This window comes from Limosilactobacillus vaginalis DSM 5837 = ATCC 49540, from assembly GCF_000159435.1.
GTDB classification, from domain to species: Bacteria; Bacillota; Bacilli; order Lactobacillales; family Lactobacillaceae; genus Limosilactobacillus; species Limosilactobacillus vaginalis.
The window spans coordinates 212,867-260,907 of the sequence record NZ_GG693412.1; the positions used below are offsets into that span (position 1 = coordinate 212,867).

Sequence of the window (48,041 nt, forward strand, 5' to 3'; positions counted from 1 at the left end):
GGAATTCACCATCTGTAACAGCATTTAAACCGGCTGCTTCTTCCTTATTAACTAATTCGGTAATACATTGGTTTTCAACTTCTGTGAGTTGTTCTTGGTTAATCTTTCCTTGGGCAAAATCATTACGAGCTTCCTTTAGCTTTTGCGGACGAAGGAAACTACCAACAATATCATAACGGAATGGTGAAGTAGTGCGAGTTGTAAATTGAGTCATATTGAATACATCCTTTCTTTTTCAGATAAGTTCAGGAAATAAGAGTAAATAAAAAGTCCCTAGGAAAAGCAATTTAACTCTTCCTAGGGACGTCAATTTCAATCATTCAGAAATAACGTGTTACCACCCTATTTTGATCAGGCCTCACAACCTAATCCTCAGTAGGTACACCCGAAGGTAAACCTAGACGTTTTATCGGTCGTCAATCGTGAACAACTAACTAAATAATAGCTCATCGTTCGTAAGTGCTCCAAGACCATCTTCGTCAAAGTTCTCCAGATTGCTTCTCATCTAACGCAACTCTCTGTGCTGAATTTCTAAGACTACTCATCTTTTCAATGCAATTTGTAAATTCGATTGTCATTATATTAAAATATTCTCATTTTAATGTCAACGATTAATTTTCATTATTTTAAAAATTAAGTTCAATTGGTTCGTTAACTGGGTGGCTACAGCGACTGAATGTATTAAATTAGGGATTTAAAAAAGATATTGACAATTAATAATTAGCGAGTTAAATTAAAACACAATTAAATTATAATTATAAAACACATTGACAAGAAGAGTAGTTAGGATCATGTTTACAGAGAGTCCTTGGTTGATGAAAAAGGATAACCTGATGTTAATGAAAATCACTTTGAGTGCCAGGATGAAGTTAGTAATCTGCGGTGGGAGTAGCCCATTATCGCTACCGTGTTTAGTTTATGATGACTGAACATTTGAGGTTAATGGTGTGAGCTATTAACGAATAAAAGGTGGTAACACGCAGGAGCGTCCTTGAGGTTGATTAATCAATCTTAAGGCGCTTTTTTTGTTTATGGGTTACCGCTCGGCAAGAAAACTTTATTACTGAGACTTACTTGTGAGCTAAAGAAAGGGAGTTAGATATTATGAAGTTTACAGTAGTTGGTGCTGGAGCAATGGGTCTCCGCTTTGGTGTATTGTTACAAGAAGCAGGAAATGAAGTTGATTTTGTTGAAGGTTGGCAGCCACACTATGAACAAATGAAAAAACAAGGCGGGGTTTATGTCACTCGGGAACGACAAAATAAGCACCTTGTTCCCGTTAATGTGTATACACCAGAAGAATACACGGCAACCGATGCGGACTTTGTGTTCTTTGAACTGAAGCAGATGCAATTGGATGAAATGCTGGAACGGTGTAAGCATTTCTTCAAAGATCAGTATTGTTTAACCGCGATGAACGGGATGGGGCACGTTGAGAAATTGCTTAAATACTTCCCCAAAGAAAAGCTAACTGCTGGAACTGCACTTGTGGCAACCATCTTGACTGGCCCAGGTGAAGTAGAATTTGTTGGTAAGCCAGGGATGGGAACTACCAATTGGGCAAACTATACTGAGAAGCCGAATGCTAAAACAGATGAGTTAATGGCAGAATTAGAAAAAGCAAACTTCAACCCGTCATTGAAGGATAATTTCATGGGAACTTTAATGGCTAAGGTAGTCTTTAACTCAGTAGTTAATACTTTATGTACAATGTTTGAAATCACAATGGGTGAATATGCTTCCTTTGAGAAGGCAGATGAATTGTCCCGGCAATTAATTGATGAAGCCTATGATGTTTGCGAACGGGCAGGGGTTCAACTAGTTAATACTCGGGAGGAAGAGTTAGAGAGCGTTAACTATGTTTCTAAAGTTGGGAACCCGCACCACTATCCATCAATGTATCAGGATATGAGCCATAACCGTCCAGTAGAGGTTGATTACATCAACGGTTACTTTGTGAAGCTTGGGCGAAAATACCATTATGAAGCAAAGACGCATAACTTTGTGACTAACCTAGTTCACCTTGCAGAAGCTACGCGGGAACATCGGAAATAAAATAAAGAAGCTGAAAATTACTGGTAATAGTAAGAGCCTTGGAAAAATTATTTTCCAAGGCTCTTCATTTTTTGTACTTGCCGATCCTACAAGTTTGGATCCATCTTAAAGGTTAAATTAGAAAGCTCGGTTCCTTGAGTCATTAAATCAAACAACAATTCCTTTGCCTTAGCGTTGCAGTGACTCGCAATTTCATGATTTTGACCAGTAAGGTAAGTTGTGAGTTGCTTACATTCAAGTTTCTTAGCGTGTTCATCAACCTCGTGAATCTTTCGTCGGCACCATTCACCAAGTCCTTTTTGGAAGTCGAGATCAGCCTGATTAAATTCGCTGTAATGGGATTCAACGACCATTGCAAGGGCTTCATTAAGCCAAAAAGCACTCTTCAAATCCATCTTTTTTGGCAACTCACGGTATGAAACATCGGTATCATCCGCGTTAGCAAAGAATGGAACATAGGCATTGAAGCTTGGAACTCCCATTTCGATCCATTGGACAGCGGCATGCTTTGAATCAACGCTATTTCTCATTTGAAGAATATGTGATTGAGCAGTCCGGGAAAGGGAAATTGCCCGGTAGACTTTTCGATCGTGCTCATTACCGTCACCGAGTGGATCGTACTTTGTTTCATTGTAGTGGGACTTCAAAATATATTGGATATCTTCAACCGCAATTTTTCGTTCTGGCTTCCGGATAAAAGGCATCTCTGAAGATTCAGGTGTTTGGTTAGCAGCAGCAACAGGATTGAAGTAGCGTTGGACAAACCAAACTCGGGGAGTATTGTAATGATGATCGAATTGGGTATTTGTCCCAAAAATATGACGGAAATTCCATTGATCATTGTCCGGATTTAAACCATGAAGATTAACAAACTCTTCAATTCCATCGGACCACATGTAGTTATCTGAATCTTCAAAGTTAATTTTTTCAATGACAATTTGGTTAGCAGCGACAGCATAGCAATCATCAGGAATCCGAACTGCTACCCAGTGGTGTCCAGTAGCAATTTCCATGTACCAGACCTCGTTTTGGTCGTTAAATTGGACGCCGTTACCTTCAGCAGACCCATACTTTGACACTAACTTGCCCAGATATTCTACGCCTTAACGGGCACTATGGATGTATGGCAGGACAAGGTTAGTCATTGAGTCTTCAGCTAGACCATTCTTAATGTATGGATCGTAGGCGAGAACACGATCGTTAGCGTAAACACTTTCGGTGGCACTTTCACCAACATTTGCTTCGTTAAACCCATCTTCTTCATTTGGCCCCATGCTTTGGTCACCACTTGGTGTTGCAGTGTAGCGCATTCCGGTTGCTGGTAATTTGACGGTTAGTTTATTGTATGGTGAAACATATGTCTCGTCTCGGCCAGAAACTGCTGGTTGAACGATAAACCGTTTTGGTTCGATTGCAACTACCCGGTCTTCATTTCGGGCAATAAAAGTTGAACCATCCATTGAAGCTTTCTTGCCAACCATAATGGACGTACATGCAGAATTTTTAAAACGAGTCATTAAATCAGATCCCCTTTGTGTAATAATCCAAAAGTTCTATCTTCTTTTATTTTACACTTTCGAGGCTGGGATCTAAAAAATGTTATTTTACTAGCTTATAACCAAAGCCACGAACCGTTAATAGGTGATCTGGTTTATGTGGATCATCCTCAAGTTTATCCCGGAGATGACTGATATGGATATCGACAATTCGGGAAGTATCAAGAATATCGTATCCCCACACACCATTTACGAGTTGTTCCCGACTGAGTACCTGATCGTGATGTTCAATTAAGTAAGCGAGCAGTTGAAACTCTTTAGGAGTAAGCTCAACTGGCAAATCGTTCTTAGTGACAGTGTAATTTCCCTGATCGATTTGCCATGAACCGATTGAAGCTATTTGTGGTGAACTTCTTTTTTTAACAGGCGCAGACTCCTTTAGCTTTAACTGCTGATAAAGCCACAGCCGTTGTTCGATTAATGGTTGGATGATGCGTTCATTAAACGGAAACAAAATCAGATCATCCACTCGTGCTTTATAAAGCTTTCGCTGAATTCGTTCTGTTAGTTTGGTCGCAAAAGCAATGATTGGACCATGAACCTGCTCGCGGATCAAGGTCATTGTCGCGATTGTGGTATCTAGGGTTGTGTCAGTAAGATCCCAGAAGATCCCCGTAATTGGCTGCTTTTCAAGTTCAACCACTAATCCGGTTGGTGTTGTAATTTGGCTAAGAGTCCACCGTGCTTTTTTACAGAGGGTGGTTAGTTGCTGAGTTAATTCAGTGTTCTGACTCATTAGTAAAAATTTGTTAGTCATATTCTTCTCCAAAATTTACACAACTTTTACAATGCGAAGATTAAATATTTACATCGACTTGATATTCTCTATTTGTATCATATGAAGTTGACGAAAACAACTAGGGAGATAAGATGAAAAGAATAATCACGGGGATTATCGGTGCAGCAATAATTATCGGATTAGGAGCCGGTTGGGTTGCAGCGAAAAAACAACCGCCTCAAGAAAAAATCACAATTGTTGGTTCTACTGCCCTTCAGCCACTAACTGAAGCAGTTGTTGAAAACTATCGAAAGGTAAAGTCACGGACGAGTATTACTGTCCAAGGTGGCGGATCTGGGACCGGATTGAGTCAGGTTCAAGCTGGAGCAGTTAATGTTGGTTCATCAGACATCTTTGCGGATCAGCAGGATGGGATTAATGAAAAGAAGCTCATGGATCATATCGTTGCAGTTTCTGGAATTGTTCCAATTGTAAACCAGAAACTGGGAATTAATAATCTATCGCTTAAACAATTGCGACAAATTTATACGGGAAAGATCACGAACTGGCAACAAGTCGGTGGACCTAATTTACCAATCACGGTGATTAATCGGGCTGCTGGAAGCGGTACTCGGGTAGCATTTGAACAGGTAGTCCTCAAGAATGGTGAGCGGTCAGTCAATGCTCAAGAACAAGATTCGAACGGGACTGTAAAAGAAATTGTCAAGAATACTCCGGGATCAATTAGTTACATTTCCTTTGCTTACCTTAACGGCCAAGTTCAGCCAGTAAAAATTAATGGAGTTGCGCCAACGGCAAAGAATGTTACGACAAATAAGTGGCCATTATGGTCATATGAGCACATGTATACTCAGAAAAAGCCAACTAAGGCAACTAAAGAGTTTATTAATTACATGCAAACGAAGAAGGTTCAACAATCATTAGTCGAGGATGCAAACTACATTAATATTCATGATATGAAAGTCCAACGAACAGCGGACGGGAAGACAAGGATAAAGGAGTAAACGATGGATGATTTAAAAAAACAGTTAAGTCAGCCTTCAATTGAAAGCAAGCAGGAGTGGGTCGGTAAATTGATCAGCTACCTGGCAATTATTTTGATTGGTGGATTGGTAGGAACGATCTTAATTTTTCTTACCCTTAAAGGAATCGCGCTCTTTAAGGATAATGGGGTGTCAATCTGGCATTTTTTAACAAGTACTGACTGGCAACCGAGTCACCATCACTATGGCGCATTGCCGATGATCATTACTTCATTTAGTGTGACAGTCTTTTCGGGAATTATAGCCTTACCACTAGCATTGGTGGTTGCAATTGCGATTACAGAAATGCTCCCGAAAAAGACTTATCAGTATCTTCAGCCATTAATTGAATTACTTGTGGGGATCCCTTCTGTAGTATATGGATACCTTGGCTTGACCGTAATTGTTCCTAATCTTCGGCAAGTGTTTGGGGGAACGGGGTTTGGAATTCTGGCAGCAACGAGTGTTCTTTTCCTAATGATTCTCCCAACAATGACGTCAATGATCATTGATAGTTTACAAGCTGTCCCGCAAAAGTATCGGCAAGCATCGGCCGGGTTAGGGGCAACACGGTGGCAGACTATTTCCCGGGTAATAATTCCGAGTGCGAAGAGCGGGATTTTAACGGCAATGGTATTTGGAATGGCACGGACGTTTGGTGAGGCATTAGCGGTCCAAATGGTAATTGGAAATACAACCATTGTGCCAAAGAGCTTGATGGAATCCTCAGCCACGCTCACGAGTGTTTTAACAACGGGAATCGGAAATACAGTGATGGGAACAGCATCGAATAATGCATTATGGTCGCTGGCATTAATCCTTCTTGTGATGTCCTTGACATTTAACTTATTAATGCGGTTGGTAAGTAAGAAAGGAGCAAGATAATGAGTCCAGAGCGAGTTGACAGAATAGCAACTGGGGTAATACTGGGGCTAGCAGGATTGGTCGGGTTGGTAATCCTCAGTTTGTTAATTTACATTTTGGCAATGGGACTTCCCAATATTTCTTGGCACTTCTTAACGGCTAATGCTGAATCATTTGCTGCAGGTGGCGGAATTCGTGATCAGCTTTTTAACTCCCTTTATTTAGTTGTTTTGACCCTAATCGTTTCAGTTCCGTTAGCGCTTTGTGCGGCAATTTATTTGAGTGAATATGCTCCAGAAAATCGGTGGACACAAATGCTTCGGCTGGCAATTGAGGTTTTAAGTTCTTTACCTTCCGTAGTAGTTGGCCTGTTTGGCTACTTAGTTTTTGTCCTGCAGTTTGGTTTTGACTTTTCGTTGTTAGCAGGGGCATTAGCGTTAACGATCTTAAACTTGCCAATCTTGACCCGTAGTTGTGAGGATGCTCTTCAACAAGTCCCGTATTTACAACGGCAAGCGGGACTAGGGTTAGGAATGTCAAAATGGCGCGTCACGACTAAGATTGTTCTTCCTGCAGCACTGCCAGGGATCATTACTGGCGCAATACTAAGTGCTGGACGGATCTTCGGTGAAGCGGCCGCATTAATATATACTGCGGGGCAAAGTTCTCCAGCAATTAACTATGCTGACTGGAATCCTTTTAAGCCAACAAGTTTCCTGAACCCAATGCGACCAGCAGAAACATTGGCGGTTCATATCTGGAAAGTGAATAGTGAGGGGCTAGTTCTTGATGCTCGAGCAGTTTCCAATGGATCGGCTGCGGTATTAATTATTACGATTCTGTTGTTTAATCTTGTTGCCCGCTATGTTGGCCACCGAATTAAGCAACGTTTAGCTAAGTAAGGAGAAACAAATGCAAACAAGTACAGCTTTAGAAACTAAAAACCTTCAAGTCCTTTATGGTGAGAAGCATGTTGCTCACGATATTAACCTAAAGTTCCCCCAAAATAAAATTACAGCATTAATTGGCGCCTCTGGTTCGGGTAAATCGACAGTATTGCGGAGTTTGAATAGGATGAACGATGATTTTGCAACGGTAAAGGGAGAAATTAATTTCCACGGGGTAAATATCAACCAACCGAGAGTTAATGTTTACCGGGTTCGCCAGCGGATCGGAATGGTTTTCCAGCAGCCAACACCATTTCCGATGTCAATTTATGAAAACGTGATCTATGGCCTTAGGTTAGCAGGCGAAAAGGATCGACGGGTACTTGACCAGCGAGTTGAAGAAAGCCTTCGTCAGGCAGCGTTGTGGGATGAAGTAAAGGATCAATTAAAATCTAGTGCGCTTGCGCTTTCGGGAGGACAACAACAGCGACTTTGCATTGCCCGGACATTAGCAGTTCGACCAGAAATTATTCTAATGGATGAACCGACCAGTGCCCTTGATCCAGTTTCAACTTCGCAAATTGAGGATACTTTAGTACAATTGAAAGAGCAATTAACGATTATTATGGTAACCCACAACATGCAGCAGGCATCGCGCTCAGCAGACTGGACTGCATTTATGCATCAGGGACACCTTATTGAGTTTGATAAGACGGCAAATATTTTTATGAATCCACGAGAACAAAAAACTGCTGATTATTTAAGCGGTAAATTTGGTTAGGAGGATGTAGGATGGGTGCAATTTTTAACGATGAATTAAAGCGACTCCGTGGCCACTTTATGGAGATGGGGATCGATGCTAGTGAACAGATTTATCAAGCAACGAAGGCGTTTACAGAGAGCGATACAGTATTGGCAGAGCAAGTCCTAAAAACTGATCCTAAGATTAATGATGAGGAAATTAATCTTGAAAAAGAAGCGCTTAAGTTAATGGCGTTACAACAACCTGTAGCAAGCGATTTTCGAAAAATTATTAGTATTTTGAAGGCAAGTAGCGACATTGAACGGTTAGGCGATTATGCATCCCACATTGCTCGGGCAGCCATTCATTTAAGCGATCGGGAGCATAATGAAGAAATTGAAGAACAGATTGAAAAGATGATGATGATTGTTCGGGAGATGTTAGAACGGGTTCTGGATGCATATGTTTATACTGATGAACAAAAAGCCTATGAGGTTGCTAATGAAGATTTAAAAGTTGACTTAATCTATGTTCAACAGCAACGGGCAATTATGAATGCATTGGTAAAAGCAGGGCAGAACGTTAAAACGTATGGTGATTACCTTTCTGTAATTCGTTACCTTGAGCGTGCCGGCGATCATATTGTGAACCTTGCAGAATGGATTATTTATAGTGGTTCAGGGAAGCTGGTAGAGTTGAACCCTGGAAAGGCTGATCCAACGATGGTTAAACGGAAACTACAAAAATAATCATAGTCCGAATAAAAAAAGGCTGTGACATAAGCTCTATTACTTAGATAAAACACGAACAACGCAGTACACAAATGAGCTCCAGTGCTCGGTAAGATCCGAACTCTGGAGCTCTATTTGTGCTTGCGGGGGCGTGAAAACGAAGTCATAAATGACTTCTGTCACGCTCCCTTTTCGAATGTATTAAAGACGGACCTTATTCCTTCGTAAAATTGAATTCGTCCGCATGACGGAGCGAGTAGCAGAAGTAAATAATTAAGCCAAGAGCGATCCAAGCAAGATATGTTAACCAGGCAGTTAACGAGATGCTAACAAGAAGAACGATACAAATAATAATTGAAAGTACCGGAATTGTTTTACCAAATGGCACCTTGAATGGTCGCTTAAGTTCTGGGTAACGGAGACGCAGGATAATAACAATAAGTGAAATTAACGCGAAAACCATTAGAGAACCGATGTTAGCAATTAATGCCAGGTAGTGAAGGTCAAATTCACCAGCTAAAACCGCTGAAAAGATCCCCACTAACCAGATTGCTCGATTAGGACTTTGAGTTTTAGCATTTACTTTAGCAAGGCCTTGAGGAAGAAAGGCACTTCGACTCATTGACTTAAGAATGTTAGAGCCAGCATAGATAAAGGCAAACACAACTGCCATGATTCCTAAAACAGCCCCCAGGGAGACAATCTCCGCAACGAAACTATGCCCCTTAACAATCAGAACATAGGACATGGCTTCAGAGACATTTAACTTGGTATAGGAAACAACCCCTGTCATAACAAGACTTACTAATACATAAAGGGTGGTAGAGATAATCAGACATAAAATTATTGCCCGGGGAATATTTTTATCAACATCCTTCGCGTCTTCTGCAGAAGTTGCCAGGGCGTCAAAGCCAAGGAACGAGAAGAAAACAGCAGAAGCACCAGTGAAGATTCCCTTATAACCATACGGGAGGAAAGGGTGCCAATTGCTTGGGTTAACGTGCTGAACGCTAACGATAATAAATAAAAGGATGATAAAAATTTTTACCCCAACAAGGAAGTTATTAATTAACTTACTCTCGCTTGTTCCTCGAGTTAGGATAATTGTCATTAAAAAGATCATCAGGACAGCTGGAAGGTTAACATACCCCCCAGCAGCTGGAGTAACTAAGAAACGATGAGGAAGGTTAACACCGAGAACCTCTAAAAATGATTGAACATAACCGGTCCAGCCATTCGCCACCGTTGCTGTGGTAGTAACGTAGACCCCAATTAGTGTCCAGCCGGCCAAAAATGCGACGAACTTACCAATAGATACCCAAGCATAGAAGAAGGCACTCCCAGAATTAGGTAAACTAGTAGTTAGTTCAGAATAACAGAGGCCAATTAATCCACTAGCTAACGCGGCAATTAGGAAAGAAAAGACGATCGCTGGGCCTGAATCTTCCGCGGCGACAATTCCAGTTAATACTAGAATTCCCGTACCAATAATTGCGCCGATACCTAAAATGGAAAGGTCAAAGAGACCGAGAGTTTTCTCGTGCTCTTTACCCTTTGGTAACTGATTTTGCATAATGATGATTCCTTTCAAAAAAATACAGAAAACTGAACCTTAATTTTACATTAAAAATCGCTGTGAATCAAATTGCCGATCCTGTAACCGCTTGCTTTAGCTCTTCTTTCAACGAACTTACTTTTATCATTTTATCTTTGGGGTTACGAATCTGCTAAGTTTTATTTTAAAATGGAAATAAAACTTAAAAGGAAGCAGATGGGATAATGGCATTACATAAATTGGTAGTAATCTCTCTTGATTCGATGGGCTTTCGCGATCTCGATGAATTTCGCGAATTCATTCCCCATCTTGATCAATTAATTAAACGGGGAACGTGGGTTAAACGGGTTAGAGGAATCTTTCCGACCTTAACTTACCCATCACATACTTCAATCATTACTGGCCAATATCCAGCAATTCACGGCATTGTAAACAACACAAAAATTCAACCACAACGCGAATCGCCTGATTGGTACTGGTACCGTAAAGATGTTAAGGCAATGCCGCTTTATGATGTTGCACGTGAAGCCGGCTTAACAACGGCAGCATTTTTGTGGCCGGTTACTGCAGGAAGTAAAATAAATTATAATTTAGCAGAGATTTTTCCTAATCGGATCTGGACGAATCAAGTATTAGTGTCACTTAAAGCAAGTTCGCCACTGTTTCTTTATCAAATGAACCATCGCTACGGAAAACTTCGGCGAGGGATCAAGCAACCATGGCTTGATGATTTTGTGACTGCATGTGCTGTAGATACAATAAAAAATAAGCGCCCAGATCTTACGCTAATTCATTTAGTTGATATGGACAGTATGCGTCACCGGAATGGGGTTCGTTCTCCACAAGCTAAGGCGGCTTTGCAAAGGTTAGATCGTCGGGTAGCAAAGATTATTCAGGCAAGCCGTGATGCGGGGACATATGACGATACTGATTTTGTAATTTTAGGTGACCACTATCAAATCAATGTTGATAAAATGATTCACCTTAACATGGCCTTCGCAAAACAGGGCCTGCTTACCCCGATTAAGGGAAAGTCAACGTACAAGAATAATTGGCGAGTGACCGCTAAAACATGTGACGGAGAAACGTATATTTATACTAAGGGCTATGTTGATCTGAATAAGTTGAAGCAATTAATTGCTGGTGTCGAAGGTGTTGAACGGATTTATAGTGGTGCGGAAGCGGTAAAGCTCGGTGCCGATCCAAAATGTAGTTTTTTAGTTGAGGCCAAACCGGGGTATTACTTTACCGATGAAGTTAATCGGCCGGCAATTGTCGAAAAGGTTGATCCCGGCTCGCTTGGCACTCATGATCGCTACCGTGCTGTTCATGGTTATGGTCCTAACCAGCCTAATTATTTCACAACTGCAATTTTTGTTGGACCAAGCATTAACCAAGGAAAGGAAGTAGAAACAGCCCACTTGGTTGATGAAGGGCCAACATTTGCTAAGATATTAGGACTCCATTATCCTGCACCAACAGCCGGTCAGGTAATTCCTGGAGTAATAAAAAGTGAGGTTAAGTAAGTGAAGTTTAATAAGCAACAGTGGCAATGGATTTTTTATGACTGAGCTAATTCTGGTTACGGAATTTTAGTAGTGACTGCTGTCTTGCCGGTTTACTTTAAGGCTATTGCAAATGAGAACGGGATTAGTGCAACCAATTCAACCGCATTTTGGGGTTATGCGAATAGTTTTGGTACTTTAATTGTGTCATTAATGGCACCGTTACTTGGCGCGCTGGCGGATTACCCTAATTCAAAGCGACGGTGGCTGAATTTGTTTACGTGGGTTGGGATTGCAATGACCTTTGCGTTAGCTGTCGTTCCGATAAATCAATGGGCTGTGTTACTAATTATTTATGTTCTTTCGGTAATTGGTTATTCTGGCGGAAATCTTTTTTACGATAGTTTTCTGACTGATGTCGCTGATAATCAGCAGATGGACGCTGTTTCAATAACCGGTTACGGGATGGGCTATCTTGGTGGTGTCCTCGCTTTCATTATTTTTCTTGGTGCACAACTAACTGGTGGTTTTAATGGCCTTTTAAGTAGTTATGGAATTGCCAAATTCAGCTTTATTCTCGCTGCGGTTTGGTGGGTAATTTTTGCTTGGCCGTTGTTAAGAACATGGGCATCAGTACCATAATGTTCAGGCGGTAACCGATCCAGTGGTGGATAGTTTCAAACGATTGGGAAGAACGCTTTATCACGTTAAACAGCACCGAAAGATTTTCTGGTTTTTGGTTGCTTACTTCTTTTATATTGATGGTGTCGATACTATTTTTACAATGGCGACCGCAATCGGGAAGGACCTCGGAATCGAAACAACAATGCTAATGCTTGTTCTGCTTATGGTTCAATTAATTGCATTCCCGTGTTCAATTCTTTATGGTTGGCTAGCTCAGAAGACATCAAACCGTTTAGCAATTCTAGTAGGGATTATCATTTACCTTTTTATTTGTTTAGATGCGTTACGCTTAAAATCATTAGCTGATTTTTGGGTTCTTGCTATTTTAGTTGGGACAAGTCAAGGCGGGTTACAAGCGCTTAGTCGGTCTTATTTTGGCCAGTTGATCCCTAAAGATTCGAGTAGCGAGTTCTTTGGCTTTTATAATATTCTTGGTAAATTTTCCGCTATTTTGGGTCCGGTAATTGTGGGCTTTGTAACCCAATTGACTAATAAATCCACGGTTGGTGCAGCTTCTCTTAGTATTCTTTTCTTAATTGGACTAATCATTTTTCTAATGTTGCCGCGGTTGACTCAAGAAACGAGTGATTAAATGACAAAGATTGATGAGCAGTTTATGCAATCTGTGTTGAACATTGTTGATATTATTCCGTTCGGTCGGGTAGCAACCTATGGGCAAATCGCTAAAATAATCGGTCGTCCCCGAAATGCTAGATTAGTGGGTAAGGCTCTTGGCAAGTCCGGCGGCTATGGTAAACATCCTTGTCACAGGGTAGTAACCGCTACTGGCCGACTTGTTCCAGGATGGTTTGACCAGCGACCAATGCTGATGGCTGAGAAGGTACCGTTTAAGGACGAAAACCATGTTGATATCAAACGATGTCAATGGCGTGGGATCTAATAGTTAGCAGTAATTTCAACTTAAGTATGCTAAAATTAAACCATCTCTGTAAGCGAATACAAGAAGGGTGGGAGCTTGAATGCATGGATTTATTGGCGAATTTTTTGGGACAATGATTTTAATTGTCCTTGGCTGCGGTGCGTGTGCTAGCGTAAATTTAAAACAAAGTTATGGTCGCGGGAGTAACTGGTGGTACATTAGTATCTCCTGGGGACTAGCAGTAACAATGGGAGTTTATGTTGCTGGGTTCCTTGGTTCTCAAGGGCATCTTAATCCTGCGGTAACGATCCCATACGCAATTTTTGGCTTGTTTCCCTGGCATTCAGTGCTTCCTTATTTAAGTGGTCAATTTTTGGGTGCTTTTGTTGGCGCGATCATTGTGATTATTCAATTTTACCCGCAATTTAAGGTCACTAAAACGCCTAAGGAAGGGAATACTGTTGGCATTTTTGCTACGCGGCCGGCAATTAAAAACGGTCTGTTTAACTTTCTTTCAGAATTTATTGCGACCTTTGCCTTTATTTTCATCTTGTTGAATTTAGGCAATTTTACTTCAGGACTAAAACCATTTATGGTTGGCCTTGTGATTGCCGTTATTGGAACTTGCCTTGGTTCAACGACTGGTTTTGCCTTGAATCCTGCCCGGGACTGGTCACCACGGTTAGCCTATACTATTCTTCCCGTACCAAATAAGGGAAAAGGTGAATGGGCATATGCTTGGGTACCAATGCTTGGCCCTTTGGCTGGGAGCCTTTTTGCGTGCTGGATAGAACAATTAGCAACAATCTAAAGAACATCTTGATAGAATAAAATAAAAGAGATCGAAAATTCCAATCAGAATTTTCGACCTCTTTTACTTTAGGATAAATGGTTTTTAGTTTTCCCGAGAGTATGATGCAATATCAGCGAGAATTTCGTTCATAAATGCATCTTGGCTCATTTCGTTTTGTTCCTTTTCACCATACTTCCGTACAGAAACACCGTTATTAGCCTTTTCATCGTCACCAACAACAAGAGTGTATGGAACCTTTTGAGTTTGAGATTCACGAATCTTGTAACCCATCTTTTCGTTCCGGTGATCAACAACAACCCGGATGTTAGCAGCCTTCATCTTCTTAGCAAGTTCATCAGCATATTCACCATGAGCATCTTCATTAACTGGAATAATGTGAACTTGTTCAGGAGCTAACCAGGTTGGGAAGGCACCCTTGTAAATTTCAGTTAAGTAAGCGATGAACCGTTCCATAGTACCAACAACACCACGGTGAATCATAACTGGTTGATGTTCCTTACCATCTTGGCCGACATAAGTAAGACCGAAACGTTCTGGAAGCATAAAGTCAAGTTGGATTGTTGACATGGTTTCATCATTGCCAAGGGCAGTCTTAGTTTGAATATCAAGCTTTGGACCGTAGAAGGCAGCTTCACCTTCAGCTTCGTAGTAATCAAGGTTAAGGTCATCCATGGCCTTCTTTAACATTGATTGAGACTTTTCCCACATCTCATCGTTAGCATAGTACTTCTTAACGTTCTTTGGATCACGAAGAGAAAGACGGAAACTGTAATCAGTAATGTCAAAGTCCTTGTAAACGTCCATGATTAAACGAAGAATCTTAGCAAATTCAGAACGGATTTGGTCAAGGGTAACGAAAGTGTGACCATCATTTAAGGTCATTTCACGAACCCGTTGAAGACCAGAAAGGGCACCAGACTTTTCGTAACGGTGCATCATTCCAAGTTCAGCAATCCGTAATGGAAGATCACGGTATGAACGAATATGGTGCTTGTAAATTTGAATATGGCTTGGACAGTTCATTGGCCGTAATTCAAGCATTTCACCATCACCCATGTCCATTGGTGGGAACATGTCATCGCGGTAGTGTTCCCAGTGACCAGAAGTCTTGTAAGCATCGAGGTTCATTAATACTGGAGTGTAAACGTGCTTGTAACCGTCCGCTACTTCACGATCAATGATGTAACGTTCGATTGTCCGCCGAATAGTGGCACCCTTTGGCATCCAGTATGGTAATCCGGCACCAACCTTTGGATCAACGAAGAAGAGATCAAGTTGGTTACCGATAACCCGGTGATCACGTTCCTTGGCTTCTTGACGCTTCTTAAGGTCTTCTTCTAAGGCATCCTTCTTGTAGAAGACAGTACCATAAATCCGTTGGAGCATTGGGTTTGATGACATACCCTTCCAGTAAGCACCGGCAACGGAAAGAAGACGGAGGTTCTTGACAACATCGCCATAAAGGAGAATATCGTCGTCGGCAACTGCCTTGACATCACCAAGTTGGTACATGGCAACCTTGCCATCCTTGGCACTTTCCTTGATCAATTCACTTGAGAAGCGGTCTGCTTCAACTTCTGTTAAAGCATCTTCAACAGGTACTTCGACAAATTCAACTTTTGCATCGTTCTTTGCCATTCCCTTGATAACATCTTCAAGTGCTGGTAATTCGTCAGCAGAAACTTGTTGGTTGTCCTTGTCTGAATCAACATGGAAACCATCTTCGTCAGCGACTGCTTCCCCTAAACGAATTCCCTTAAATTCTTGCTTTAAGGCAACCTTCAACATCAATGCAGAAAGCTTCCGTAATGCTTGTAAACCTTCTTTTGAATCACGATCGATCTTTTTAACTGATCCATCTGGTGACATAACAGCAACTTGAGCCATAAACAATCTCTCCCTTTTTTGTAGTTAAACAAAAAACGTCCCTAACGCTACTAAAGTAATAGCGTTAGGGACGTCAATTATTTTTATAATTAGCGTGGTTCCACCCATCTTCAGGACGTACTGATACCGTCCTCTCTAAGGTGTATTAACGGACACGACCCGACTCGCCTTATTTCGGCAAGCAATAAGTAAAGGTGGTACAACAATAATTAGATCCTCAACGGTGCTTCCAGCCTAGGCACCGACTCCCTAGTAGAGGGTAACTAATGTGCATATCCTTTAATTGCCTATGATTATATCACTGGGAGAACGAATCGCAACCCCTTTTTTGAATTTTATTTAGTGACTAGCAGAGTTTGGTGCTGGTGTAGAGCCAGTGCTACCACCATTATTTCCGTTATTAGATTGACCATTACCAGAATTGTTAGATTGATGGGCATTCCCGTTATTATTGTTCTGGTTTGATTGTGGAGTGCTGTTTTGAGAAGAAGTTGTGTTTCCGCCATTATTGTCGGTTGTGTGTTGGTCTTGATTAGAGTAGTGTTGAGTTCCCCGTGAACCGCCACCGTTATTGGTGGAGTATGAGAATGAATAAGTATCCTGGCCATCATCACTGGTACTAGAAGACTGGTGCTTTTTGTGATGCTTCTTTTTGTGTGACGATGATTTACTACTGGTTGAGACTGTTGTGTCATTGTTATCAGTATTAACAGGGTTTTGTTGCTTGATCAAAAAGATGATGATCATGATCACTAAGATGGCTAACAGGATTGCTAGCAGGATTTTGAAAAGCTTATTTTTTCCCTTAAAATGGGGCATCTTTGGCTTTTTACCGCCCAAGTGGGAACGACGATTGTTATTTGAATCATATAGCTGAACACGGGTAGGGCGTTCATTATTATTTTGATTGTTCAATGAATTCACCTCAAAGTTAAGGATGAGACTTATATTTTCAAAGATATATTATAACATTTTACCGGATTATCAACTGGTTTAGTGCTATTTAGAAGCAAAAAATTAGGGACCGGGAATTACCCCAGCCCCTAATTTTAAATCTTTACTTTTATTTAGGGAGGAAAAGATATAGGAGTTATCTTATGGTTCCTAATATACAGGTAAAGTTCGAAGAATTTGTGAGTGAATAATAAAGGAAGTTTTAATCCTTGCTATCAGCCATCTTTTCTTCCTTTTGACCGAAACCTTTTCCTTCAGCAGCAAAGCGTTTGTCACCACGATATAGTTCAACACAAGTCCAAGCTAAGAGGACAAGGATGATAATAATGGTGATGTAGGCTAAGACATCTGAAGTACCTTTTGACCAAATATCAAATCCTTCATATGTTGAAGGAAGGTTGTAGAGGTTCAAGAAAGTTAATGCAATAACGGAGATCCAACCACAAACTTTAACCCAGCCGCGGTTCTTAAATTCACCCATTTCAACGTCACTGTTAGTCATCATTAACAATGGCAACATTGAGAATGGTAGGGCAAATGCTAAGAATACCTGTGAGTTTTCCATTAGAAGGTTCAAAGCAGTGTGTTGTTGGATAGTTGATTCGCCTGAAGTCATCCCAACACAGATTAAAACAGGGATAACTGAGATAATCCGCGTAACAAGACGACGAGCCCAAAGTGGCATCTTCATGTGAACGAACCCTTCCATAATTACTTGACCAGTTAAGGTACCAGTAATGGTTGAGTTTTGACCAGAAGCAAGCAGGGCAACAGCAAATAGTGTTGAAAGAATACCAGACTTAGCAACTGCAATCAAAATTGGGTTACTGAGCATTGAAGTGTTGTTTAATGCATCGTAAAGGCCGAAGAATGAACTATCTTGAACGGCACCAGTCTTAAATACGGCAACCCCCATGATTAACAGCAATGCGTTAACAACAAAGGCTAATGACAATTGAATATTAGAATCCCAAGTGGTGAACCGGACAGTTTGCCGGATACTATCCAAGTCGTTGTGGTCGATTTGCCGAGTCTGAGAAATTGCTGAGTGGAGGTATAAGTTGTGAGGCATAACAGTCGCACCAATGATACCAAGTGAACCACTTAATGGAGTAATTCCACCGATTTCTGGTGACTTAGCAATTGCCTTAGTAGAAGGCAATAAGCCAGCAAAAGCAGCACCCCAGTTAGGGTGTGACAATGCGACTTGGTAAGCAAAGACAAACAGAATAACTAAAATTAGGCAGGCAACAATTGCTTCGATCTTCCGGAAACCAATCTTGGTTAATAATAGCAATACCAAAACATCAAGAACGGTAATAAATACTGATGGAATCAACGGAATATGGAATAACAAGTTAAGGGCGATTGCGGCACCAATAACTTCAGCAATATCAGTCGCCATGATGGCTAACTCAGTCATGATCCAGAGAATAACACCTAATGCTTTACCGGTACGGGCCCGTGTTGCCTGGGCTAAGTCCATTTGACTCACGATTCCGAGTTTAGCCGCCATGTATTGAAGTAACATCGCAATCAAACTTGAAATCAAGATAGTAGTCATTAAGGTGTACTGGAAACTCTGACCACCGGTAATTGAAGTAGCCCAGTTACCAGGATCCATATAACCCACGGCAACTAATGCACCAGGGCCAGAATAAGCGAATAATGTTCGCCAGAAACCTTTACCATGTGGAACCTTAATAGTTCCGTTAATCTCTTCCAGAGACTTACCGTTAGCATATTCAATTAAATGATGCTTACGGTGTTGATTTTTTGTGTTGTCCACGCCAAATCCACCTTTCATCTTTTTTTGTTAACACAAATTGAACAGATCGGTTAACTTAAATTGATTACTTTTTTAGGGTAACATAAAAAATAATATACTACAACGGAAGATTGCCTATTTGACGGTCTTTGTTAGTGGGATGAGGAAAAGCAAAAGACAAATTTTGGTTGACCTAACGAGGATCAAACCGCTTTCAAAAAGCGAAAATAAAATTTAAAATTCATAAAAATAATTAATTATTTTTAAATCAAAGAAACAAAGAATGAAATCACTAAGTGGTAGAAGAAATTTATGTTAACCGGTTGACATTGAAATGCTAATTCGATTATAATCAAACGCATAAGTTAAAAGAAATATTTCACAAGCGAGGTATTAGTAATGAAAGCTCTTGTATTAACTGCTGTTAAGAACTTAGAAGTTAAAGACGTTGATATGCCTGAAATTAAGCCTGATGAAGTGCTTGTTCACACTGCCTATGCAGGTATTTGTGGAACCGATCACGCACTCTACGCTGGATTACCAGGTTCAGCTGATGCTGTTCCACCAATTGTATTGGGACACGAAAACTCTGGTGTGGTTGCCAAGGTTGGTTCAGAAGTTAAGAATGTTAAGGTTGGGGACCGGGTTTCTGTTGACCCTAACATCTACTGTGGCGAATGTAAGTACTGCCGGACATCCCGTCCAGAACTTTGTGAACATTTAGATGCAGTTGGTGTTACTCGTGATGGTGGATTTGAAGATTACTTCACTGCACCAGCTAAGGTTGTATACCCAATTCCTGACAGTCTTTCATTAAAGGCGGCTGCGGTTACTGAACCACTTTCATGTGCTGTTCACGGGGTTGACCTTCTTGAATTGCACCCATACCAAAAAGTATTGGTTATTGGTGATGGCTTCATGGGCCAACTTTTCGTTCAAACTTTACTTGCTCAAGGGGTAGAAGAAGTTACCTTGAGTGGTCTTTCTGAAGACAAGTTGAAGTTAAACCACGACAAGTTTGGTGCGAAGACTATTAATACTGCTAAGGGTGAAAAGATTCCTAACGATACTTACGACATCGTCATTGAAGCCGTTGGTCGTCCAGAAACCCAAGAACAAGCGGTTGAAGCAGCTGCTCGTGGTGGCCAGGTATTAATGTTTGGTGTTGGTAACCCAGATGATAAGTTCTCCATTAACAGTTATGAAGTATTCCAAAAGCAATTAACCATTCAAGGTGCTTTCATTAACCCTTACTGCTTTGAAGATGCAATTGCTTTGATGGGTTCAGGTAAGGTTGATGTCTTACCATTGCTTTCTCACGAATTTGACCTTAAGGAAGTTGATGACTTTGTAAATGGTCGAATTGATGGTGTTTCTAAGGCTGTTGTTAAGTTAGCTGGGGAAGAAGCCTAAAGACAAGTTGAATTTTATAAAAAAGATTGAGTTTAGAACGAGCTCAATCCTTTTTTTTGCTCAAAGGTTGACACGGTGTCACCGAAATGTTACTGTTAATTTAACGAAAAGTGACACGATGTCAACCGATCAACGGGGGAATTAAAATGCCAAGCACAACTTTCTTAAATTTAAATGAGGATAAAAGGAAAAAGGTCGTTCAATCGTTATTACTGGAGTTTAGTAACCATAGTGTTTCTGATGCACAGGTTGCACGGATTGTTAAAGAAGCGGGAATTGCTCGTGGGGCTTTTTATAAGTACTTTAATGATTTGCAAGATGCATATGCTTACCTTTACCAGCAAGCAATGGTTGAAATTCATAAAAAGATCACGAATAGTAGCCAGATACTTAGCGCGGAAGAGTACCGGAAACAGATTAAAGATTTTTTAGATGCTGTTAATGGCAGTCCGTATCAAGATTTGATTCGGCTTCATTTTCAAGTAAATGAAAGTCTAGTTAAACCAAGTCACACTAAGGCTCCGCAACCAAAGGACAGTCGAGAGTGGGGAGTGATGGTATTAAGTCATGAGGCAATCAAGGAGAGCCTCCAAACTCCAGAGAAGGAAAAGCAGATTATCGAACGGTGTTACGAAGCAATTCGACTTCTAACACAGAAAGCGTGATTTAGATGTTTTTAGCAATCAAGGAAATTTTACATGAAAAATTTCGCTATGGCCTAATAATGGCAATGTTTATCCTGATTAGTTATTTGATGCTGATTTTAATGGGATTAATGTTGGGACTAGCGAACGAAAACACCGCAGCAATAAAGTCTTGGGGTACACAGACAGTATTTTTGAATAAGGATAGTAACGATAGCCTTAGTCAATCATTAATTACAAAGGATCAAATTAAAAGCCTTTCTAAAAATGATGCGCTTGTCGGGGCAACTCCAGTGGTTATCGAAACAACCGATAAAACAAATCACCATAAGGAAAACATCCAGTTTGTTGGTTTAGCTCGTGATCAATTTATTTACCAGGATCGGTTGGAATTAGTTAGTGGACACCGGGCAAAGAATGATCACCAGATTGTATTGGATGAAAGTTTGAGAGATAAGGGATACCGCTTGGGAAAGAAGGTTACCTTAAATTCACTTTCCCCAAAATATGAAGTTGTTGGCTTTGCAAAAAATGCAAAACTGAATATTGCACCAATTGCATACGGAAGCTTAGGAACATGGCGAAATTTAAAAGGAGTAAATAATTCAATTGTTGCTAGCGGTGTTTTTAGTAACCAAAAGCAGGCAGCTAGCAATGAACCCAAATTGGCTCACTATACCGCAAAAGAATTTATCAATAAGTTGCCGGGTTACCGAGCTCAGAATACAACCTTTATCTTTATGATTTCATTTTTAATGGTAATTTCATTGATTATCATTGCTGTTTTCCTCTATATCTTAACAATGCAGAAAATGGCTCATTTTGCAGTCCTTAGAGCTCAAGGGGTTCCAGCAAAGCACTTAGTTAGTTCAACGCTAGCTCAAGCAGTAATCTTAGTCTTTGTTGGTGATGTTGGAGGAATTATCTTAACTGAACTGACTTCACTGATGTTACCAACCACGGTACCAATCTTGATGAACTGGCCCTTAATTTTAGGATTATCTGCTGTGATGATTGTTTTAGGAATACTTGGTGCGTTATTACCTGTAAGACTAATTCTTAAGATTGATCCAGTTGAGGCACTTAATTAAGGGGGGGAAGAATTATGGAAACAGCCATAAAGTTAGAGAATGTAAATAAGTCCTTCGGTAAGGGAATCGGTAAAGTTCAGGTATTAAAGGATGTTAATTTTGCGGCCAATCTTGGTGAACTATGTTTAGTTCTTGGGCCTTCTGGTTCTGGTAAAAGTACATTTCTTACGATTGCGGGAGGCCTTCAAACACCGGATAGCGGGAAAGTAATCATTGATGGTCAAGATTTTTTGAGTCTCCCGAGTAAGAAACGGGATCAATTTCGGTTAAATAAAATTGGCTTTGTCCTTCAATCGTATAACCTGTTACCATATTTAAACATTGCTGACCAATTTAAGCTGGTTCAGCAGGTAAAGGAAGATGGCAACATGGATCAAAAAGAATTCCATCAATTACTTGATGAACTTGGAATTGAAAAACTATTAAAACAGTATCCGGCCGAACTTTCTGGTGGGCAAAATCAACGGGTTGCAATTGCCCGAGCACTATATACTGAACCACAAATTGTTTTAGCTGATGAACCAACATCTGCTCTTGATAGCGATCGGGTGGAAATGGTTGGAAAACTATTAAAAGAATTAGCTGCTGAGCGAAACAAGGCGGTAATCGTAGTAACTCACGATCTTCGGTTACGTCAATTTGCCGATAAGATTTATCAATTAGAGGATGGCAAACTAAAGCGCGAAAAAGTTCCCCAATAATTTCCCGGGAAATGATAATAAGATTTAATTTAGAATTATCCAAGGTAATTTTATAAGAGCGGTAACCTTGATATAATCGTTATATTAATGAGCGTTTAGATAAAACAGTTAAGGAGGAGACTATGGCCTTTCTGGAATTAAAGGATATCCGCAAAGCATATTACCTAGATAAACAGAAATTTCCCGTTCTTAAGGGAATTGATCTTTCTTTTGAGCGTGGCGAATTTGTTTCGATTCTTGGGGAATCCGGTGGTGGAAAGTCCACTTTAATGAATATTATTGGGGGCTTAGACCGTAATTTTAAGGGGAAAGTGATCGTTGACGGGAAAATAATTGATCACAGTAAGGAAAAGCAGTTGGACAACTATCGGCGCTCAACTGTTGGTTATATTTACCAGTCGTATAACTTAATTTCTCACCTAACAGTTCTTGATAATGTTTTGATTGCTCTTGATATGACAACCTTAGATAAAGCTGCTCGACGAAAACGGACATTAGAACTGCTAGAGCGAGTGGGGTTAGCTGATCAAGTTAATAAGCACCCCAACCATTTATCTGGTGGTCAAAAGCAACGGGTAGCGATCGCGCGAGCACTAGCTAATGATCCTCAGTTAATCATTGCTGATGAACCAACGGGGGCCCTTGATTCTGAGAATACAAAAGAAGTATTGAACCTTCTAGATGATATTGCAAAGGACGGGAAACTAGTAATTGCCGTTACCCACTCACAAGAAGTAGCGGATCATGGGACCCGGATTGTTCATCTTGCAGACGGAAAAATTGATGGAGATGAACGGCTTAGACCCGCATATCCAATTCCGGATGATCCAGAGCATCTTCAATCACGGGTCCTTCCGGCAATGGCAAGCTACCGGACCTCATTTAAGCATTTGATGTATAATTTTTGGCGAAATTCGCTAATAATGCTTGGAACAGCAATTGGTATTTTTGCGGTCCTCCTGTTCAGCGGATTGGGGAATGGTGTAAATGGCTATATGCAAGACCAAATTAATTCGTTAGCCAATCCCCGGAGTATTACCATCCTAAAAAACACCACTGGGAAAAAGATGACCCAGGATCAACTACAGATGTCTACCCAGAACATGATGGCGGATCCGCAATCGATGTTTATTAAACAAAGTGAGATTAATCAAGTGAAGAAGATTGCCGGAATATCCTCTGTCGAAAAGGGGTATATGTTACCAAGTTACCGGCTTTCGTATAAGGATCTCCAACAAAGCGGCACTTCAATGGAAAGCTGGACTGATGCAACCACAACTAGGGGAATTACTAAGGGTCATAAACCAGGTAATGGTGAGATCGTCCTTACTAAACAACAAGCAATCCAATTAAGCAGTGCTAAAAAGTATCGGCAATTAATTGGAAAGACAGTTAAGCTTAGTTTCAACTGGGTTGATGTTTCAGGGAAGCCAGTTCAAGCAGAGGGGAATGTCAAAGTATCAGGCATTTCTAATGGTACTAGTGTGAGGACTTCGATTAATTCCGCAACGCTAACCAGGATGATTCGCGAAGCTAATGGTAGCGTCCAGCCTAACTTTCTTTCTGTAAATGTTAAGGATCTAAACCAGGTCCAGACTGTTGCTGATCGGGTTAATAATTTACGGAATGCCCAGAATAAGCGAATCCTAGGTGCAATGACGGTCGGCTCAATTTTGAAGACTGTTAATACCTACGTTAAGTTAGCCTCTACCCTGCTTGCTGCCATTGCTGGAATTTCATTGCTTGTTTCGGCCTTGATGATTATTGTAACAATGTACATGTCAGTTTCAGAGCGGACCAAGGAAATCGGCATTTTACGGGCACTCGGTGAACGAAAAAAGGATATTCGCCGACTGTTCACATCCGAATCGTTGTTTATTGGATTCTTTTCCGCAATTTTGGCCCTGATCATTGTCTTTATTGCCACATTAGCAATTAATCATGGCCTATATCACTTGATTAAATATAATATTATTCAAATTACTTTTGGTAATATTGCTTTTGCCTTTATAGTAGCGTTGGTTATTTCATTCTTGGCAGCTCTATTGCCAGCCCGGCGAGCAGCTAACTTGAATCCAATTGATGCGCTTGCGGCAGATTAAAAGATCAGAATCGAATAATATTGAATAGGGGGCATAATCGATTAGTCATGACTGACGATCGGTGGTGCTCCTTTTCTTATGTTTAATATACTATTTTGACTAAAATGACTATTATCATGATAAAACTTTAAAAATATTTTTAGGTTATCCGAAAATGACAGTATAATAGACAATGGAGGTGTTAGGAATGACGACGGTTTATATTCAAGACAAAGAAAACGCAACTCAAGAATTTAATTGTTCTGATGGTTCCACTGGTGTACTTAAAGTGGAAGATTTAACAACGACACCAACATATTATTTTAAGTTTTATGCTCATAGTCACCCGAGTTTTCGGTTAACCGATAATGACTTTCATGATGGAAAGAAAGTTGTGATTCGGGACATCATGGCGAAAGATCAAATTGCTTTAAAGTTTACTTAGTTTCTGTGGATAGTGGGACGCTAGGTAAAAATTAAATATAATAAAACGGGCGGGAATGTGATAGGAGTCGTTTGTGGCTTCATTTCACGTCCCCGTCCGTTTATTTTTCCGTTAGAAATTACCGATGGATTATTTGCTCTGCGTGTGAAAGCACATCTGCAATCAGCGTCATTACTTGTGGATCTTCGAGGCGGTAGATAATCGTTTTTCCGTCGCGTCGCTGTTCGACCAAATTAAACTTGCGGAGTAGCTGCAGTTGGTGGGATACCCCTGATTGTTCCCACTTCATCCGTTGACTAATTTCCGTTACGCTCATTGAATCTTGAATTAAGAGATATAGTAATTGCAGTCGTTTCGGATTACCAAGTAACTTAAATAATTGACTAATCTCCTCTATGTCAGCAAAAGCTCTCCCCGTTTGACTAATCATGTAATCACCCTTTTCACTATCCAAACTCAGGCCAAAACATATCAATACATATAACTCTATTATATAACAAATGCGCTTAAGTATGATTCTTTTATCATGCTTAAGCGCATTATTTTAATGATTTAATTATTTGATTAGAGAACGATTCGTTGACCCGCAACAATTCTGTTTGGATCAGAAATGTTGTTTAAGCGAGCCAAAGTTTCGTAGCTCATTCCATACCGGGCAGCGATTGCGGAAAGGGTATCGCCAGCTTGGATGGTGTATGAACCACCGTTGCTTGATGAGCTTGCTGCATAATGATGGCTTGTGTAACCTGAAGTACCAAGGTTAAGAGTCTGACCAACATAAATCCGGTTTGGGTTAGAAATGTTATTCAAGCGAGCCAGAGTTTCGTAACTCATTCCATACCGGGCAGCGATTGCGGAAAGTGAGTCACCGCTCTTAACGGTGTAGGATCCAGCAGATGAAGCAGTGGAATGGTTAACAACATTGGAAACGGTAGAAGTAGAACCAGAGCCTAATCTTAATACTTGGCCAACGTAGATCCGGTTTGGGTTGGCAATGTTGTTCAAGCGAGCCAAGGTTTCGTAACTCATTCCGTACCGGGCAGCGATTGCAGAAAGCGAGTCACCAGCCTTGACGGTGTAACTACCTGCTGAAGTAGTACTAGTAGTTACTTGGTGAGTAGAATTAGCTGTAGTTGAGTTAGCACTTAGTTTCAATACTTGACCAACATAAATCCGGTTTGGATTAGAAATGTTGTTCAGGCTTGCCAAAGATTCATAATTGGTACCAAATTTGTTAGCAATTCCGGAAAGAGTGTCACCGGATTGAACGGTATATGTACCTGTAGCACTAGAACTGATGTTAGCAGTATTGCTTGAAGTATTAGTGTTAGTTTGTGAACTGGCTTGTTGCCGGACAAGGAGCCGTTGACCAACGTAAATCCGGTTTGGATTACTAATATCGTTTAATGAAGCAAGGTGGTTAACGGTAGTACTGTAGCGGTTAGCAATTCCAGAAAGGGTATCACCGGATTGAACTGTGTAGTAACCGGTATTACTTACACTCGAACTGCCACTATTGTAACTGCTGTTATCACCGTTATTGTTCTTATTAGTAACGACCTTACCGGAGAAAGCAACTGAGTCAAGTTGGGTTAAGTTATATGTCCGAATAAGGTTAATCAATGCGTTTGCATAGCTAGGATCTGTTGCGTAGCCGTCTTGACGAAGCTTGTTAGCAACTGAAACGTAATTAGTATTGCCAAGCAGGTTCCGGTAACGACTATTAACATTGAGGAACCGCCCATGATCGGTTACTGATTCAGAGTTGTTAGCGTATGCCCGGAAATTAGCGTTAACGTAAACTGAGCGACCGCCGTAGACTTCCCGAGTCCGCATTACTACTGAATGACCATTGTAAGAACCCTTAATCCCGAAAAGGTTATGGGCACTAGTTGATAAGCTTGACCGTCCCCAGCCACTTTCAAGAATTGCTTGGGCCACGGTAACGGATGGGAGAACTCGATATTGGTTCCAACCATCAATTGCCCCTTGAGCAACACTTTGGATAAACTGTTGTGAATGAGCGTTACTGCTAAAGTGAAGCGAATTTAAATCAACTGAAGATGCTGGAGCTTGAGCTGCATAAGCTGCCGTTGTGTTAGCTGAAGCAGCTGCTGATTGCGGAGCGACTGCAGAACTCGTAGCACTTGTTGGTGCGGAGCTTGCAGAAGAAGCTGAAGCAACGGTAGAAGTGGCAGCACTAGCAGAGCTAACTGCAGCGCTCGTTACCTTAACGTTTGAGGCTGCAACGGTTGCAGAAACAACTTCACTATTACTGCTGGTGTTGGCGCTTTGACTGGCAACATTATCAGCAGCACTGCTGTCAGTATTGTTACTATTAGAATTAGTATTAGCGGTAACTTCAGTGGCGTTATTGCTGGTTTGTTGCGTTTCATCGGCATGAGCTACAGCACCGGTTGCTGTTAGCAAGGTAACTGCAGTTAAACCAGCGAACATCCATTTTCGACCGCTCTTATACATTTTATAATGCGTTGTCGAATTTGTTAGTTCTGATCGATTCATTTTTCTGACTCCCCCTAGAAAAACTTCTTGGAACTTTATTAACTAATCGAACAATAATCAAAAGGTAATAAAAAGTAAAAGTTTTTAAGAAGTTATTAAGATTTCAAACTAAATAAAAAGTATCATTAATATGTTAAAAGAGCAAGTAATTTTAACATTTATCGTTATTATAAAAACAACGATTATTTATTCTTATCAATCGAAAGATATATTTCTAAATAACTTCTATTAATAAACACTATATCACTAGTTGTTTAATTAAAATTATTTTGTTTAACCCCAGAGCTTGATATTAGGATATAATGAAAAACAGTTTGAGAAAGATTGGGGAAGAAGTATGGTAGCTAAACTACAAGATGTGGCTAAATTAGCTGGTGTTTCCGTAACAACTGTGTCACGGGTAATTAACAATTATGGTTCCTTAAGTGAAAAGACCATTAAGAAAGTTCATCAAGCAATGAACCAGTTAAACTATCAGCCGAATGCTCTTGCACGGGCAATGCAAGGAAAACCGTCAAAATTTATTGGCTTGATTTTCCCTAATCTTACGAACCCGTTCTTTGCTGAATTAGTTAATGAGTTGGAGCACCAGCTTTTCCTAAAAGGGTACAAGACGATTATTGCTTCTTCGGCTGAAAATCGCGAAATTGAACATGAGTACTTAAACATGCTTTTTGCTAATCAGGTAGACGGAATTATTTCAGGTTCCCATAACCTGGGAATTGAGGAATATCAGCAACTGACTGCGCCAATCGTTTCCTTTGACCGTTATCTTTCTGATAATATTCCAATTGTTGCAGCCGATAGTTATCGTGGTGGTAAATTAGCCGCTCGTTTTATGATCCAACATCAGGTGAACCGGTTGGCAGTAATTGTTGACGAGGATACCTCCGTTTCGCCAACGTTAAATCGGCTGCAGGGGGTAGTTGACTATCTGAATGATCAGGGCCACAATTTCGTAACCTTAACTAAAGAAGAAATTGACCAGACAGACTTTGCCAAACAATTTGATGGTGTAATTGCATCGAATGATGTTCAAGCACTAAGGATCATTTCGCAGTATCGACAAAAGGGGTACCAAGTTAATCGTGACTTTTTTGTCACTGGATATGATGGCTCACAATTGATTTGTCAAATTGCCCCACAATTACCGACTGTGGTTCAGCCAATCCATGCCCTTGCTGAGAATTTGATTTCGACATTATTTGAACGGATAGCTAACCCGAGAAAGAAGATTGAATCAGTAACATTACCGGTAAAATTTAGGGAATAATCAGTTCACTGTTCTAATGAATAAATTAGAGTTTTTTATACATATAAGGCCCCTAACATTCATTTTTCTTGAATGCTAGGGGCCTTGTAATATTAAATTAATCGTTACTGGTGTTGTTGCTTTGCATGAACCGTTCAATTAATTCGGCTTCTTCATCAGTTGCGTTACTGTTACCAGATTTGATATCGTGAATCCGTTCAACAGATAAGTGACTACCAAAAGCAACCTGATTATCGTTCATGTCGTGCTCACGTTCAAATTTGATCAATTCCTGGGCAATTTCGTTCAAATTATCCATGAAATAAAATTCCCCCCTTAGTGCTATTTAGCAAAGCTAATATAAGATTAACTAGTCCTATTGTAGAACATTCTTTGATTCGATGCCAAAATTAAGTTTATCATAGATTGCGAGAATGAAATGGAATAAATATTTAAGTTTTGGTGATGTGGGCGGACAATGGTATGATTTTGTGTGATAATCAATATAAGTTAAGTCTATTGAGAAGAAATGGAGAATTAAAATTATGAGTTGGAACTGGCTAGGCTGGTTAATGTGGATTCTTGGAATTGGCTTTTTAGGTTTTGTAATCCATTATATTCGGGTAAAGCAGCTAATGTTAATTGCTAAAACGAAGAAACGGTTTGATGGTAAATTGTTTACCCAGTATGTGGTAATGAGTTTGGTGGCTATTTTATGGTTAGGAAGCTTGGTATACCTTCGCTTTATTCAACCGATTAACTACAATGATCGTCAACAGGTACAGCTATCCACAAAGTACCAACCATTACAATTACATGATCAAGGGAACGATTATTATTATGTTCTTGCTAAGCATAGTACATCAGGGAAGCGACCGATCGTGTCATACACTTATTGGGCTGATAATTCTAAGTACATGGTTAGTTCCCGATTTAGTTCAATTAGTGATGGAGCGCAGCTTATTCCTGTTGAAGCAACGAGCTTACCATGGAATAAGGAAAAACTGCAGAAAATTGATAACGAATCAGGACATGCATTTGCTGCGGTGATGACGGGCCATTACCGTAATACACCGTTAAATGGTCTTAGCTTACGAGCAAATCATATTGCGTCTAGTTATACTCTGCTTCGGGTGCCACAGGAAAACATGGTAGCTGAACACTAATTAATTATAAGGATTTAATATTGGGATTGAGATTGTATCTCAGTCTCTTTCTTTTTGAGGAGTTCAGTAAAAAGTTGTGGGATTAGAAAAAGAACGAATGAAGAAAGAAAAAACGGTTCAATTAAAGTGGGTGGCATTAGCAAGCTTGCTGAATAATACTGGGGCTGCCTTTATCTGGCCGTTAACAACGATGTATGTTAACAAATATTTAGGACAAACGTTAACAACTGCGGGAGTAGTGATGCTCCTGATATCAATTGCAATGATGGCTGGTAATTACATTGGGGGATGGTTGTTTGACCATTGGAGTTCTTATCGAACGGCTTTGCTAGGCGTGACATGTTCGACCATTCCGATTATCCTACTGATTTTTATTCACGGTTGGCCATGGTATGCGGTGCTGATGGTAATTAATAGTTTTGGTGATGGGATTAATATGACGATTGTTAATTCCTACGGGACGGCGGTTGCCAATCACCCAGCACGCTTCGTGTTTAACTACATTTACATGGCATTTAATGTGGGGGTAGTGTTGGGAACCCTTCTTGTGGGTGTCTTATTGCCGATTAGTGTCGTACTGGTCTTTAGCGTTGCCTCGGCATTCTATCTAGGCTTAACCCTAATGGTACTCTTTACGTTTAATATTGAGGTTAAAAGTATCGGACAGCAACGCTCAAAGCCAGGTCGACGAATCAAGGGCCGTTCAAAATTTATTGCCCTGGTATTCTTAATTTTGATTAATGTAATGACGATTCATATTAGTTATTCGCTTTGGGAAAGTGTTATGGCAGTTCATATGACTAATATGGGAATTCCGTTTTATGCATATAGTTTATTATGGACACTAAACGGGATCATTATTATTATCGGTCAACCATTAGTTAACAAGTTAAGTCCCTATATGCGGCTTTCAACCCAGATTGTGTTAGGAATTTTAATTTTTGCCAGTTCGTTTTTCTTCTTAATCTTTGCCCATAACTTGGTCGAATTTGTAATTGACTTTGTGGTTTTGACGATTGGGGAGACATTGAGCTTTGCAGGATTGCCAGCATGGATTACTCAATTGACTGGGACTGCTAATGCTGGTCACTATCAAGGCTTGTACAATATTGTCATTTCAGTTGGCCGAGCAATTGGGCCGCTTTATGGCGGGTATGTAATTGAACACGGCAATTATCAAGAACTATTTTTCTCGGTTTTCATGCTGATGATTGTTACCTTGATGTTTGTAGGAATAAAATTATTTCATATTCACCAGCAGCAGGCACGGTAAAGGTACAAAAAGTCTGCTAGCTATGGTAAAATCACACATGGATAATTAAGATTAACGATTAATTATAGAGAGACGATTTAATTTATTAGTCGCCCTCTAAGGCACTTTGTCTTAGGAGGGCGCTTTATTTTGAAGGGAGTACCAGTATGGAATACCAAAAACCAAAAGGAACCGCAGATTTACTACCAGGGACGACTAATCTTTGGGAAAAGGTTGAAAAAGTTGCGCGTGAAGTCTTTGACCAATTTGGTTACCGCGGTATCCGGACACCGATGTTTGAAGATTACAATGTCTTTTCACGAAATGTTGGTGATACTTCGGACATCGTTGAAAAGGAAATGTATGATTTCCATGATAAGGGTGACCGGCACATTGCCTTGCGTCCAGAGGGAACTGCTGGTGTTGTTCGGGCATACGTTGAAAATAAGTTGTATGGTCCTGAATATCCTAAGCCATATAAGGTTTACTACATGGGACCAATGTTTCGCTATGAACGTCCACAATCAGGACGCCAACGGGAATTCCATCAAATTGGTGTTGAAGCATTAAATAATGAATCTCCACAAATTGATGTTGAAGTAATCGCAATGGCAATGCAGCTGTTTAAGCGGTTCGGTGTTCCAAATGTGAAGTTAACAATTAATACTTTAGGTGATAAGCAGGTTCGTGAAGACTATCGTGAAGCATTGATTAACTTCCTGAAGCCCCACTATGATGAATTGAGTTCTGATTCTCAGGAGCGGATGTACCGGAACCCTCTCCGTGTTTTAGATAGTAAGGATGCTGGAGACCAAAAGATCGTTGCTCAAGCACCATCCATTTTGGATTACCTGGACGAAGAGTCACAGAATTACTTTGATCAAGTTCAATCCCTATTGAAGGAACTTGGAATTGATTACGAAATTGATACCAACATGGTTCGTGGTCTGGATTACTATAACCACACGATCTTTGAAATTATGTCAGATTCACCAGTATTTGGGGGCGGCTACACTACTGTTTGTGCGGGTGGTCGTTACAATGGCCTTATTAACCAGCTTGGTGGCCCTGAAGAAGGTGGAATTGGTTTCGGAATGGGAGTAGAACGATTAATGTTGCTCCTTCAACAAGAGAATCCAGAATTTGCTCCTCAAGATCAATTAGATGTCTTCTTTGCTAGTGCAAATGAAGCTGGCGATAACCTTGCCTTTAAGATTCTAAATCAAATCCGTGATAAGGGCGTTGTTGCTGATAAAGATTACAGTGGCGTTAAGGTTGGTAAGCAAATTAAAGAAGCTTTCCGCCGTAATGCAAAGTACTTTGCGGTCTTTGGTGAACGTGAAGTTGATGAAGGGCAGTTCCAACTAAAGAATGCTGCTACTAAGGATACGGTTGATGTTAAGATTGCAGATTTTGTTGCTGAGCCAACAAAGTATTTGCGGTAAATAGTAAAGGGGCCAGGAAAAACATTTTGTTTTTCCTGGCCCCTTTATCTATAATTGATAATTTTTATTTAAGGTTTACTTTACTTCAACTGGTGTTTCTGGAGTGTTGCCTTCAACTAATGCGAGGTTATTATCGAATGCCTTAACTACCATGTTGCGAACTGCGTGAGTAGTGTAGAAGGCGGTATGTGGAGTTACCAATACATTAGGACGGTCAATTAAGTCCTTTAAACGTGCATCTGGGAAGTCTTTACCTTGCCAGTCTTCGTTGAAGATCCCAACTTCGTCTTCGTAAGTATCCATAACGAAACCAAAGAGCTTACCACTATCCAATGCCCGAACAACAGCATCAGTATCTACTAATGCACCACGTGATACGTTAACAAGAACTACGTCATCCTTCATCTTAGCGATAGTGTCATCGTTAATCATGTTAATAGTATCCTTCAATGCAGGAACGTGAAGGGAGACAACATCAGCTTGCTTGTAAAGATCATCAAGTGAGTCTACGTAGTAACCCTTCTTTTCAAGTTCAGGATTCTTGAAGGCATCGTAAGCAATAACCTTTGCGCCGAAGCCTTCCATGATTTGCATGTAAACTTGGCCAATGTGACCAGTTCCGATAACCCCAACAGTTTGGTCACGAACTTCACGACCAATAGTTGGTGCCCAGCGAAGGTCACCCTTAGCGATCTTTTCGTCTAAGACCTTGTCTTGACGAAGAACACGTGCAGTTTGGATTGCGGCATGTTCTGCGATTGCATTTGGTGAGTAAACTGGAACATTGGTAATTTCAAAGCCAAGTTCCTTGGCCTTATCCATATCAATGTTATCAACCCCAACGTTCCGCAGTGACATCTTAGTGATTCCTAAGTCTGCCAATGCTTGAAGCGTTTCAGGAGTGTAATCTAATTGTTGGTATACAACGACACCATCAGCACCCTTTGCTAAACTAGCAGTTTCAGGTGTTAATAGCTTATCGGTGAAGTCAACCTCAACTGCAGGATGAGCAGCAGCCCATTCCTTTAAATAAGGTTCTTCATCTTTTCGGATACTAAAAGCAAAAATTTTACTCATAATGGTCCCTCCATTTAAGATAGTTCAAATACAATAGAATCATATTAACTATGAGAACTATTTCACTAATTATCTGAGATAATGCATCTAAAATCAAGCTTATTCAGTGATATTTTATACATTTAAATTAAAAATGAATATTAATATCACTAATCGTCAACTGGATATGTCCCCATATCACTAGCAACAACTACCCGACCAGCATGTTTTTTACCAGCACTTTTAGTTAAACCAACCTTATTTACAGCAAAGGTAACGGTTGCCGTTGCATTAACGGCAACGCCCATTACTTCTCCAGTATCGGTATTAATACCTGATGGCATATCAACGGCAACCACCACGGCGTCACTATTATTAATAGCCTCAATTGCTGTAGCATAGTTGCCTTCAACAGGACGATCAATGCCGATACCAAACAGGGCATCGACAATCAATGATGCGTCTTTCAGAACATTAAGATCTGAAGTTTGCGGAATTTTATAGTACTGACAAATTCGATCTTGAACTTGGTGTTCATTGGAAGCGTGGTCCGGATTACCAACATTTAGAATAGTGACTTTTACACCGGCAATATGGAGGAGACGGGCGACATCTAGTCCATCTCCGCCGTTATTGCCACTTCCGGCAACCACCACAATGTTTTGTAAATTCAACGGAAATGCATTTAGTACTTCATCACGAACTGCCAATGCTGCGCGTTCCATCAATACTAATGACGGAATGCCAATTGTGTTAATTGTGTATGAATCATAGTGTCGCATTTGTTCAGCGGTAATTGCTTTGTCTGCCATAATGGAAACCTCCTGAATATAAACTACCTTTAGCTTAGCACTTTTTGTTAATTGTGAGCGGGACTAGAGGAGAGTAGAATATGGTTAGGTTAACTTATGGCTGGAGGAAGAGAATAGTGAGTAAAAAAGGAAAGTATGAAGTTCAACGATTTACATGTATTCCGGTTGAGACAGATGATAACGGTCAGTATCAACTGAAAGTAGATCAACAAGGGAACGCCAAGATCCATATTTGGCGAACCGGGAAACATACAAAGGGAAAATATCAACGGCCCGGGCAATTGATGTTAACGGAAAATAATCTGATGGCCGTTATTATTGCCGCTGAGCCAATGGCATTTAAAGATCGTCATAGTGAAACGCCACTTCAACGTTTTCTAACGACTTTTGTGGATGATGCGGTTTTGCAGCAAGGGTTGAAGCTATTAAAATAAGTTACTGTTAAGGCCAAAAGTACAATTTTTAGCATAATTACTATCATAATTTAAAACAATAACCCCCGAAAATCGATTTTCGGAGGTTATTGTTGCTTAAAAAGGATATCTAAATGCTAAAAATCCATTTTTGGCGTTTATCTTTAGAGCATTAAGGAGATTATGTTAATTTTCGCTTTTTTTAACTGAGTGAACCTTAACTCCCAAATCAGATGCGAGCTTGTCCGCAAGAACCACAGCTTGGTTATGTTCTTCATCCTTGGCACCGTAAAGTAAAATGACGTTTTGGGATTTTAGTTCTTCCTGAATAATTGCACGAAGGGTGTTGTAGTAGGAAGGCGCAGTTGCAATCTCATTCAGGTAGCGTTCCTTAAATTCTGGGAAGCGGGCAACATCGTGACCATACCACTTCCGCAAGTCGTTACTTGGGGCAACTTCTTTCATCCACCGGTCAAGGTGTGCTTTTTCTTTAGAGATCCCACGGGGCCAAATACGGTCGATAAGGATTCGGTAGCCATCTAGGTCAGCAGGCTTTGTATAAATTCTTTCTAACTTTAATTCCATAATAGTGAATCCCCTTCTAATTAGTGATACTTTTAGAATAGTACAAGTTGAGGAGGAATCAAGGATGCTAACAAAATATCAACGGTTTTTCACAGGTCGTCCTACAGAAGAGATTGCCCGATCGTTATTAGGAAAACTAATTACTTATACTAGTGTCGATGGGTCAAAAACTGGTGGATTAATTGTGGAAACTGAAGCTTATCTTGGCGAAAGTGATTCTGCTTCACATGCATATAATGGTCGACGAACGAATTATTCTGAATCGCTTTATGGTAACCCGGGAAATATTTATCTTTACCAGATTAGGGGGCATTACTGCTTTGACGTAGTTGTTCAGGATGCCGAAGAGCCTCAGGGAGTCCTTATTCGGGGACTAGAACCGACTGTTAATCAGAAACAAATGACAATTAATCGGGGGATGAGTGGCTTTAATCTTAGTAATGGTCCCGCAAAGTTGGTTCAAGCACTCGGAATTCATTCACGAGAATTGGATGGTCATCCATTAGAAACAAGCCCCTTAACGATTGAACTTACTGCTGGTCGGAAGCCGCGTGAGATTACAACGACAAGCCGGATCGGGGTGAATTTAAAGGGTAAGGATGGTCGGAAACCATACCGCTTTTATGTTAAGGGAAATCCTTACGTTTCTGGTTTGCGGAAGCGAGAAATGAACTTAGATAACCATGGATGGGAGGAATAGCAATGGCCCTGACATATCAGCAGCTCCTGATTACGGTCCCATTAGTTTTACGCGCTGGAAATGTTCCCAGCATTGTGGGTGAAGCTGGCTTAGGAAAGTCCGCCTTAGTAGAGGAAGTTGCTAAAAAGATGGACGCTAAACTATATACCACCGTAGTTAGTTTGAGTGAAAAGGGAGATCTTGCAATTCCGGTTCCGCCGCTGACTAGCGACTCCTTTGTTGAAACAAAAAATCATGGCCGTTTAGCAAATGTTCAGTTTGGTTATTCTGAAACGCTGGTGTCAATCGTTCGCTATGCTGAAGAGAATCCTAACCGAGCTATTATTTGGTTCCTGGATGAATTTAATCGGGGACCGCAGTCTGTTCAGAGTGAACTGATGAATCTGGTTCTCCAACGTCAAATTAACAGTTTGCGTCTTCCGGAAACAGTTAAAATTGTGATTGCCGAAAATCCGGATAACACGATGGAAGGTTTTGAAAATAGTGAATATGCGGTTTCAACTGGTGATGCGGCAATTAAGGATCGGACTGTTCGTTTAGTAATGGCTAGTTCGACTAATGAATGGCTCGAGTGGGCTAAAAAGCCCCGTGGACAGGATAAGCGTTCTCAAATTAACCCGTTGGTAATTGAATATTTAACACAATATCCAAGCCGTTTAGTTCAGCCGCATCAATTTGGCTCTGATTTAACACCAACACCAAGAGCGTGGGAGCGAGTTTCGCGGAACTTGGACCAATTACAGAAGCTTCCCGGAAAAGTACAAGCACAATTGGCACCTGACTTGTTTAGCGGTGATTTGGGAACTGAAATTGGGGTTTCGTTTGCTAAATTTGTTCAAGCTCACGGGGTTCGCTTAAAGGTAAGCGATATGATAAACCAAGCCGGACTAGAAACTGACTTCCAACAATTAGAAGAAGCAGATAAATTATCGCTCTTACGTGAATGGGTTAGAAAATATCCGGAAACGTTAGCCCAGAATAGCGGGGCAGCCAATTTTAGTTCATACTTAACCGGTATTAGTCCGGATGGCCAATATTCGCTTATCCAGCAAGTCGGTGAAGACGATGAATTATTAAATAAAATGTATAATACCGCTAAAGAAGATCCTGCCGGTGCGGTGGCAGAATTGTACGAAACTGGTGCTCAAATAGCTACTTATGGAGACCGTGGCGAATGAATCAACTAGCAAAAATGCTTGAGCAATTAAGAAAAAATACTTCAGATTATGAAATGACTCAGCGTGTTCTTACTCAAGCTATTATTCAGGTTCTCCAGAGTCAGCGGATCCTTGGTGAAATTCTTCTGCAAGTTCCGCGACGGGTTGTTCAGGAACAAGATGCAACTTTGGGTCTCTTTTGGCAGAAAGATCAGATTGAGTTAAGGGTAGTTCCTCAAAAATTAGCCGAATTGCGAAGTGATGAAGTAGTAATTTTGTTAGAACATGAGGCTCTTCATTTATTATGGCAACACCCGCTACGTTATGCTAATTCTCCTACGCCAGAACTAGTTCAATTGGCAACGGATATTGCTGTTAATCAATATTTACCAGAAGTTCCCCGTGAAACAATGACGCTAGAAAAACTGCAACGTTATTTGCAACGGCGAATTTTGCCGCATCAAGATTCGAGTAGCTATCTTCGGTTGTTAAAAAATCTGTCAGATCAAGATAGGCAGAAGCTACGACGAAAAGGTAAACGGGGTGCAGACCAGGATACTCAGGCAAAGTCTTCTCAGGTGGTTCAAGAAACGCATCAGGGATGGCAACTAGGGGATGCTCAACCTACTTCAGGAATTCAACAATTGCGGTTAGCTCAGTTCAAGAAGATCTTGCATCAGGCATATATGAATACTCCGAAAAAGGATCGTGGATTATTACCAGGTGATATTTTAACAACTTTATTGAAACCACAGATAAATAGTCGGTTTACTTGGCAGCAATTAGTTAGCCGCCAAGTAGGGACATTAGCTGCGGGAAGAGAAGAAGCAGCATACAGGTTCAATCGACGTCAACCCTGGCGGATGGAGCTTCCGGGAGCAGTTAGCCGACTTGTTCCCCGAGTTTTAGTCTTTGTTGACAACTCTGGATCGGTGACTGATGATGAGCTGGAAAAGATATTAAGTCAGATTAGTTACTTGACGAATAGCGATCATCTTCCGGTGGAAATTTATCTGTTTGATGCGCGTGTTCATTCTGAGCATTATCAACATATTGAAAATGGCAAGCGGGTTATTTTTCACCGAGTTGGTGGCGGAGGAACAAGTTTTCAATGCATATTTGATTTTCTCCATGATCGTCATATTAATCCGACAAACTCATTAGTAGTAATCATGACTGATGGATGGGGTGAGCAAAAGATTAACCCGTACAATTTCCACCAGGTCGATTGGTTGGTAACGGGGGCAACTACAGATTTATCACTTCAACGTCCGGTTGGGCGGGTTCTTAGCTTAAAGAAGGAAATAAAATGACTGAATTATTAAAGCCGACAGTAATGAAACAGATCTTAACCCATTCGAAAGAATACCAGCGGGCAGTCAAGCTCCTGAACGTTGATTGGGATCTGGGAAATCAGATGCTCTTTCAGGACCGGGTAATGGCTGCGGATATAATTCTAGCTCGTCAGCTACAACACCATCACTTAATAATCGGGAACGTTAACCTTGATGATTATCAAGCGGTTGGTCAATTATTAAGCCAGCATTCTCAATGGTTTAGTGGAGCTGCGCGGTTCGAGCTCTTAAAGCCCTTTAATGGATAACGGATAATTAAAAATAGTATAATAAATGTATGACTGATAAGGAGGATGAAGAGCGTGACAGTGAATGAACAAGAAATAAAAAATGACTTATATGAAGCAGTTAATGGAGAGTGGTTAAAGGCCGCCAAAATTCCTGATGATAAGCCAGCAACCGGAGGCTTTAATGACCTTGTTGACGAGATTGATAAGCAACTCATGGATGATCTAGATGCTTATGCAGAGGGAAAAGAAAAAAGCGATGATTCTCGTTTCAACGAGATGGTAAAGCTATACCGGGTTGCTAAAAAATTCGATTTCCGTAAAAAAGTTGGTCCCCGGCCCCTTAAGCGGATGCTTACAAGTATTGAAGAATTAAAGTCATATGATGAATACCAGGGTCAATGGCGGAACTGGATTATGGCGGGGATGCCGTCACCGGTTGTCTTTGATATTGATGCTGATATGAAGAATGCAACTGTTTATGCTCTGTTTGCTTCTGCTCCTTCATTGATCTTGCCAGATAAGAGCTATTATGAAGACGATAAGAAAGAGCAGCACGATCAATTATTGAAACTATGGTCATCAATGGTTGCTACCTTGATGGACAAGCTGGGTTATAGCAAAGATGAGGCTGCTAAACACATTGAAAATGCTAAGAAATTTGATGCCTTACTTGCACCAAATGTCAAAAGTGCTGAAGAAGCGGCTGATTACAGTAAAATGTATAATCCGCAAACCGTCGAAGAATTAGCAGGTTCAACTGATCAGCTTGACCTGGCAGATGTGATTAAACGGTTGGTTAAAACGACTCCGGAAAAGGTCATTGTAACCGAACCAAAATACTTTAAGGCGCTTAATGGGATCTTAACGGATCACTTTGAATTGTTTAAGAGTTGGGCATTAATTAACGTTATCCGGGCTAATGCTAGTTACCTTGATGATGAGATGCGGGAGATTAACGGTCGTTATAGTCGAGCACTTTCTGGTAGTAAAAAGCCAATCAATCAGCGGAAATTTGCTTATTACTTGGCAAGAGATGTCTTTAGCCAAGTAATGGGTGACTATTACGGGAAAAAGTACTTTGGTCCCCAAGCCAAGGAAGACGTCCACCATATGGTTGAGCAGATGATCAAGGTATACAAGGGCCGACTAGCTAACAATGACTGGTTAAGCAAGGCTACCCGTGATAAGGCGATCTTGAAGTTAGACAAGTTGGGTATTCAGGTCGGGTACCCAGATAAGATTCCAGCACTTTATGATCAAATTAAAATTGATGAGGGTGAGTCATTAATTGCAAACCTCAATCAAGCTAACATTGTCGCAAATCGTGAGATGTTTAGTCGGTGGAACAAGCCTGTTGACCGGATGCGCTGGGAAATGAGTGCGGCAACCGTAAACGCATATTACCACCCGTTTAAGAATATTATCGTCTTCCCGGCCGCAATCTTGCAGGCACCATTCTATTCACTAAAGCAAAGTAGTAGTGAGAATTATGGTGGAATTGGTGCGGTAATTGCTCATGAAATCTCGCATGCCTTTGATAATAACGGGGCCCTTTTTGATGAATTAGGGAACCTCAATAACTGGTGGACAGAAGAAGATTCCGCCCATTTCAAGCAGTTAGCACAAAAGATGATCAAAGAATTTGATGGAATTGAATTTGCTGGTCAGAAGGTTAATGGGAAGTTGACTGTTTCCGAAAACATTGCTGATGCCGGTGGCTTGAGCTGTGCCTTAGAGGCTGCCAAGCAAGAAGATGACTTTGACGCCAAGAAGTTCTTTATTAACTGGGCAACAATTTGGCGAATGAAAGCCACTAAGCAGTATGAACAACTGTTACTTTCCATTGACGTTCACGCTCCGCAAAAACTCCGGGCTAATATCCAAGCCGAAAACCTCGATGACTTCTACTCCGCTTTCAACATCCAACCTAATGATCCGATGTTCAAAGCCCCTGAGGATCGGGTGAATATTTGGTGAGTGTGTGAGCCGTGACGAATTAGCAACTGAGCACTAGAAAATCCCGGACGATGATTGGCTTGCAATCAAGGACGGGATAGCTAGGCGGAAGTTGCGGTCACGGCTAACAGTCCTTGGTAATGTTGCATTAGAACTGCTAGCTCTAGCAAGTTCCTGGCGAGCACGTTTTAGCTATGCTGCAGTAGCACTGATTGCGGCACTTCTACTTCTAAGGTAAGTTCAAAAAGTTCCACTTGTCTTGCGAGAATAGACAAGTGGAACTTTTTTGTTGCCACGATGCTTAGCGTGACATTTAACGTACTTTTGGTTATCTTAGTATCAGAATTATTTCCCGGGAAATCAATTTAATATCGGTGGAGGTTAAATTGGAGATGAATTTTGCTCAAAAAATGAAATCTTATCGACAGAAGAATAATTGGACCCAGCAAGATATTGCTGAAAGGCTAAATGTTTCACGAAAAACAATTTCCAGTTGGGAAAATAGCCGAAGTTATCCAGATATCTTTATGTTGGTTCAAATTAGTGACCTCTACCGTGTAAGTTTAGATGATTTATTACGGGAGGATCATAAAATGATTGATAGCTATAAGCAAGAACATGAAATAAATAAAAAAGAACGGCGGACTTTTATCTTTAGCTACATTATTAACGTTATTATGTCAGTAATTTTATTAGCAAAGCCTGTGATAATGGGTAACTTAACTCTGCGAAAGTTCACGTGGGTATTAGTATTAGCGCTAATTTTCAATACGGTTGTTCTTCTAAAGTATATTGACTGGAAAAGGTTGAAGATGAAGTACGGATTCTATATTTGTTGGCTTGTCTTGGCTGTGATGCAATTTGAGCTAACTGCTTCGTCACTTTCAGTAATGCCAGGAGATATCCATAACTATTTAGGATATGTTTCTGGAAGGGTTACGGGATATATCTTATTTGGCTTTTGCGTTACCGCTACAATTTGGCTATATCCGCAATTTAAATCCAAAATTGAACAGTAAGAATCGACAGAGGAATTAAATCTTTGAAAGAGGGGATTTAGTTCCTCTTAAGTTCTATAATAAAAAATATCAGGACAGGAGGGAGAAAAATGCACCAGCTCAAAGCAATCCAAGGAGATATTACTCAGGTTCACGTTGACGCGATTGTCAACGCTGCTAATACAACGTTACTTGGTGGCGGTGGTGTTGATGGAGCGATTCATCGGGCTGCTGGCCCTGGATTGTACGCTGCTTGTTTGAAATTTCATGGTTGTCCAACCGGTGAAGCACGGATTACACATGGCTTTCGTCTGCCAGCAAAGTACGTTATCCACACGCCGGGACCAATTTGGCATGGCGGTACTAATGACGAGGACGAATTGTTAGCTAATTCATACCGGAATAGTTTGCAGCTTGCTGAAGAAAACGATTGTCGTACGGTAGCTTTTCCTTCTATTAGTACTGGAGTGTATGCTTTTCCGTTAGCTCGGGCTGCTCACATTGCCATCACAACAATCCGTGATTTTCTTAAAACGAGTCAGGTTGTCGATGAAGTTGAGATGGTCTGTTTTGATCCAATCACCTATGCAGCTTACCAAAAAGAAATCAAAGAAGAATAGTAAAAATAAACTTCAAGAACTTAATTGTAAAGCTCTAGAAGTTTATTTGTTTAAAATCTTTTTCTTCTAAACGCTAAGTATCCTAGTCCTGAAATCAAAACGATATAGCAGCAAGTTCCCCAGAAGAGTTAGCTGTTAGAAAGCATGGAAGTGGGATGGTAGGATGCGTAATTATAATATTGAGTTGTGAGATTAGTCATGTTAAGGGGGTTCCACTTGAGGATTTGATCAATTCCCAAGTTAGCGTTTAGTAAACTTGCAGAAAAGCCTCTCCCCATAAAAATGATAATCGCATTAATCGCAATAACAATTGCATCGGAGTTAATCAGACAAGAGAAGAGACACAGTAAGCTGATAATTAAGGTTGAAGTTATGATGTCAATACCAGTCGTCGCTAGCATGTTTACTACTAGTGGCTGATGGTATTTATAAATACTTGTCCATGATACTGGTGCATTGAGAAGCGGAATAATATTTAAAAGAACGGTAAAGATAATTGCTAAAAGGTGAAGGGCTACGTTATAGATAAATAGTGCAATGTACTTTGCCATAAAGGTAGCTAGTTTGCTCGATGAATGATAAATCAGTGCAAGGATCGTATTGTTTTGAAATTCTGTTGAAAAAATAGTTGATCCAAGGATGACAAGAATTAGCATAATAATGTCGCTGGAATTATAACAGGTCATCACAAGCAAATTGGAATAGTCTCTCCCCGTTGCTAATCCCATAATAATCATTAGGCCGATCATTATCACGGGCATCCACCAAGTGAGTTTGCGGTGACTGAGTTTATAAAGTTCACGATGTAATTCGGGATACATACTTGTCCCTCCCTATTTTTGGTAGTTTTTAAAGGCCCACAGTCCCAAAATAATGAATAGTAGGGTATAGCAACCATTACCGAGAAATAATTCAAAATTACTGAGATGGGTAATTTTAATTACACTTTGATTAGATAGTTGAACAATGATGTTAATCATATTAAGCGGGTTCCACGCCCATAATTGTTTCGGAAGGATATTCATTAATAGCCCAGAAAAATTAGCTCCCAAAAAATCGACTGCAAGGCCAATAATGATGACAATTGAATTTGACTTCAACAAGATAACCAAAAGTAGTGAGAGAGAAATGGTAAACAGTAGGTAGATAAAAGCGCCTAGAAAGTTATACCCTAACGCTGTAATCAGGGAATAACCATGAAAATTGTCAGACCACGAATAGTTATTTCCTAGAAGCAGCATCAAAATCAGTGAGCAAATAAAGCCAGCCAATAACAAAGTAATCCCATAAACCACTAGAGTAATCAATTTAGCAAGGTAAATGGTAAACGGGTGGTTACTCTTAAAAAGAAGTGTGACCATTGTGTTGTTACGATATTCCATTGAAATAGAATCAGCACTGACAGCAACCATAATAATCGCACACCATTGAATAGCCCCAAATCCCTGAGTGATCAAGAAGGGGTTAACCTTGTATGCAGGAATGCTGCTATAAAGCATTAGCGCGATCATAATAAGAAGGCCGTAAAGAGAAGTTCGCTGGTGAGTGAATTTATAAATTTCTTGTGACAAATTATTTCCCATTTGAATTCTCCCGCCTTTCTTTAAGGACAGTAATGATTTTCTTCTCGAAAGATGGGACATTAGGAACAAGTTCCCGTAACCAGACCTGGTTCTTGAATAGTATTTGTTGAATTTGAGAGAGTGCATCCTTATTAACAATTAGTCCAGTAGAGGTAGGGATTACAGTAATGGAATTAGCGGTTAATAATTTAATGGCGGTTTGATTATCAGTGGTTACCAAGCGATATTGCTGACTGTCTCTTTCTTGAAATTGGGAAACGGGGACATCCATAATGATATGTCCCTGGTTTAAAATGATTACGGAAGTCATTACCTTTTGCAGTTCGCTTAAAACATGACTTGAAATAAGAAATGCGGTTCCCTTGTGTGCATACTCGTGAATTATTTTTCTGATAAGAATGGTAGTTTCGATGTCTAAACCATTCATTGGTTCATCTAAGATCACAAACTGGGGATGGTTAAGTAGAGCTAATGCGATCCCTAATTTTTGTTTCATCCCAATTGAATAGCTTTTGGCCTGACGCTGAATATAGGAATTCATTTGTAGTTTAGTGATTAATTCAGCGACCTCACCTTTATCAGTTGAATATAGGGAGAGATTATCCTTTCCGCTTAAAAATGGGTAAATTGCAGGATTTTCGATCAAGGCCCCAACATTTTGTAGAGCCTTGTGATTATTGGCAGTAATGGGCTGATTGTTAAAAGTAATCGATCCGGTGAATTTTGTTAGACCCAGAAGAGTTTTCATAATGGTTGTTTTACCTGCGCCGTTCGGTCCAATTAAACCCACGATTTCACCCGGCTTGATACTAAATGAAGCATTCTCGATTATCTGCTTACGACCATAGAAAATATTAAGATTCTTCACGGTTAGCATTGAATCATCTCCCCAATAAGTTGAATTCACCTTAATTCTATATGGGGGGGTTCATTAATCAATAGGTGAACAAATTAAAAACTCTTAGTACGCTGAATCTGGTAATACTAAGAGCTTTTTTGAGATTAATTTTCCTCAACCTGGCCATCAACAATTTGACGATATGTGCGGGTAGTCAATCCATAGAGAATAAGGTAAAGGATAAGGAGACTGATTGCTACAATTATTCCCACAGTGATCATTAGCGGAAGGTTGTAGAAGTTAAGTTGAATCATGATTTGCCGAATTGCCGGAATGGCAAAACAAAGGTTAACGATTGCACCAACTACGGGAAGAAGGAAGACCATTAAGACCTGACTGTGAATACTTTTAACGGTTTCCTTTTCACTAAGCCCAACCTGTTGCATTGTCTTAAATCGTTTCCGGTCAGCATACCCTTCAGAAATTTGCTTGAAGTAGATGACGATTGTTGTTGTGATCGCTAGTGCCAAGCTGATAAGGATCCCAACGAAAACTAGTCCGCCGTAGAGACTGTTAATCAACGACGTGATCGTTGCCTTGCCGGTAAATGAAAGGTTATTAATCCCGAGCTTTGCTTGTAAGGCGTTTTCAAATTTAATTCGTTGCTTTTGGTTTCCTGATAATTGGTAATTAAAGGTGGTTACGGTGGTTAATGGTAAGGACTTCGGAAGCTTATTAGCGATAATAAAGGTCGGGGTATAAATACTATGATCAGGATTGAAGTATCCTGAGAAGTGCTGAAGCTTTCTTGCATGATACTTTTGATTGTTAACGATCAGCGTCCCGTCATGCCCCTTATTATTGGTATAGGTTAATGCTTCATTACCCGTGAGATGAACATGCTGATTAGTGATGCGATTATATTCGTTAGTTGTTAATAAAATTACTGAACTACTGGCTTTACTGTCCATTTTTTGAATACTGCCCTGACTAATGAATTTGTTATCCCGCCAGTAGCCATACTGTGGAGTTGTCATTTTGTAAGTTAGGTAATGATTAATTTTAGCGTGGTGCTGACGAGCACTGGTGTTGATTACTCTTTTCTGCTCTTTTGTTAATCCTTGATTGCTTGTAATTACAACGTCTTCTGGAGCGTAGGATTTAACCGTACTACCAATCCCAACGTAAAGGGTAATTGAAGTGAAGAGAATTACAAGGATTGAACTACAAAGCAAACAAATAGTGGCAAGACTGGCGCCATTTTGCTGCATTCGCTGAATCATTCCGGAAACAGCAATGAAATGGCGAGGCTTGTAGTAGAAGTGGCTGTTTTTCTGGAGTAATTTTAAGAGAATGATGCTCCCGATGATAAACACTAGGTAGGTACCGATTACTAATAGAATTACTGCTAAAAGGAAATGTGAGATAGCAGAAATCTTGGGCTTAATTGTGAGTGTAATGTAGTATGCCCAGATTAAAAGAGCAAAGCCTAAAATCCCGGCGATTGAATATAAAATGCCATGACGTTTTGGTGTTACTGCTTCGGGATGCCGGAGCTGGTTTGGAGTTAACCGGTGAAGTTTGACTAGATCAATCACCATAATGATCGCGAAAAGGCATCCGGTTAAAATAATTGTTTTAGTAATTGCTGATGAAACGAACCACGGTTGAGAGATGTGTCCAATATTTAAAAGATAGCCGAAACCAAGGAAGGCTAATTTTTCAAAGATGATTCCGAAGGCTAATCCGGCAACTAGGCTAATGACCATTAAATAGCACTTCTCGATAATTGTCAGGAGTTGAAGATTATGACTGGTCATTCCTAACATGCTATAAAGGCCGATCTCCCGGCTCCGTTGCTGCCAAAGAAAGCGATTGACATAGATTAGGAATGCTAAGGTAACGAGGAAAATGAACTTGAAGCCAAGATCCAACATTGCTGAAGTAACAGCCCCAGTATTAAGTTTCTTTAAGCTTGAGTTAGCTTCAATTGCAAGAAAGATGTAGTTAATAGCGACAAGCATAATGGTCGCCATTAGGTAGGGACCATAACTCCGCATGTTTCGCTTAAAACTAGAATTGATTAATTTAAAGTACAGCATCCTTATTCACCACCGTTCGTAAGGGTCATCATTGTATTGCTAATCTGCTCTTGGTATTCCTTAAGCGAGTCATCGCCACGGAATAATTCATGGTAAATTCTGCCGTCTTTAATAAAAAGAGTTCGCTTAGCATGACTAGCAGCGGCAGCACTATGGGTAACCATGATGATTGTTTGTCCATTACCGTTAACAGTATCAAAGAGATCAAGAATTTCATTACTGGTATTTGAATCAAGGGCACCGGTTGGTTCGTCAGCTAACAGGAGATCGGGTTGAGCAATTAATGCCCGGGCAATTGCTACCCGTTGTTGTTGACCACCAGATGTTTCTGTTGGAAAACGATCAATGATTTTGTTAATCCCTAATGCTTTAGCAAGCGGCTTAACCCGTTTAGCCATTTCTGCTACGGGAACCTGGGCTAGAACCAACGGGAGGTAAATGTTATCTCGGTTGGAAAGACTATCCAGGAGATTAAAGTGCTGGAAAATAAAACCAAGGTGTTCGCGACGGTACTTAGCTGCCTCGTCAGCGGTCAGATCGCTTAAATCTTGCCCGTTTAATAAAATTTCACCGGCACTAGCCTTTTCTAAGGTTGCGATGATATTCAACAAGGTACTTTTTCCAGCGCCAGATTCACCCATGATTGCGATGTATTCACCAGCGTTAACGTCAAAGCTAATATCTTTGAGTGCGTGAACTGGGTGAGTTGAATTAGCATTATATGTTCGTTTAATATGGCTAAGGTGTAAGAGGTTCATGATGATTGATCCTTTCTTTGATGGTTGAATTTGTGAGGATTGGGTAGCTGAGGTTCTAGGCGACTGAGTCAAAATGTGTTCGCCGTGACCGCAACTTCCGCCTAATGTTCGAATGCAACATAGTCAAAATGTGTTCGCCCTAATGCTTCGAATGCAACATAGTCGAAACGCGCTCAGCCTAAGCTCCCTCAAGATAACGACCTCTCTCCTAGGCGATAGGTC

The 48,041-nt window shown here is 40.5% G+C and carries 43 protein-coding genes, 3 pseudogenes and 1 other annotated feature; of the genes and pseudogenes, 28 read left to right on the forward strand and 18 right to left on the reverse strand.

The features are described 5' to 3' along the window. A pseudogene (locus HMPREF0549_RS10060) lies at nucleotides 1-214 on the reverse strand (5-methyltetrahydropteroyltriglutamate--homocysteine methyltransferase); the annotation flags it as partial. A gap of 544 nt (nucleotides 215-758) precedes the next feature. Further along, nucleotides 759-996: a binding site (T-box leader), on the forward strand. A 108-nt stretch (nucleotides 997-1,104) separates the two neighbouring features. Between HMPREF0549_RS10060 and HMPREF0549_RS00960 the strand changes: the two are divergent. After that, on the forward strand, nucleotides 1,105-2,055 hold the full coding sequence (locus tag HMPREF0549_RS00960) for a ketopantoate reductase family protein (RefSeq protein WP_003716373.1): 951 nt from the start codon (nucleotides 1,105-1,107) through the stop codon (nucleotides 2,053-2,055). Nucleotides 2,056-2,141: 86 nt separating this feature from the next. Here the strand turns inward: HMPREF0549_RS00960 and HMPREF0549_RS00965 are convergent. Together HMPREF0549_RS00965 and HMPREF0549_RS00970 are read right to left on the reverse strand one after the other, a co-directional pair. Further along, a pseudogene (locus tag HMPREF0549_RS00965) lies at nucleotides 2,142-3,572 on the reverse strand (C69 family dipeptidase). Between the two features lie 82 nt (nucleotides 3,573-3,654). Then, the gene (locus tag HMPREF0549_RS00970) at nucleotides 3,655-4,368 is read right to left on the reverse strand and encodes a winged helix-turn-helix transcriptional regulator (RefSeq protein WP_003716376.1); all 714 of its coding nucleotides are present in this window, start codon (nucleotides 4,366-4,368) and stop codon (nucleotides 3,655-3,657) included. Between the two features lie 113 nt (nucleotides 4,369-4,481). Here HMPREF0549_RS00970 and HMPREF0549_RS00975 point away from each other — a divergent pair, with 113 nt between their 5' ends. Genes HMPREF0549_RS00975 through phoU form a run of 5 tightly spaced genes read left to right on the forward strand, consistent with a single transcriptional unit; the run spans nucleotide 4,482 to nucleotide 8,614 of the window. Next, nucleotides 4,482-5,354 (forward strand): phosphate ABC transporter substrate-binding protein, encoded by an 873-nt coding sequence (locus tag HMPREF0549_RS00975; RefSeq protein WP_003716377.1) that lies wholly within the window; start codon nucleotides 4,482-4,484, stop codon nucleotides 5,352-5,354. Between the two features lie 3 nt (nucleotides 5,355-5,357). Continuing rightward, a complete protein-coding gene (gene pstC / locus HMPREF0549_RS00980; protein WP_003716378.1) occupies nucleotides 5,358-6,257 on the forward strand; it encodes a phosphate ABC transporter permease subunit PstC in 900 nt (299 codons plus the stop codon). Further along, a complete protein-coding gene (gene pstA / locus HMPREF0549_RS00985) occupies nucleotides 6,257-7,138 on the forward strand; it encodes a phosphate ABC transporter permease PstA (protein ID WP_003716379.1) in 882 nt (293 codons plus the stop codon). Before pstC ends, pstA begins: the two co-directional genes overlap by 1 nt. A gap of 10 nt (nucleotides 7,139-7,148) precedes the next feature. Next, the gene (gene pstB / locus HMPREF0549_RS00990; protein ID WP_003716380.1) at nucleotides 7,149-7,904 is read left to right on the forward strand and encodes a phosphate ABC transporter ATP-binding protein PstB; all 756 of its coding nucleotides are present in this window, start codon (nucleotides 7,149-7,151) and stop codon (nucleotides 7,902-7,904) included. A gap of 11 nt (nucleotides 7,905-7,915) precedes the next feature. Further along, nucleotides 7,916-8,614, forward strand: a complete 699-nt coding sequence (gene phoU / locus HMPREF0549_RS00995) for a phosphate signaling complex protein PhoU (RefSeq protein ID WP_003716381.1) — start codon at nucleotides 7,916-7,918, stop codon at nucleotides 8,612-8,614. A gap of 196 nt (nucleotides 8,615-8,810) precedes the next feature. On the opposite strand, the gene HMPREF0549_RS01000 is transcribed toward phoU, so the two are convergent. Continuing rightward, complete coding sequence (locus HMPREF0549_RS01000) at nucleotides 8,811-10,169, reverse strand: APC family permease (RefSeq protein WP_040530629.1); 1,359 nt, start codon at nucleotides 10,167-10,169, stop codon at nucleotides 8,811-8,813. Nucleotides 10,170-10,375: 206 nt separating this feature from the next. On the opposite strand from HMPREF0549_RS01000, the gene HMPREF0549_RS01005 reads away from it, so the two are divergent. The 4 genes and pseudogenes from HMPREF0549_RS01005 (at nucleotide 10,376) to HMPREF0549_RS01020 (ending at nucleotide 14,031) form a co-directional block, all read left to right on the forward strand. Further along, nucleotides 10,376-11,677, forward strand: a complete 1,302-nt coding sequence (locus tag HMPREF0549_RS01005) for an alkaline phosphatase family protein (RefSeq protein ID WP_003716383.1) — start codon at nucleotides 10,376-10,378, stop codon at nucleotides 11,675-11,677. Beyond that, a pseudogene (locus HMPREF0549_RS01010) lies at nucleotides 11,678-12,932 on the forward strand (MFS transporter). It abuts the gene before it with no gap. Further along, complete coding sequence (locus HMPREF0549_RS01015; protein ID WP_003716386.1) at nucleotides 12,933-13,241, forward strand: MGMT family protein; 309 nt, start codon at nucleotides 12,933-12,935, stop codon at nucleotides 13,239-13,241. Between the two features lie 79 nt (nucleotides 13,242-13,320). Continuing rightward, a complete protein-coding gene (locus tag HMPREF0549_RS01020; protein ID WP_003716387.1) occupies nucleotides 13,321-14,031 on the forward strand; it encodes an MIP/aquaporin family protein in 711 nt (236 codons plus the stop codon). Between the two features lie 84 nt (nucleotides 14,032-14,115). On the opposite strand, the gene thrS is transcribed toward HMPREF0549_RS01020, so the two are convergent. From thrS to HMPREF0549_RS01035, 3 genes are all read right to left on the reverse strand, one after another. After that, nucleotides 14,116-15,921 (reverse strand): threonine--tRNA ligase, encoded by a 1,806-nt coding sequence (thrS, locus tag HMPREF0549_RS01025; RefSeq protein ID WP_003716388.1) that lies wholly within the window; start codon nucleotides 15,919-15,921, stop codon nucleotides 14,116-14,118. Between the two features lie 339 nt (nucleotides 15,922-16,260). Then, nucleotides 16,261-16,836 (reverse strand): hypothetical protein, encoded by a 576-nt coding sequence (locus HMPREF0549_RS01030; protein WP_003716389.1) that lies wholly within the window; start codon nucleotides 16,834-16,836, stop codon nucleotides 16,261-16,263. Between the two features lie 241 nt (nucleotides 16,837-17,077). Next, nucleotides 17,078-18,682: an Nramp family divalent metal transporter gene (locus HMPREF0549_RS01035; RefSeq protein WP_003716390.1), complete on the reverse strand. Its 1,605-nt coding sequence runs from the start codon at nucleotides 18,680-18,682 to the stop codon at nucleotides 17,078-17,080. A 360-nt stretch (nucleotides 18,683-19,042) separates the two neighbouring features. On the opposite strand from HMPREF0549_RS01035, the gene HMPREF0549_RS01040 reads away from it, so the two are divergent. From HMPREF0549_RS01040 to HMPREF0549_RS01065, 6 genes are all read left to right on the forward strand, one after another. Then, entirely contained in the window at nucleotides 19,043-20,056 is a 1,014-nt protein-coding gene (locus HMPREF0549_RS01040; protein WP_003716391.1) for a zinc-dependent alcohol dehydrogenase family protein, read from the forward strand. A 146-nt stretch (nucleotides 20,057-20,202) separates the two neighbouring features. Continuing rightward, on the forward strand, nucleotides 20,203-20,721 hold the full coding sequence (locus HMPREF0549_RS01045) for a TetR/AcrR family transcriptional regulator (protein WP_003716392.1): 519 nt from the start codon (nucleotides 20,203-20,205) through the stop codon (nucleotides 20,719-20,721). A gap of 5 nt (nucleotides 20,722-20,726) precedes the next feature. Continuing rightward, nucleotides 20,727-21,791: an ABC transporter permease gene (locus HMPREF0549_RS01050; protein ID WP_003716393.1), complete on the forward strand. Its 1,065-nt coding sequence runs from the start codon at nucleotides 20,727-20,729 to the stop codon at nucleotides 21,789-21,791. 14 nt (nucleotides 21,792-21,805) lie between these two features. Next, a complete protein-coding gene (locus tag HMPREF0549_RS01055; RefSeq protein WP_003716394.1) occupies nucleotides 21,806-22,492 on the forward strand; it encodes an ABC transporter ATP-binding protein in 687 nt (228 codons plus the stop codon). A 122-nt stretch (nucleotides 22,493-22,614) separates the two neighbouring features. Beyond that, nucleotides 22,615-24,594: an ABC transporter ATP-binding protein/permease gene (locus tag HMPREF0549_RS01060; RefSeq protein WP_003716395.1), complete on the forward strand. Its 1,980-nt coding sequence runs from the start codon at nucleotides 22,615-22,617 to the stop codon at nucleotides 24,592-24,594. Nucleotides 24,595-24,781: 187 nt separating this feature from the next. Next, nucleotides 24,782-25,018, forward strand: a complete 237-nt coding sequence (locus tag HMPREF0549_RS01065; protein ID WP_040530635.1) for a hypothetical protein — start codon at nucleotides 24,782-24,784, stop codon at nucleotides 25,016-25,018. A 118-nt stretch (nucleotides 25,019-25,136) separates the two neighbouring features. On the opposite strand, the gene HMPREF0549_RS01070 is transcribed toward HMPREF0549_RS01065, so the two are convergent. Continuing rightward, nucleotides 25,137-25,448, reverse strand: coding sequence for an ArsR/SmtB family transcription factor (locus HMPREF0549_RS01070; RefSeq protein WP_040530638.1), 312 nt, complete (start codon nucleotides 25,446-25,448; stop codon nucleotides 25,137-25,139). A 134-nt stretch (nucleotides 25,449-25,582) separates the two neighbouring features. Further along, complete coding sequence (locus HMPREF0549_RS01075) at nucleotides 25,583-27,541, reverse strand: LysM peptidoglycan-binding domain-containing protein (protein WP_003716398.1); 1,959 nt, start codon at nucleotides 27,539-27,541, stop codon at nucleotides 25,583-25,585. A gap of 337 nt (nucleotides 27,542-27,878) precedes the next feature. On the opposite strand from HMPREF0549_RS01075, the gene HMPREF0549_RS01080 reads away from it, so the two are divergent. After that, the gene (locus HMPREF0549_RS01080; RefSeq protein ID WP_040530641.1) at nucleotides 27,879-28,814 is read left to right on the forward strand and encodes a LacI family DNA-binding transcriptional regulator; all 936 of its coding nucleotides are present in this window, start codon (nucleotides 27,879-27,881) and stop codon (nucleotides 28,812-28,814) included. Between the two features lie 97 nt (nucleotides 28,815-28,911). Here HMPREF0549_RS01080 and HMPREF0549_RS01085 read toward each other — a convergent pair whose 3' ends face one another. Next, complete coding sequence (locus HMPREF0549_RS01085) at nucleotides 28,912-29,112, reverse strand: LBP_cg2779 family protein (protein WP_003716400.1); 201 nt, start codon at nucleotides 29,110-29,112, stop codon at nucleotides 28,912-28,914. Nucleotides 29,113-29,338: 226 nt separating this feature from the next. On the opposite strand from HMPREF0549_RS01085, the gene HMPREF0549_RS01090 reads away from it, so the two are divergent. The 3 genes from HMPREF0549_RS01090 to hisS all read left to right on the forward strand — a co-directional run bounded on the left by HMPREF0549_RS01090 (nucleotide 29,339) and on the right by hisS (nucleotide 32,656). Then, complete coding sequence (locus HMPREF0549_RS01090; RefSeq protein ID WP_003716401.1) at nucleotides 29,339-29,959, forward strand: LVIS_2131 family protein; 621 nt, start codon at nucleotides 29,339-29,341, stop codon at nucleotides 29,957-29,959. A gap of 97 nt (nucleotides 29,960-30,056) precedes the next feature. After that, a complete protein-coding gene (locus tag HMPREF0549_RS01095) occupies nucleotides 30,057-31,232 on the forward strand; it encodes an MFS transporter (RefSeq protein ID WP_003716402.1) in 1,176 nt (391 codons plus the stop codon). Between the two features lie 146 nt (nucleotides 31,233-31,378). Next, nucleotides 31,379-32,656, forward strand: a complete 1,278-nt coding sequence (hisS, locus tag HMPREF0549_RS01100) for a histidine--tRNA ligase (protein WP_003716403.1) — start codon at nucleotides 31,379-31,381, stop codon at nucleotides 32,654-32,656. 75 nt (nucleotides 32,657-32,731) lie between these two features. On the opposite strand, the gene HMPREF0549_RS01105 is transcribed toward hisS, so the two are convergent. Together HMPREF0549_RS01105 and HMPREF0549_RS01110 are read right to left on the reverse strand one after the other, a co-directional pair. Further along, nucleotides 32,732-33,733 carry a D-2-hydroxyacid dehydrogenase gene (locus HMPREF0549_RS01105; protein WP_003716404.1) on the reverse strand — a complete coding sequence of 334 codons (1,002 nt, stop codon included), beginning with the start codon at nucleotides 33,731-33,733 and terminating at the stop codon, nucleotides 32,732-32,734. Nucleotides 33,734-33,882: 149 nt separating this feature from the next. Then, nucleotides 33,883-34,524: an NAD(P)H-hydrate epimerase gene (locus HMPREF0549_RS01110; protein ID WP_003716405.1), complete on the reverse strand. Its 642-nt coding sequence runs from the start codon at nucleotides 34,522-34,524 to the stop codon at nucleotides 33,883-33,885. 116 nt (nucleotides 34,525-34,640) lie between these two features. On the opposite strand from HMPREF0549_RS01110, the gene HMPREF0549_RS01115 reads away from it, so the two are divergent. Continuing rightward, entirely contained in the window at nucleotides 34,641-34,958 is a 318-nt protein-coding gene (locus tag HMPREF0549_RS01115) for a DUF7671 family protein (RefSeq protein WP_040530645.1), read from the forward strand. A 165-nt stretch (nucleotides 34,959-35,123) separates the two neighbouring features. Here HMPREF0549_RS01115 and HMPREF0549_RS01120 read toward each other — a convergent pair whose 3' ends face one another. Beyond that, on the reverse strand, nucleotides 35,124-35,522 hold the full coding sequence (locus HMPREF0549_RS01120; protein ID WP_003716407.1) for a DUF488 domain-containing protein: 399 nt from the start codon (nucleotides 35,520-35,522) through the stop codon (nucleotides 35,124-35,126). A gap of 64 nt (nucleotides 35,523-35,586) precedes the next feature. Here HMPREF0549_RS01120 and HMPREF0549_RS01125 point away from each other — a divergent pair, with 64 nt between their 5' ends. The 7 genes from HMPREF0549_RS01125 (at nucleotide 35,587) to HMPREF0549_RS01155 (ending at nucleotide 42,538) form a co-directional block, all read left to right on the forward strand. Then, entirely contained in the window at nucleotides 35,587-36,222 is a 636-nt protein-coding gene (locus tag HMPREF0549_RS01125) for a DNA-3-methyladenine glycosylase (protein WP_040530647.1), read from the forward strand. 2 nt (nucleotides 36,223-36,224) lie between these two features. Beyond that, nucleotides 36,225-37,400, forward strand: coding sequence for an AAA family ATPase (locus tag HMPREF0549_RS01130; protein ID WP_040530649.1), 1,176 nt, complete (start codon nucleotides 36,225-36,227; stop codon nucleotides 37,398-37,400). Then, nucleotides 37,397-38,692, forward strand: a complete 1,296-nt coding sequence (locus HMPREF0549_RS01135; RefSeq protein WP_003716410.1) for a vWA domain-containing protein — start codon at nucleotides 37,397-37,399, stop codon at nucleotides 38,690-38,692. The genes HMPREF0549_RS01130 and HMPREF0549_RS01135 overlap by 4 nt, the downstream gene beginning before the upstream one ends. Beyond that, a complete protein-coding gene (locus tag HMPREF0549_RS01140; protein ID WP_003716411.1) occupies nucleotides 38,689-38,982 on the forward strand; it encodes a hypothetical protein in 294 nt (97 codons plus the stop codon). The genes HMPREF0549_RS01135 and HMPREF0549_RS01140 overlap by 4 nt, the downstream gene beginning before the upstream one ends. 45 nt (nucleotides 38,983-39,027) lie before the next feature. Next, nucleotides 39,028-40,941, forward strand: a complete 1,914-nt coding sequence (locus HMPREF0549_RS01145; protein ID WP_003716412.1) for a M13 family metallopeptidase — start codon at nucleotides 39,028-39,030, stop codon at nucleotides 40,939-40,941. 371 nt (nucleotides 40,942-41,312) lie between these two features. Next, nucleotides 41,313-41,939 (forward strand): helix-turn-helix domain-containing protein, encoded by a 627-nt coding sequence (locus tag HMPREF0549_RS01150; RefSeq protein WP_040530655.1) that lies wholly within the window; start codon nucleotides 41,313-41,315, stop codon nucleotides 41,937-41,939. Nucleotides 41,940-42,028: 89 nt separating this feature from the next. Then, nucleotides 42,029-42,538 carry an O-acetyl-ADP-ribose deacetylase gene (locus HMPREF0549_RS01155; protein WP_003716415.1) on the forward strand — a complete coding sequence of 170 codons (510 nt, stop codon included), beginning with the start codon at nucleotides 42,029-42,031 and terminating at the stop codon, nucleotides 42,536-42,538. Between the two features lie 128 nt (nucleotides 42,539-42,666). Here HMPREF0549_RS01155 and HMPREF0549_RS01160 read toward each other — a convergent pair whose 3' ends face one another. The 5 genes from HMPREF0549_RS01160 to HMPREF0549_RS01180 all read right to left on the reverse strand — a co-directional run bounded on the left by HMPREF0549_RS01160 (nucleotide 42,667) and on the right by HMPREF0549_RS01180 (nucleotide 47,819). Then, on the reverse strand, nucleotides 42,667-43,359 hold the full coding sequence (locus HMPREF0549_RS01160) for an ABC transporter permease (RefSeq protein WP_003716416.1): 693 nt from the start codon (nucleotides 43,357-43,359) through the stop codon (nucleotides 42,667-42,669). 12 nt (nucleotides 43,360-43,371) lie between these two features. Next, nucleotides 43,372-44,121 carry an ABC transporter permease gene (locus HMPREF0549_RS01165; RefSeq protein ID WP_003716417.1) on the reverse strand — a complete coding sequence of 250 codons (750 nt, stop codon included), beginning with the start codon at nucleotides 44,119-44,121 and terminating at the stop codon, nucleotides 43,372-43,374. Then, the gene (locus HMPREF0549_RS01170; protein ID WP_003716418.1) at nucleotides 44,111-44,998 is read right to left on the reverse strand and encodes an ABC transporter ATP-binding protein; all 888 of its coding nucleotides are present in this window, start codon (nucleotides 44,996-44,998) and stop codon (nucleotides 44,111-44,113) included. The genes HMPREF0549_RS01165 and HMPREF0549_RS01170 overlap by 11 nt, the downstream gene beginning before the upstream one ends. A gap of 125 nt (nucleotides 44,999-45,123) precedes the next feature. Beyond that, nucleotides 45,124-47,061: an FtsX-like permease family protein gene (locus HMPREF0549_RS01175; protein ID WP_003716419.1), complete on the reverse strand. Its 1,938-nt coding sequence runs from the start codon at nucleotides 47,059-47,061 to the stop codon at nucleotides 45,124-45,126. A 2-nt stretch (nucleotides 47,062-47,063) separates the two neighbouring features. Continuing rightward, nucleotides 47,064-47,819, reverse strand: a complete 756-nt coding sequence (locus HMPREF0549_RS01180) for an ABC transporter ATP-binding protein (RefSeq protein WP_003716420.1) — start codon at nucleotides 47,817-47,819, stop codon at nucleotides 47,064-47,066. Nucleotides 47,820-48,041: the final 222 nt, after the last annotated feature.

Bases quoted from the DNA above. Each gene is read 5' to 3' on its own strand.
- HMPREF0549_RS00960 (WP_003716373.1), top strand. From the start codon at position 1,105: ATGAAGTTTACAGTAGTTGGTGCTGGAGCAATGGGTCTCCGCTTTGGT.
- pstC (WP_003716378.1), top strand. From the start codon at position 5,358: ATGGATGATTTAAAAAAACAGTTAAGTCAGCCTTCAATTGAAAGCAAG.
- HMPREF0549_RS01075 (WP_003716398.1), bottom strand. From the start codon at position 27,541: ATGAATCGATCAGAACTAACAAATTCGACAACGCATTATAAAATGTAT.
- HMPREF0549_RS01180 (WP_003716420.1), bottom strand. From the start codon at position 47,819: ATGAACCTCTTACACCTTAGCCATATTAAACGAACATATAATGCTAAT.
- HMPREF0549_RS01165 (WP_003716417.1), bottom strand. From the start codon at position 44,121: ATGGGAAATAATTTGTCACAAGAAATTTATAAATTCACTCACCAGCGA.
- HMPREF0549_RS01020 (WP_003716387.1), top strand. From the start codon at position 13,321: ATGCATGGATTTATTGGCGAATTTTTTGGGACAATGATTTTAATTGTC.
- HMPREF0549_RS00970 (WP_003716376.1), bottom strand. From the start codon at position 4,368: ATGACTAACAAATTTTTACTAATGAGTCAGAACACTGAATTAACTCAG.
- HMPREF0549_RS01105 (WP_003716404.1), bottom strand. From the start codon at position 33,733: ATGAGTAAAATTTTTGCTTTTAGTATCCGAAAAGATGAAGAACCTTAT.
- pstA (WP_003716379.1), top strand. From the start codon at position 6,257: ATGAGTCCAGAGCGAGTTGACAGAATAGCAACTGGGGTAATACTGGGG.
- HMPREF0549_RS01170 (WP_003716418.1), bottom strand. From the start codon at position 44,998: ATGCTAACCGTGAAGAATCTTAATATTTTCTATGGTCGTAAGCAGATA.
- HMPREF0549_RS01175 (WP_003716419.1), bottom strand. From the start codon at position 47,061: ATGCTGTACTTTAAATTAATCAATTCTAGTTTTAAGCGAAACATGCGG.
- HMPREF0549_RS01160 (WP_003716416.1), bottom strand. From the start codon at position 43,359: ATGTATCCCGAATTACATCGTGAACTTTATAAACTCAGTCACCGCAAA.
- HMPREF0549_RS01085 (WP_003716400.1), bottom strand. From the start codon at position 29,112: ATGGATAATTTGAACGAAATTGCCCAGGAATTGATCAAATTTGAACGT.
- HMPREF0549_RS01045 (WP_003716392.1), top strand. From the start codon at position 20,203: ATGCCAAGCACAACTTTCTTAAATTTAAATGAGGATAAAAGGAAAAAG.
- HMPREF0549_RS01095 (WP_003716402.1), top strand. From the start codon at position 30,057: ATGAAGAAAGAAAAAACGGTTCAATTAAAGTGGGTGGCATTAGCAAGC.
- HMPREF0549_RS01005 (WP_003716383.1), top strand. From the start codon at position 10,376: ATGGCATTACATAAATTGGTAGTAATCTCTCTTGATTCGATGGGCTTT.
- HMPREF0549_RS01090 (WP_003716401.1), top strand. From the start codon at position 29,339: ATGAGTTGGAACTGGCTAGGCTGGTTAATGTGGATTCTTGGAATTGGC.
- hisS (WP_003716403.1), top strand. From the start codon at position 31,379: ATGGAATACCAAAAACCAAAAGGAACCGCAGATTTACTACCAGGGACG.
- HMPREF0549_RS01070 (WP_040530638.1), bottom strand. From the start codon at position 25,448: ATGATTAGTCAAACGGGGAGAGCTTTTGCTGACATAGAGGAGATTAGT.
- HMPREF0549_RS01015 (WP_003716386.1), top strand. From the start codon at position 12,933: ATGACAAAGATTGATGAGCAGTTTATGCAATCTGTGTTGAACATTGTT.
- HMPREF0549_RS01150 (WP_040530655.1), top strand. From the start codon at position 41,313: ATGAATTTTGCTCAAAAAATGAAATCTTATCGACAGAAGAATAATTGG.
- thrS (WP_003716388.1), bottom strand. From the start codon at position 15,921: ATGGCTCAAGTTGCTGTTATGTCACCAGATGGATCAGTTAAAAAGATC.
- HMPREF0549_RS01130 (WP_040530649.1), top strand. From the start codon at position 36,225: ATGGCCCTGACATATCAGCAGCTCCTGATTACGGTCCCATTAGTTTTA.
- HMPREF0549_RS01035 (WP_003716390.1), bottom strand. From the start codon at position 18,682: ATGAAAGGTGGATTTGGCGTGGACAACACAAAAAATCAACACCGTAAG.
- HMPREF0549_RS01040 (WP_003716391.1), top strand. From the start codon at position 19,043: ATGAAAGCTCTTGTATTAACTGCTGTTAAGAACTTAGAAGTTAAAGAC.
- HMPREF0549_RS01110 (WP_003716405.1), bottom strand. From the start codon at position 34,524: ATGGCAGACAAAGCAATTACCGCTGAACAAATGCGACACTATGATTCA.
- HMPREF0549_RS01050 (WP_003716393.1), top strand. From the start codon at position 20,727: ATGTTTTTAGCAATCAAGGAAATTTTACATGAAAAATTTCGCTATGGC.
- HMPREF0549_RS01065 (WP_040530635.1), top strand. From the start codon at position 24,782: ATGACGACGGTTTATATTCAAGACAAAGAAAACGCAACTCAAGAATTT.
- HMPREF0549_RS01000 (WP_040530629.1), bottom strand. From the start codon at position 10,169: ATGCAAAATCAGTTACCAAAGGGTAAAGAGCACGAGAAAACTCTCGGT.
- HMPREF0549_RS01145 (WP_003716412.1), top strand. From the start codon at position 39,028: ATGAAGAGCGTGACAGTGAATGAACAAGAAATAAAAAATGACTTATAT.
- HMPREF0549_RS01140 (WP_003716411.1), top strand. From the start codon at position 38,689: ATGACTGAATTATTAAAGCCGACAGTAATGAAACAGATCTTAACCCAT.
- HMPREF0549_RS01155 (WP_003716415.1), top strand. From the start codon at position 42,029: ATGCACCAGCTCAAAGCAATCCAAGGAGATATTACTCAGGTTCACGTT.
- HMPREF0549_RS01060 (WP_003716395.1), top strand. From the start codon at position 22,615: ATGGCCTTTCTGGAATTAAAGGATATCCGCAAAGCATATTACCTAGAT.
- HMPREF0549_RS01135 (WP_003716410.1), top strand. From the start codon at position 37,397: ATGAATCAACTAGCAAAAATGCTTGAGCAATTAAGAAAAAATACTTCA.
- pstB (WP_003716380.1), top strand. From the start codon at position 7,149: ATGCAAACAAGTACAGCTTTAGAAACTAAAAACCTTCAAGTCCTTTAT.
- HMPREF0549_RS01125 (WP_040530647.1), top strand. From the start codon at position 35,587: ATGCTAACAAAATATCAACGGTTTTTCACAGGTCGTCCTACAGAAGAG.
- HMPREF0549_RS01120 (WP_003716407.1), bottom strand. From the start codon at position 35,522: ATGGAATTAAAGTTAGAAAGAATTTATACAAAGCCTGCTGACCTAGAT.
- HMPREF0549_RS01080 (WP_040530641.1), top strand. From the start codon at position 27,879: ATGGTAGCTAAACTACAAGATGTGGCTAAATTAGCTGGTGTTTCCGTA.
- HMPREF0549_RS00975 (WP_003716377.1), top strand. From the start codon at position 4,482: ATGAAAAGAATAATCACGGGGATTATCGGTGCAGCAATAATTATCGGA.
- phoU (WP_003716381.1), top strand. From the start codon at position 7,916: ATGGGTGCAATTTTTAACGATGAATTAAAGCGACTCCGTGGCCACTTT.
- HMPREF0549_RS01055 (WP_003716394.1), top strand. From the start codon at position 21,806: ATGGAAACAGCCATAAAGTTAGAGAATGTAAATAAGTCCTTCGGTAAG.